This is a genomic window from Rhizobium sp. CBN3, from assembly GCF_030518245.1.
GTDB lineage: Bacteria > Pseudomonadota > Alphaproteobacteria > Rhizobiales > Rhizobiaceae > Rhizobium > Rhizobium aethiopicum_A.
This window is the reverse complement of the sequence record NZ_JAULSE010000006.1, coordinates 1-52797: the sequence shown is the minus strand read 5'-3', so window position 1 is coordinate 52797 and position 52797 is coordinate 1. Positions and strand designations below refer to the sequence as shown.

59 protein-coding genes, 1 tRNA gene and 3 pseudogenes (1 of these 63 only partly in view) are annotated in these 52797 nt (G+C 62.0%); 33 read left to right on the top strand and 30 right to left on the bottom strand.

Annotated features, from left to right (window positions below; genetic code table 11):
- The 3 genes and pseudogenes from guaA to QWJ46_RS11450 all read left to right on the top strand — a co-directional run.
- Positions 1 to 879 carry the 3' portion of a glutamine-hydrolyzing GMP synthase gene (gene guaA, locus QWJ46_RS11460; protein WP_302751220.1) on the top strand. Its footprint begins 684 nt before the window's first position, so 879 of the gene's 1563 nt are visible here — the last part of the coding sequence; the start codon falls outside the window, past its left edge; its stop codon occupies positions 877 to 879.
- A gap of 130 nt (positions 880 to 1009) precedes the next feature.
- Positions 1010 to 1327 (top strand): annotated as a pseudogene (locus QWJ46_RS11455) (MBL fold metallo-hydrolase); the annotation flags it as partial.
- 183 nt (positions 1328 to 1510) lie between these two features.
- Positions 1511 to 2041 (top strand): dihydrofolate reductase family protein, encoded by a 531-nt coding sequence (locus QWJ46_RS11450; RefSeq protein WP_302751219.1) that lies wholly within the window; start codon positions 1511 to 1513, stop codon positions 2039 to 2041.
- 163 nt (positions 2042 to 2204) lie between these two features.
- Here QWJ46_RS11450 and QWJ46_RS11445 read toward each other — a convergent pair whose 3' ends face one another.
- The 3 genes from QWJ46_RS11445 to QWJ46_RS11435 all read right to left on the bottom strand — a co-directional run bounded on the left by QWJ46_RS11445 (position 2205) and on the right by QWJ46_RS11435 (position 4683).
- A complete protein-coding gene (locus QWJ46_RS11445) occupies positions 2205 to 2750 on the bottom strand; it encodes a YbhB/YbcL family Raf kinase inhibitor-like protein (RefSeq protein ID WP_302751218.1) in 546 nt (181 codons plus the stop codon).
- 38 nt (positions 2751 to 2788) lie between these two features.
- On the bottom strand, positions 2789 to 3643 hold the full coding sequence (locus QWJ46_RS11440; protein WP_302751217.1) for an AraC family transcriptional regulator: 855 nt from the start codon (positions 3641 to 3643) through the stop codon (positions 2789 to 2791).
- Positions 3644 to 3786: 143 nt separating this feature from the next.
- The gene (locus tag QWJ46_RS11435; protein ID WP_302751216.1) at positions 3787 to 4683 is read right to left on the bottom strand and encodes a LysR family transcriptional regulator; all 897 of its coding nucleotides are present in this window, start codon (positions 4681 to 4683) and stop codon (positions 3787 to 3789) included.
- A gap of 126 nt (positions 4684 to 4809) precedes the next feature.
- Here QWJ46_RS11435 and QWJ46_RS11430 point away from each other — a divergent pair, with 126 nt between their 5' ends.
- From QWJ46_RS11430 to QWJ46_RS11420, 3 genes and pseudogenes are all read left to right on the top strand, one after another.
- Positions 4810 to 5184, top strand: coding sequence for an Atu4866 domain-containing protein (locus tag QWJ46_RS11430; RefSeq protein WP_285191965.1), 375 nt, complete (start codon positions 4810 to 4812; stop codon positions 5182 to 5184).
- 49 nt (positions 5185 to 5233) lie between these two features.
- On the top strand, positions 5234 to 6076 hold the full coding sequence (locus QWJ46_RS11425; protein WP_302751215.1) for an oxidoreductase: 843 nt from the start codon (positions 5234 to 5236) through the stop codon (positions 6074 to 6076).
- Positions 6077 to 6114: 38 nt separating this feature from the next.
- A pseudogene (locus tag QWJ46_RS11420) lies at positions 6115 to 6848 on the top strand (SDR family oxidoreductase).
- 16 nt (positions 6849 to 6864) lie between these two features.
- On the opposite strand, the gene QWJ46_RS11415 reads toward QWJ46_RS11420, so the two are convergent.
- A complete protein-coding gene (locus QWJ46_RS11415; RefSeq protein ID WP_302751214.1) occupies positions 6865 to 7428 on the bottom strand; it encodes a methylated-DNA--[protein]-cysteine S-methyltransferase in 564 nt (187 codons plus the stop codon).
- 285 nt (positions 7429 to 7713) lie between these two features.
- Here QWJ46_RS11415 and QWJ46_RS11410 point away from each other — a divergent pair, with 285 nt between their 5' ends.
- The 3 genes from QWJ46_RS11410 to ybaK all read left to right on the top strand — a co-directional run bounded on the left by QWJ46_RS11410 (position 7714) and on the right by ybaK (position 9693).
- Positions 7714 to 8775 (top strand): succinylglutamate desuccinylase/aspartoacylase family protein, encoded by a 1062-nt coding sequence (locus tag QWJ46_RS11410; RefSeq protein ID WP_302751402.1) that lies wholly within the window; start codon positions 7714 to 7716, stop codon positions 8773 to 8775.
- Between the two features lie 90 nt (positions 8776 to 8865).
- On the top strand, positions 8866 to 9216 hold the full coding sequence (locus QWJ46_RS11405; protein ID WP_302751213.1) for an ArsC family reductase: 351 nt from the start codon (positions 8866 to 8868) through the stop codon (positions 9214 to 9216).
- Between the two features lie 3 nt (positions 9217 to 9219).
- Positions 9220 to 9693: a Cys-tRNA(Pro) deacylase gene (gene ybaK / locus QWJ46_RS11400; RefSeq protein ID WP_302751212.1), complete on the top strand. Its 474-nt coding sequence runs from the start codon at positions 9220 to 9222 to the stop codon at positions 9691 to 9693.
- On the opposite strand, the gene QWJ46_RS11395 is transcribed toward ybaK, so the two are convergent.
- Positions 9694 to 10134, bottom strand: a complete 441-nt coding sequence (locus QWJ46_RS11395) for a MarR family winged helix-turn-helix transcriptional regulator (RefSeq protein WP_184460442.1) — start codon at positions 10132 to 10134, stop codon at positions 9694 to 9696.
- An 83-nt stretch (positions 10135 to 10217) separates the two neighbouring features.
- On the opposite strand from QWJ46_RS11395, the gene QWJ46_RS11390 reads away from it, so the two are divergent.
- Together QWJ46_RS11390 and QWJ46_RS11385 are read left to right on the top strand one after the other, a co-directional pair.
- Positions 10218 to 10901, top strand: coding sequence for a glutathione S-transferase family protein (locus QWJ46_RS11390; RefSeq protein ID WP_302751211.1), 684 nt, complete (start codon positions 10218 to 10220; stop codon positions 10899 to 10901).
- 232 nt (positions 10902 to 11133) lie between these two features.
- Positions 11134 to 12387: an aminopeptidase gene (locus QWJ46_RS11385; protein ID WP_302751210.1), complete on the top strand. Its 1254-nt coding sequence runs from the start codon at positions 11134 to 11136 to the stop codon at positions 12385 to 12387.
- Here QWJ46_RS11385 and QWJ46_RS11380 read toward each other — a convergent pair.
- Positions 12335 to 13246, bottom strand: coding sequence for an EamA family transporter (locus QWJ46_RS11380; protein WP_302751209.1), 912 nt, complete (start codon positions 13244 to 13246; stop codon positions 12335 to 12337). The two genes, QWJ46_RS11385 and QWJ46_RS11380, sit on opposite strands and share 53 nt — an antisense overlap.
- A gap of 82 nt (positions 13247 to 13328) precedes the next feature.
- On the opposite strand from QWJ46_RS11380, the gene QWJ46_RS11375 reads away from it, so the two are divergent.
- Complete coding sequence (locus QWJ46_RS11375) at positions 13329 to 13826, top strand: MarR family winged helix-turn-helix transcriptional regulator (RefSeq protein WP_184460438.1); 498 nt, start codon at positions 13329 to 13331, stop codon at positions 13824 to 13826.
- Here the strand turns inward: QWJ46_RS11375 and QWJ46_RS11370 are convergent, their stop codons facing one another.
- Together QWJ46_RS11370 and xseA are read right to left on the bottom strand one after the other, a co-directional pair.
- A complete protein-coding gene (locus tag QWJ46_RS11370; protein ID WP_184460437.1) occupies positions 13827 to 14417 on the bottom strand; it encodes an NAD(P)H-dependent oxidoreductase in 591 nt (196 codons plus the stop codon).
- A gap of 2 nt (positions 14418 to 14419) precedes the next feature.
- Entirely contained in the window at positions 14420 to 16000 is a 1581-nt protein-coding gene (gene xseA, locus QWJ46_RS11365) for an exodeoxyribonuclease VII large subunit (protein WP_302751208.1), read from the bottom strand.
- 335 nt (positions 16001 to 16335) lie between these two features.
- Between xseA and QWJ46_RS11360 the strand changes: the two genes are divergently transcribed.
- On the top strand, positions 16336 to 16578 hold the full coding sequence (locus QWJ46_RS11360) for a hypothetical protein (protein WP_184460435.1): 243 nt from the start codon (positions 16336 to 16338) through the stop codon (positions 16576 to 16578).
- A gap of 28 nt (positions 16579 to 16606) precedes the next feature.
- Here the strand turns inward: QWJ46_RS11360 and QWJ46_RS11355 are convergent, their stop codons facing one another.
- Positions 16607 to 18451: a hypothetical protein gene (locus tag QWJ46_RS11355; protein WP_302751207.1), complete on the bottom strand. Its 1845-nt coding sequence runs from the start codon at positions 18449 to 18451 to the stop codon at positions 16607 to 16609.
- Between the two features lie 163 nt (positions 18452 to 18614).
- Between QWJ46_RS11355 and QWJ46_RS11350 the strand changes: the two genes are divergently transcribed.
- Complete coding sequence (locus QWJ46_RS11350) at positions 18615 to 19622, top strand: glycosyltransferase (RefSeq protein WP_302751206.1); 1008 nt, start codon at positions 18615 to 18617, stop codon at positions 19620 to 19622.
- Positions 19619 to 19996, top strand: a complete 378-nt coding sequence (locus tag QWJ46_RS11345; protein WP_184460432.1) for a GtrA family protein — start codon at positions 19619 to 19621, stop codon at positions 19994 to 19996. The genes QWJ46_RS11350 and QWJ46_RS11345 overlap by 4 nt, the downstream gene beginning before the upstream one ends.
- A gap of 9 nt (positions 19997 to 20005) precedes the next feature.
- Here QWJ46_RS11345 and QWJ46_RS11340 read toward each other — a convergent pair whose 3' ends face one another.
- Positions 20006 to 20992, bottom strand: coding sequence for a Gfo/Idh/MocA family protein (locus QWJ46_RS11340; RefSeq protein ID WP_302751205.1), 987 nt, complete (start codon positions 20990 to 20992; stop codon positions 20006 to 20008).
- A gap of 188 nt (positions 20993 to 21180) precedes the next feature.
- Here QWJ46_RS11340 and QWJ46_RS11335 point away from each other — a divergent pair, with 188 nt between their 5' ends.
- Together QWJ46_RS11335 and QWJ46_RS11330 are read left to right on the top strand one after the other, a co-directional pair.
- Positions 21181 to 22143, top strand: coding sequence for an aldo/keto reductase (locus tag QWJ46_RS11335; protein WP_302751204.1), 963 nt, complete (start codon positions 21181 to 21183; stop codon positions 22141 to 22143).
- Entirely contained in the window at positions 22140 to 22583 is a 444-nt protein-coding gene (locus tag QWJ46_RS11330) for a GNAT family N-acetyltransferase (RefSeq protein WP_184460429.1), read from the top strand. Before QWJ46_RS11335 ends, QWJ46_RS11330 begins: the two co-directional genes overlap by 4 nt.
- Here the strand turns inward: QWJ46_RS11330 and QWJ46_RS11325 are convergent.
- The gene (locus QWJ46_RS11325) at positions 22573 to 23190 is read right to left on the bottom strand and encodes a hypothetical protein (RefSeq protein ID WP_302751401.1); all 618 of its coding nucleotides are present in this window, start codon (positions 23188 to 23190) and stop codon (positions 22573 to 22575) included. The genes QWJ46_RS11330 and QWJ46_RS11325 overlap by 11 nt on opposite strands.
- A 148-nt stretch (positions 23191 to 23338) precedes the next feature.
- On the opposite strand from QWJ46_RS11325, the gene QWJ46_RS11320 reads away from it, so the two are divergent.
- Complete coding sequence (locus tag QWJ46_RS11320; protein ID WP_210629533.1) at positions 23339 to 23836, top strand: ferritin-like domain-containing protein; 498 nt, start codon at positions 23339 to 23341, stop codon at positions 23834 to 23836.
- 27 nt (positions 23837 to 23863) lie between these two features.
- Here the strand turns inward: QWJ46_RS11320 and QWJ46_RS11315 are convergent, their stop codons facing one another.
- Positions 23864 to 24772, bottom strand: coding sequence for a LysR family transcriptional regulator (locus QWJ46_RS11315; protein ID WP_302751203.1), 909 nt, complete (start codon positions 24770 to 24772; stop codon positions 23864 to 23866).
- A gap of 129 nt (positions 24773 to 24901) precedes the next feature.
- Here QWJ46_RS11315 and QWJ46_RS11310 point away from each other — a divergent pair, with 129 nt between their 5' ends.
- A complete protein-coding gene (locus tag QWJ46_RS11310; protein WP_302751202.1) occupies positions 24902 to 25897 on the top strand; it encodes an aldo/keto reductase in 996 nt (331 codons plus the stop codon).
- Positions 25898 to 25989: 92 nt separating this feature from the next.
- Positions 25990 to 26349 (top strand): nuclear transport factor 2 family protein, encoded by a 360-nt coding sequence (locus QWJ46_RS11305; protein ID WP_011423650.1) that lies wholly within the window; start codon positions 25990 to 25992, stop codon positions 26347 to 26349.
- A gap of 51 nt (positions 26350 to 26400) precedes the next feature.
- Here the strand turns inward: QWJ46_RS11305 and pheT are convergent, their stop codons facing one another.
- From pheT to infC, 5 genes are all read right to left on the bottom strand, one after another.
- Positions 26401 to 28824, bottom strand: a complete 2424-nt coding sequence (gene pheT / locus QWJ46_RS11300) for a phenylalanine--tRNA ligase subunit beta (protein ID WP_302751201.1) — start codon at positions 28822 to 28824, stop codon at positions 26401 to 26403.
- A 16-nt stretch (positions 28825 to 28840) separates the two neighbouring features.
- Positions 28841 to 29923 (bottom strand): phenylalanine--tRNA ligase subunit alpha, encoded by a 1083-nt coding sequence (pheS, locus tag QWJ46_RS11295; protein WP_184460424.1) that lies wholly within the window; start codon positions 29921 to 29923, stop codon positions 28841 to 28843.
- A gap of 151 nt (positions 29924 to 30074) precedes the next feature.
- On the bottom strand, positions 30075 to 30479 hold the full coding sequence (gene rplT / locus QWJ46_RS11290) for a 50S ribosomal protein L20 (RefSeq protein ID WP_064693455.1): 405 nt from the start codon (positions 30477 to 30479) through the stop codon (positions 30075 to 30077).
- Between the two features lie 39 nt (positions 30480 to 30518).
- Positions 30519 to 30722 (bottom strand): 50S ribosomal protein L35, encoded by a 204-nt coding sequence (gene rpmI / locus QWJ46_RS11285; RefSeq protein ID WP_011423646.1) that lies wholly within the window; start codon positions 30720 to 30722, stop codon positions 30519 to 30521.
- Between the two features lie 366 nt (positions 30723 to 31088).
- Positions 31089 to 31625 carry a translation initiation factor IF-3 gene (gene infC / locus QWJ46_RS11280; RefSeq protein WP_082240342.1) on the bottom strand — a complete coding sequence of 179 codons (537 nt, stop codon included), beginning with the start codon at positions 31623 to 31625 and terminating at the stop codon, positions 31089 to 31091.
- Positions 31626 to 31803: 178 nt separating this feature from the next.
- Between infC and QWJ46_RS11275 the strand changes: the two genes are divergently transcribed.
- Positions 31804 to 32628, top strand: coding sequence for a carboxylesterase (locus tag QWJ46_RS11275; RefSeq protein ID WP_302751200.1), 825 nt, complete (start codon positions 31804 to 31806; stop codon positions 32626 to 32628).
- A gap of 164 nt (positions 32629 to 32792) precedes the next feature.
- Positions 32793 to 33392: a transglutaminase-like cysteine peptidase gene (locus tag QWJ46_RS11270; RefSeq protein WP_184460421.1), complete on the top strand. Its 600-nt coding sequence runs from the start codon at positions 32793 to 32795 to the stop codon at positions 33390 to 33392.
- Positions 33393 to 33653: 261 nt separating this feature from the next.
- On the opposite strand, the gene mbfA is transcribed toward QWJ46_RS11270, so the two are convergent.
- Entirely contained in the window at positions 33654 to 34637 is a 984-nt protein-coding gene (gene mbfA / locus QWJ46_RS11265; RefSeq protein ID WP_302751199.1) for an iron exporter MbfA, read from the bottom strand.
- A gap of 171 nt (positions 34638 to 34808) precedes the next feature.
- On the opposite strand from mbfA, the gene QWJ46_RS11260 reads away from it, so the two are divergent.
- On the top strand, positions 34809 to 35276 hold the full coding sequence (locus QWJ46_RS11260; RefSeq protein WP_302751400.1) for a group III truncated hemoglobin: 468 nt from the start codon (positions 34809 to 34811) through the stop codon (positions 35274 to 35276).
- Here QWJ46_RS11260 and QWJ46_RS11255 read toward each other — a convergent pair whose 3' ends face one another.
- From QWJ46_RS11255 to QWJ46_RS11245, 3 genes are all read right to left on the bottom strand, one after another.
- The gene (locus QWJ46_RS11255) at positions 35277 to 36170 is read right to left on the bottom strand and encodes a DMT family transporter (RefSeq protein ID WP_302751198.1); all 894 of its coding nucleotides are present in this window, start codon (positions 36168 to 36170) and stop codon (positions 35277 to 35279) included. It abuts the gene before it with no gap.
- 90 nt (positions 36171 to 36260) lie between these two features.
- Positions 36261 to 36812: a recombination regulator RecX gene (gene recX / locus QWJ46_RS11250; RefSeq protein ID WP_302751197.1), complete on the bottom strand. Its 552-nt coding sequence runs from the start codon at positions 36810 to 36812 to the stop codon at positions 36261 to 36263.
- Positions 36813 to 36821: 9 nt separating this feature from the next.
- Positions 36822 to 37847: a histone deacetylase family protein gene (locus QWJ46_RS11245; RefSeq protein ID WP_302751196.1), complete on the bottom strand. Its 1026-nt coding sequence runs from the start codon at positions 37845 to 37847 to the stop codon at positions 36822 to 36824.
- Between the two features lie 136 nt (positions 37848 to 37983).
- Between QWJ46_RS11245 and QWJ46_RS11240 the strand changes: the two genes are divergently transcribed.
- The gene (locus QWJ46_RS11240) at positions 37984 to 38595 is read left to right on the top strand and encodes an HAD-IA family hydrolase (RefSeq protein ID WP_302751195.1); all 612 of its coding nucleotides are present in this window, start codon (positions 37984 to 37986) and stop codon (positions 38593 to 38595) included.
- A 15-nt stretch (positions 38596 to 38610) separates the two neighbouring features.
- On the opposite strand, the gene QWJ46_RS11235 is transcribed toward QWJ46_RS11240, so the two are convergent.
- Positions 38611 to 39129 (bottom strand): GNAT family N-acetyltransferase, encoded by a 519-nt coding sequence (locus QWJ46_RS11235; protein WP_302751194.1) that lies wholly within the window; start codon positions 39127 to 39129, stop codon positions 38611 to 38613.
- 24 nt (positions 39130 to 39153) lie between these two features.
- Positions 39154 to 39723, bottom strand: a complete 570-nt coding sequence (locus QWJ46_RS11230; RefSeq protein ID WP_085776616.1) for an XRE family transcriptional regulator — start codon at positions 39721 to 39723, stop codon at positions 39154 to 39156.
- 138 nt (positions 39724 to 39861) lie between these two features.
- Between QWJ46_RS11230 and tenA the strand changes: the two genes are divergently transcribed.
- The 3 genes and pseudogenes from tenA to QWJ46_RS11215 all read left to right on the top strand — a co-directional run bounded on the left by tenA (position 39862) and on the right by QWJ46_RS11215 (position 42754).
- Positions 39862 to 40560, top strand: coding sequence for a thiaminase II (tenA, locus tag QWJ46_RS11225; protein WP_302751193.1), 699 nt, complete (start codon positions 39862 to 39864; stop codon positions 40558 to 40560).
- A 77-nt stretch (positions 40561 to 40637) separates the two neighbouring features.
- Positions 40638 to 42470 carry a translation elongation factor 4 gene (gene lepA, locus QWJ46_RS11220; RefSeq protein ID WP_064800332.1) on the top strand — a complete coding sequence of 611 codons (1833 nt, stop codon included), beginning with the start codon at positions 40638 to 40640 and terminating at the stop codon, positions 42468 to 42470.
- Between the two features lie 56 nt (positions 42471 to 42526).
- Positions 42527 to 42754 (top strand): annotated as a pseudogene (locus QWJ46_RS11215) (type II toxin-antitoxin system CcdA family antitoxin).
- 136 nt (positions 42755 to 42890) lie between these two features.
- On the opposite strand, the gene QWJ46_RS11210 reads toward QWJ46_RS11215, so the two are convergent.
- From QWJ46_RS11210 to QWJ46_RS11200, 3 genes are all read right to left on the bottom strand, one after another.
- Entirely contained in the window at positions 42891 to 43343 is a 453-nt protein-coding gene (locus QWJ46_RS11210) for a GFA family protein (protein ID WP_302751192.1), read from the bottom strand.
- 68 nt (positions 43344 to 43411) lie between these two features.
- A complete protein-coding gene (locus tag QWJ46_RS11205) occupies positions 43412 to 43969 on the bottom strand; it encodes a sugar O-acetyltransferase (protein WP_302751191.1) in 558 nt (185 codons plus the stop codon).
- An 11-nt stretch (positions 43970 to 43980) separates the two neighbouring features.
- Entirely contained in the window at positions 43981 to 44718 is a 738-nt protein-coding gene (locus tag QWJ46_RS11200) for a type 1 glutamine amidotransferase (RefSeq protein ID WP_302751190.1), read from the bottom strand.
- Between the two features lie 125 nt (positions 44719 to 44843).
- Here QWJ46_RS11200 and QWJ46_RS11195 point away from each other — a divergent pair, with 125 nt between their 5' ends.
- Positions 44844 to 45137: a SelT/SelW/SelH family protein gene (locus QWJ46_RS11195; protein WP_011423629.1), complete on the top strand. Its 294-nt coding sequence runs from the start codon at positions 44844 to 44846 to the stop codon at positions 45135 to 45137.
- A gap of 10 nt (positions 45138 to 45147) precedes the next feature.
- On the opposite strand, the gene QWJ46_RS11190 is transcribed toward QWJ46_RS11195, so the two are convergent.
- Positions 45148 to 45555, bottom strand: a complete 408-nt coding sequence (locus QWJ46_RS11190) for a BA14K family protein (protein ID WP_302751189.1) — start codon at positions 45553 to 45555, stop codon at positions 45148 to 45150.
- Positions 45556 to 45723: 168 nt separating this feature from the next.
- Here QWJ46_RS11190 and QWJ46_RS11185 point away from each other — a divergent pair.
- Positions 45724 to 45808, top strand: a tRNA-Leu gene (locus tag QWJ46_RS11185).
- 130 nt (positions 45809 to 45938) lie between these two features.
- Here the strand turns inward: QWJ46_RS11185 and QWJ46_RS11180 are convergent.
- From QWJ46_RS11180 to QWJ46_RS11170, 3 genes are all read right to left on the bottom strand, one after another.
- Complete coding sequence (locus QWJ46_RS11180; RefSeq protein WP_302751188.1) at positions 45939 to 46229, bottom strand: DUF982 domain-containing protein; 291 nt, start codon at positions 46227 to 46229, stop codon at positions 45939 to 45941.
- A gap of 250 nt (positions 46230 to 46479) precedes the next feature.
- A complete protein-coding gene (locus tag QWJ46_RS11175; RefSeq protein ID WP_302751187.1) occupies positions 46480 to 46806 on the bottom strand; it encodes a hypothetical protein in 327 nt (108 codons plus the stop codon).
- Positions 46807 to 46867: 61 nt separating this feature from the next.
- Complete coding sequence (locus tag QWJ46_RS11170; RefSeq protein WP_302751186.1) at positions 46868 to 48496, bottom strand: GumC family protein; 1629 nt, start codon at positions 48494 to 48496, stop codon at positions 46868 to 46870.
- A gap of 136 nt (positions 48497 to 48632) precedes the next feature.
- On the opposite strand from QWJ46_RS11170, the gene QWJ46_RS11165 reads away from it, so the two are divergent.
- The 4 genes from QWJ46_RS11165 to QWJ46_RS11150 all read left to right on the top strand — a co-directional run.
- On the top strand, positions 48633 to 49682 hold the full coding sequence (locus tag QWJ46_RS11165; RefSeq protein ID WP_302751185.1) for a glycoside hydrolase family 5 protein: 1050 nt from the start codon (positions 48633 to 48635) through the stop codon (positions 49680 to 49682).
- Between the two features lie 2 nt (positions 49683 to 49684).
- Positions 49685 to 50965, top strand: a complete 1281-nt coding sequence (locus QWJ46_RS11160) for a hypothetical protein (RefSeq protein ID WP_302751184.1) — start codon at positions 49685 to 49687, stop codon at positions 50963 to 50965.
- A gap of 54 nt (positions 50966 to 51019) precedes the next feature.
- Positions 51020 to 52036: an acyltransferase gene (locus QWJ46_RS11155; RefSeq protein WP_302751183.1), complete on the top strand. Its 1017-nt coding sequence runs from the start codon at positions 51020 to 51022 to the stop codon at positions 52034 to 52036.
- A 308-nt stretch (positions 52037 to 52344) separates the two neighbouring features.
- Positions 52345 to 52797, top strand: a 453-nt coding sequence (locus QWJ46_RS11150; RefSeq protein ID WP_302751182.1) for an ACT domain-containing protein, incomplete at its 3' end; no start/stop codon positions are given.

Here is a 52797-nt window from a genome sequence, read left to right as displayed (position 1 = left end):
CTTTCGGGCGGCGTCGACAGCTCCGTCGCGGCGCTGCTGATCCACGAGGCCGTCGGCGACCAGCTGACCTGCATCCTCGTCGACCACGGCCTGATGCGCAAGGACGAGGCGGCCAATGTCGTCGCCATGTTCCGCGAGCACTACAATCTGCATCTGCTGCACGTCGATGCCTCAGACCGTTTCATCGGCGAGCTCGAGGGCGTCAGCGACCCTGAAACGAAGCGCAAGATCATCGGCCGGCTCTTCATCGAAACCTTCGAGGAAGAGGCGAAGAAACTCGGCGGCGCCGATTTCCTCGGCCAGGGCACGCTCTATCCCGACGTTATCGAGAGCGTTTCCTTCACCGGCGGCCCGTCGGTGACGATCAAGTCGCACCACAATGTCGGAGGCCTGCCGGAGCGGATGAACATGCAGCTCGTCGAGCCGCTGCGCGAACTGTTCAAGGACGAGGTGCGCGCGCTCGGCCGCGAGCTCGGCCTGCCCGACAGCTTCATCGGCCGCCACCCCTTCCCCGGCCCTGGCCTCGCGATCCGCTGCCCCGGCGGCATCACACGCGAGAAGCTCGAGATCCTGCGCGAAGCCGATGCGATCTATCTCGACGAAATCCGCAAGGCCGGCCTCTACGACGCGATCTGGCAGGCCTTCGCCGTGCTGCTTCCCGTCCAGACTGTCGGTGTGATGGGCGACGGGCGCACGTATGAATTCGTCTGTGCGCTGCGCGCCGTCACCTCGGTCGACGGTATGACGGCTGATTTCTACCACTACGACATGGAATTCCTAGGCCGCGCAGCCACCCGCATCATCAACGAGGTGCGCGGCATCAACCGTGTGGTCTACGACGTCACCTCGAAGCCGCCCGGCACGATCGAGTGGGAGTGAGGACCGAAGCCGCCGCCATACCGCGCTATTTCAGCGGCAGAAACAGCTCCGCCAAGACTCATGTTCCGGCACCTCCGGAAAGAAGCTGAGGCGTTGGCAAGAGACGGGGAAATCACGTGTTTCCTCGCGCGGCGTGCTGATCTTCTCCGGCGTCAATGTCTGGCCGGCACGCAGACCAGGGACCAGAGCGCCGCATGGATCGCCAGGCTCGACAGCATCGCCGCCGGCAATCCGCCTGTCGTGGTGCCCGGACATCGGCCCCTGAGGCAGCGACAGATCTCTCCGGCGTCGACCATACCAAAGCTATCTGCTCGCGTTCGAGGAAGAGCTGGTCAAAGCCGCGGACTTCGCCGCGTTGAAGACAGCGATGGAAGCCCCCTGGCCTCGGCTTGGGTGTCGCCCTCCAAATCGCTCGAAGGTTTCCAAAGGCGGGGTGAAGTGGGGCTGAGACTGCCGGTGCATCGCTGATGTAATCGGATCGATGCTCAACTAAGCGCCTGCCGCGAGCAGTTCGGACTGGCGTTCGAGTACAGTCAAAAACCAATTGCAAATTAAAATCAGTTGGCCTAGCTTACTCCCGTCGCTACGCAGCCGAACTCACGCACATACTCTGTTCAAGAAGGAAGTTGTCATGGCTAAGCTCGTGTTCGGGATGAACCAGTCGCTGGACGGCTACGTGGACCACACGGCCTTCGGGCCAAGTCCCACCCTCTTCCGCCACTTCGTCGAGCAGGCTCAGAGGCAGGCGGGCAGCGTCTACGGCCGCCGGATGTATGAGGTCATGCGTTATTGGGATGAGGATCATCCCGAGTGGAATGCAGAGGAACAGGCCTTTGCAGCGGCGTGGCGGAAGCAGCCGAAATGGGTGGTCTCGCGGTCGTTGACGTCGGTGGGCCCCAACGCCAGCCTTGTCGGAGATGATCTCGAGGGCGCGATGCGCGCTCTAAAGGCCGAGCGTGACGGGGAGATCGAAGTTGCCGGGCCGGACCTTGCGCAAAGCCTTACCGGACTCGGCCTGATCGATGAGTATCACATCTACCTGCATCCCGTCGTGCTTGGCCACGGCAAACCCTATTTCGCCGGGCCCCGACCGCCGCTTCGTCGTGTGAGCCATGATCTGATCGACGAGAATGTGATCAAGCTCACCTATGTTCCTGCCTGATCCCATGAGCGGCAGGGGAGCCACAGTCTGCGGAGGGCCCGCCGATGCTGCGAACTCACCGCGCCAAAACTTCTCAAGCTGGTGAGTTCGAAAGCCTTTCAAAGCGGCACGCCGGCGCAGGTCTAGCGACCGGCGCCAGCGCGTCGCAAGAAGCCCGCCGGCTTCAGCGGCCGTAAGTGACCTCGATCGAGGCCTTGTCGAGCGTGTTTGCTCTGACATAGAAGCCGACCATGGCGCCTGGCGCGGTATCGGGAAGCGGAATCTTGTCGACCGAGAGCGCGTAGACGGTGAACTGGTAGCGGTGCGGCTTATCGCCGGTCGGTGGGCATGCGCCGCCGTATCCGGAGGTGCCAAAGTCGGTATGTCCTTCCACGGCGCCAGCGGGAAGTTTCTTGTCACCGCTTGCGCCAGTGGCAATCTTGGAAGCATCTGCCGGGATATTGAACACGGACCAATGCCACCAGCCGGAGCCTGTTGGCGCATCCGGATCGTAAGCCATGACGGCGAAGCTCTTGGTTCCCTCGGGCGCGCCCGACCAGACCAGTTCCGGCGAGATGTTCTTGCCCGAGCAGCCGAAGCCGTTGAAGACCTGCGCATCGGCCATGGTCTTGCCGGCGGCCAGATCCTTCGAGGTGAGCTTCATTTCGGCGTGGGCGGCCGTGGCGCCGAAGACGGAGGCGGTCATAAGTGCTGCTGTGATCAAACGCATTGTTGTTCTCCTTGCTTGACGATGCCGGGAAACTATCGTCACCGCGCCAACGCATCTGCCCCGCTCTGCTCAGTTTCTGCCCCGATCCGCTCAAAGTGCTCGGGGCCGCTGCGTACATGACGCGGGCTGACGCCAAACCGCTCCTTGAAGCGTGCGGAAAATTGCGACGGCGAATCGTAACCGACCTCCAGCGCAACCTGGGCCATCGGCAAGGTCGTGGTCTGAATGAGTGCCAGAGCGCGGTTCATCCGGGTATCGCTCAATATCTCGCTGAAGCCGGTATTCTCTGCGGAGAGCCTGCGCCTCAGCGTCGCCTCACTCATGTTGAACAAGCGCGCAGCTTGCGCCAACGTCCAGGCAGCGGCGGGATCAGCTTCGATCATCCGCCTCAGCCGGTCCTCAAGCCGGGAGCTTTCGCATCGGCCGAGCACCGCCCCATGGAGCGCGAACCAGGTGACCAGTTCCATCAGACGAGCCTTGGCGATAGCACCAGGAAGCCGTTCCAGATTGCCCGGCTGGCAGCAATACTCAAACAAGGCCGCAGCTTCCTCCGGCAGGCTCGAGGTGCTGGCCGGAAGAGGCCTCGATGGCACGGCGACCGATCCCATCCTATCATATGCATCCTCGAAAAGCTGTCGCGGAATGGGAAGCGCCAGGGTCTGATATTTCTGCGGCGCCTTGGGAATGTTCTCCATCGTCAACGGCCGGTAGTCGGGCAACAGGCCGTAATCCCCAGCCTCCAGGCGCAAAGGCTTGTCATCCGACATGACGATCTTCGTTCCAGACTGGACCTGGATCAGCAGCGGGCTGGTCGTGACGAGGCGATGGAAACAGGCTCGCCCACCCTGGCGGATCACTGCCCTGGTCGGAATGGGAAAGACGTCGTCGAGCATATGTTCTCCGCCAGCGGGATGGTCAGAACGGCGACCGGAGCAGCCAGCATGACGTCGCCCGCTTCACCATCCAACTGAAGGCTCGAAATACCAAAACCACATGCTCGCAGCAACCATGCCGGCGGCACGGCACTTGAGTAGGTCTAGCGACCGGCCGACCGGCGCACATAGTCGACCAGCGCGCGCAGTTTCACTGGCTGCCTCTGGCGCCTGGGATAGTAGAGGTAGAAACCAGGAAAGGGCGGGCAGAAATCCTCCAGCAGCGGGATGAGCTCGCCGCGATCGACATAGGGCGCGAAGGTTTCCACCATGCCGAAGGTGATCCCGGCCCCGGCGCAGGCCATGCGGATCATTATTCCCATGTCATTGGTCGTGACCACGGGATCGACGGCGACATCGAAGTCGCGGTCATTCTCGGTGAATTCCCAGCGATAGGGCGCGGTATCCGGGCGCGGCCGCCATCCGATGCAGGCGTGGTTCTGCAGGTCGCGGGGATGGTGAGGCGAACCGTGACGCTCGAGATAGCTTGGCGATGCGGCGGCGCATTGTCTCTGTTGAGACGAGACCGGTACCGCGATCATGTCCTGCTCGATCACCTCGCCCAGTCTCACACCAGCATCGAAGCCGGCTTCGACGATGTCGAATTCGTCATCCGTGATGGTGATATCGAGCTTGATGCCGGGGCAGGCCTGCAGGAATTCGGTCAGCAAAGTCCCGGATAGGAAGCGCTCGGCGATGGAGGAAACAGTGACCCGCAGCAGGCCGCTCGGGCGCGCTTGCATGTCGCGTACCGTCTGCATCGCATCGCTGACCTGGCGCATCGAGGGACGAACCGCCTCAAGGAAGACTTCGCCGGCCTCGGTCAGGCTGACGCTGCGCGTCGTGCGCTGAACCAGGGGCGCACCAAGCCGGTCCTCAAGGCGCTGCAAGGCCTGGCTGACGGCGGAACGGGTCACGCCGAGGCGCTCGCCGGCGAGCCGGAAATTCCGCGCCTCCGCTATGGCGAGAAAGACTGAAATGCCTTCGAGATCATTGGCCATTGGTTAGCAATGCTAACCAAGCCATTCGGCATTGGCAACTTAATCGCGCGGCTCGCCAAGACTATGTTCTGTCGAGGGCTAGGCATGAGCTAGCCCCGAGTGCTGCCCGCGTCGAAAGGAAGAGCGATGCCAAAGTTTTACCGCAGCCCAGTTCTGCATCTCTTCACCGCAATCATTCTAACTGGCACGGCGCTCCCCACGTGGCCGGCTGACGCCTCGAACGAGCGAAAATCCAAGTTCCAACAGCCAAGCGAGAACACCATGCAGCAGCATCCCTATGTCGGAATGTGGGTCACCGACGACGGCCGCGTCCGACACGAACTCCTGCCCGACAATCGTTACGACGAGGCCCGCGGACGCCGGGAGAGCGCCTATCGCGGACGCTACGAAGTCACCGGAACACATATCGAGTATTGGGACGATACCGGCTTCACCGCCGATGGCGATTTCGTCGACGACAACACGCTCCATCATGGCGGCATGGTGCTTCGCCGCAAATGACCCCCGCACACCGAAAAGGCCGCATAGGACGGCCGGAAAGGATGACGACATGTCTTCCACCACACCCATCTGGTTCATTACCGGCGCATCATCCGGCCTCGGCCGGGCACTCGCCGAAGCGGTTCTGGCGCGCGGCTGGCGCGCTGCCATTACGGCGCGCAAACCCGATACACTCGGCGACCTCACGGCAGCACATGGCGAGCGGGCGTTGACCCTCGCCCTCGACGTAACCGACGGCCGCTCTATCGCTGCTGCGGTCCGTGAAGCCGAGGCGCAGTTCGGCGCCATCGATGTCCTCGTCAACAATGCCGGCTATGGCTACCTCTCGGCAATCGAAGAGGGCGAGGATGCCGAGATCCGCGCCCAATTCGAGACCAATGTCTTCGGCTTGATCGCCGTGACCAAACAAGTTCTGCCTGGCATGCGCTCGCGCCGGCGGGGGCATATCTTCAACGTCTCCTCGCTCGGCGGGCTCGTCGCCTTCGCTGCAACCGGCTACTACCATGCCACCAAGTTTGCGGTGGAAGCCCTGTCGGAATCGCTGGCCCATGAGGTCGGTCCGCTTGGCATCCGTGTGACGATCCTGGAACCCGGCGGCTTCCGCACCGATTGGGCCGGCCGCTCGATGGTCGAATCCAGCACGATCCTCGAAGACTATGCCGAGACCGCGGGCAAGCGGCGCCAAGCCACCCGCTCGGTTTCCGGCAAGCAGCCGGGCGATCCCGCACGCGCGGCAAGCGCAATCATATCGGCCTTCGAGGCGGGCGAGCCGCCGCTGCGGCTGCTGCTCGGGGCAGCTTCCCTGAAGATCGCCCGCGATCGGCTCGATACGCTGCGCGCCAATTTCGATGCCTGGGCGGAGACGACGCTCAGCGCCGATTTTCCGGACTGATCGCTACGAAAATCCTCAACCTGCTCATGGAGCTTGAAATGTCTGATATCGAAGGAAAAGTTATTGCCATCACCGGGGCGAGCAGCGGCATTGGAAAGGCCACGGCAAAAGTGCTGGCCGCCGCCGGCGCGCAGATCGTGATCGGCGCGCGCCGCAGCGACCGCCTGGAGGCGCTCGCCGGCGAAATCGAAGCCAAGGGCGGGAGGGTGCGCCTGCGAAAGCTCGACGTCACCAACCGTTCCCAAGTGGAAACCTTTGCAGGCTTCGCCAAGGCCGAATTCGGCCGGCTCGATGTCATCATCAATAATGCCGGCGTCATGCCGCTTTCGCCGCTCGAGGCCCTCAAGGTCGAGGAATGGGACCGGATGGTCGACGTCAACATCAAGGGCGTTCTCTACGGCATAGCGGCCGCTCTTCCGATCATGACGGCACAGGGATCGGGGCAGATCATCATCTGTCCTCGATCGGCGGCCACAGCGTCTCGCCGACGGCCGCCGTCTATTGCGCGACGAAATACGCGGTTCGGGCAATCTCGGACGGACTGAGGCAGGAGACAGATCGCATCCGCGTCACCGTCATTTCTCCCGGCACGACGACCTCGGAACTGGCCGAGACGATCACCGATCCGACCGCGCGGGATGCGATGAAGGCTTTCAGGGCGGTCACCATCAGCCCGGAAGCCGTCGCCGATGCGATCCTCTACGCCATCAGCCAGCCCGATGACGTCGATGTCAGCGAGATCATCATCCGGCCGACGGCCAGCCCGCATTGAGCCGCCGGCATTTCGCCTAAAAACCTAGCGATTGCTGCGCGGGCGGCGGCGGGGCGAGGCTGACGCCTTCGAGCTCCAGCATGCGGGCCTTCGATGACGAACCGCCGGGAGCGGAGAAGCCGCCGATCTTGCCGCCGGCGGCCAGCACCCGGTGGCAGGGAATAATCAGCGCGACTGGGTTTTTCGCCATCGCCTGGCCAACATCGCGGGCCGCTTCCGGCCCGACGCCAAGCTCCTTCGCCAGCGCGCCATAGGTGGTCGTGCGGCCCCAGCCGACACGCCGTGCCGCCGCATAAATATCCCTGAAGAAGTCATTCTGGCCGGCAAGATCAAGTTGGACGCCGGAGAAATCGGTTTCCTCCCCTTGGAAATAGCGCTTTACGGCCGCGACCGTCTCCAGCACCTCAGGCGTCGGGGCGCCGGGTTGGGCATCCGGCAGGCGGCGCAGCAGCAGCCGTTCGGTCGCTTCTGCGGTTTTCGTCGGCAATTGGAAACGGGCGATGCCGGCGTCGCTCCAGGCGATGCCGCAGAAGCCGCTTGATGTTTCGAAGATGAGGTAGTGATGTATCGTCTCGGCCATGACACAGCCTCCGCGTTTTCGATCTCCCAAAGGATCCTATGGCGAGACCCTTGTTTCAACCCGTTTCTTGCGCAGGTCGTTCTTTTTTTGTTCCTAACGGCTTGGAAGGCGATGAAGTAGGCACTTTTGATGTTTCGTGCATCATTTCGACGGCGAGGCAAGATCATCATAGCGGCAACCTGCTTTTCTTCGGGCCTCAGTGAGGCAAGGGTGGCGGTGAGGCTTGCACTCGCCGGTTTTCCGCGCATAAAGCTGGTCGGGCTGGTGAAGCAGAGCAAGGACAGCATGGACATTTCGGAGATCAATATCCCGGGCGATACGCCGGGAACGGAGTGGCGGCTGCCCGTGCTGCATTTTGCGGGCCATGATCCGGAGGCGCCGAAGACCTATATTCAGGCGGCGCTTCACGCCGGTGAGCTGCCGGGAACGGCGCTCCTGCATTTCCTCTCTGAGCGCCTGCGGCGGGCAGAAAGCGAAGGGGCAGTGGCGGGCGACATCACCATCGTGCCGCAGGCCAACCCGATCGGCGCGGCGCAAGCGCATTTCGGCGAATTGCAGGGCCGTTTCGATCTCGGTTCGCGCACCAATTTTAATCGGGATTTTCCGCTGATCAGCGTTACCGATCGGGCGATGCTGACGGAAGATCCCAATGATTGGCCGGCTACCGACCAGCTGAAGCGGCGGCTTCTGGATATGGCGCTCGGCGCCGATCTCGTCCTTGATCTGCACTGCGACGACGAATCGCTGCAATATGCCTACATCGACGAAGCCTTCTGGCCGGAGGCAGCCGATCTTGCCGCCGCGCTCGACATGGAGGCGGTGCTGCTGTCGGATGGCGAGAGCTCGGCCTTCGAGGAGGCCGTCGGCTTTGCATGGAAATATGCGGTTCCCGGCGAACGACAATCCCGGCTGCCGGGCAAGCTTTCGGTCACGGTCGAGCTGCGCGGCAAGCGTGACGTCGATCCGATGCTGGCGAAGCGGGATGCAGACGGGCTCTGGCGTTTCCTCGTGGCACGGGGGATCGTGAGCGGCGAAAGAACGACGCCGGCCATGTTTGCCGGTCCCGCCGTGCCGCTCGACAATGTGGAGATCATCCGCGCTCCTGAAGGCGGCGCCGTGCTCTTCCATCGCACGATCGGCGACAGGGTTGCAGCGGGTGAACTTCTGGCGACGATCGTCACCCGGCCCGGTCAGCCTGACGGCAGCATCGACCTCCATGCGCCGCAAGACGGGCTGATCCTGACCCGAACCTCGGATCGGCTGGTCCGCCGGCGCGGCGACCTGATGAAGATCGTCTGCGCCGGCCCGAGCAAGGCCGCACGCAAGGCCGGCGCACTGGAGAGTTGAGCAAGCGCTGCCCGGGAGAAATGCCGGGCGGCATTTGCGCCGGCTCTCGCCCATGCTATCCCGCTGCCATCACAGGGAGACCGATCGGGCATGGCCGTCACCATCTATGGGATCAAGAATTGCGACACGATGAAGAAAGCCCGCCGCTGGCTGGAAGAACACGGCGTCGCCTATGAGTTTCACGATTACAAGGCGCTCGGCATCGACCGGACCCATCTCGAAGCCTGGATCGACGAAGCCGGTCTCGACACGGTGCTCAACCGCGCCGGCACCACCTTTCGCAAACTGCCCGATGCCGAGCGCGAGAATCTGAACCGGGAAAAGGCGATCGCGCTGATGCTCGACCAGCCGTCGACGATCAAGCGGCCGGTGCTGGAGACGGAAGGCAAGCTCTTGATCGGCTTCAAGCCGGAGAATTACGCGGATATGTTCGGACGCTGAGCAATGTCCAAGACCACGCGCGCGACACAGGTTCTTTCCCAGGCTGGCGTCGCCTTCACCATCCACACCTATGATTATGACCCGGGCGCGGAGCGCGTCGGGCTGCAGGCGGCGGAAGCCCTGGGCGAGGCGCCGCAGCGTGTGCTGAAGACGCTGATGGCCGAGGTGGACGGCAAGCCGGTCTGCGTCGTGGTGCCGTCGGATCGTGAAGTCAGCATGAAGAAGCTCGCCAGCGCCTTTCGCGGCAAGTCGGCCAATATGATGAAGCCGGCCGATGCCGAGCGGCTGACCGGCTACCATGTCGGCGGCATCAGCCCCTTCGGCCAGAGGAAGGCCGTGCCGACGGCGATCGAGGAAACCGCTCTCGCCGAACCGCTGGTCTATATCAATGGCGGACAGCGCGGGCTGCAGGTGCGGCTTGATCCGAAGGATGCGCTGAAGGCATTGAAAGCGGTCGGTGCGTCATTGATCGCCTGATCAGAGGAAACGAGCGAGCAGACCGGAAATCGCCTTCGCCTCGTCATCGGCAAGCTTGCTGCCGACATGGGCCTCGATCGCTGCCGCATAGACAGTCCACATCCGGGTGCGAAGCGTTCGGCCGGCATCGGTAATCAGAACCCAGCGCCCGCGGCCATCCCCAGCGAAGACCTCGCGCCGGACCAAGCCCTCTCTTTCCAGCCGGTCGATCAGCCGAGAAAGACTATACTGCGCCAGCAAGGTCCGCTCCTCGATCTCGTAGGGCCGCAGCTTGCCGTCTTTCGAGCGCGCCAGTTCCCACAGCATGTCATACCAGGCAAGCGGCGGCATGCCGGTCGCTTTCAGATCGGCTTCGATCGCGGCGAGCAGCCGTTCGCGCGCGCGCATGATGCTGATCCAGGCAGAGGTGACGGCTTCGCTCGGCTTCGGTGTTTTTACCATAGATGCAAATACATCTATCTTGCACAAAGCCGCAAGGGGCTATTATATGCAAATGCATCTATCAAACCAGCGAGGAGACGTTCATGAGCAGGCTTACCCTCATCAGCCACCATCTCTGCCCCTATGTGCAACGCGCCGCGATCGCACTTCGCGAAAAGGGTGTTCCCTTCGAACGCGTCAACATCGACCTTACCGACAAGCCGGACTGGTTCCTGCAGATCTCGCCGCTCGGCAAGGTGCCGCTGCTCAGGATCGAGGACGAAGAAGGCGGCGAGGCCATCCTCTTCGAAAGCAGCGTCATCTGCGAATATCTGGAGGAGACGCAGGTGGGGCCTGCCCTGCATCCTGCCGATCCGCTCAGCCGCGCCCGCCATCGCGGCTGGATGGAATTCGGCTCATCCGTGCTTTCCGATCTCTGGGGGTATGAAACCGCCACGGACGTGGAACAGCTGGAGGCCAAGCGCAAGACGCTGATCGCCAAGTTCACGACGCTCGAAGGAGCACTCGCGGACGGACCTTATTTTTCCGGCAGCAGCTTCAGCCTCGTCGATGCCGTCTTCGCGCCGATCTTTCGGTATTTCGATGTTTTCGACAGGCTGGGAGATAGCGGCATCTTCGAGGGGCTCGAGCGGGTGACGCGCTGGCGGAGCGCGCTCGGCGAACGGCGAAGCGTGAAAGACGCCGTCGGCGAAGATTATCCGCAGCGGCTGATGGAATTCCTCGACAAGCACAAGTCGATCCTGCTCGGCCTGCCTGCCGCCGCTTGACGCTTGCGCTGAAACCGGTCGGGCATCGCGCCGGCCGGTTTCAAATCGGCAGCAGCGCGCTTCATTTTCGCCGCAAACGGGTCTAAGTCTTTCAGCCTCTCAGAGCGGTTCAGCTTTTCACGAAAGCGCAGAACCGCTCTAATCTTTCGAATTTACGCAACTCCGAACGGAAAACCGCTTCGCACTTTTCCTGGAATTGCTCTAGCGTCGATGACAGAAGGCAGGTTGAACCATGACTTTCATGCCCCAGAGCCAGAACACCGTTGATCCCGTCAAGCTCGAGAAGCTCGCGGAAGTCGCCGTCAAGGTCGGTTTGCAGCTGCAGAAGGGCCAGGACCTGGTGATTACCGCGCCTGTCGTGGCGCTGCCGCTTGTCCGCCTCATCACCAAACACGCTTATCAGGCCGGCGCCGGGCTGGTGAGCGCCTTCTACTCCGACGAGGAAACGACGCTGGCGCGCTTCCAATATGGCAGCGACGAGAGCTTCGACCGCGCCTCCGACTGGCTCTACGAGGGCATGGCCAAGGCCTATGCCAACGGAGCGGCCCGTCTGGCGGTCGCCGGCGACAATCCGATGCTGCTTTCCGAACAGGATGCCGGCAAGGTCGGCCGTGCCAATCGCGCCACATCAACCGCCTATAAGCCGGCGCTGGAAAAGATCTCGAATTTCGACATCAACTGGAACATCGTCTCCTATCCCAATCCCTCCTGGGCCAAGGTGGTCTTCCCCGACGACCCCGAACCGATCGCAATCGCCAAGCTCGCCAAGGCGATCTTTGCCGCCTCGCGTGTCGATGTCAGCGACCCCGTCGCCGCCTGGGCGGAGCACAACGCCAATCTCGCCAAGCGCTCCGCCTGGCTGAACGGCGAGCGTTTCGCCTCGCTGCATTTCCAGGGGCCGGGCACCGATCTGACGGTCGGCCTCGCCGACGGACATGAATGGCACGGCGGCGCCTCCACCGCCAAGAACGGCATTACCTGCAATCCGAATATTCCGACCGAAGAGGTGTTCACCACGCCGCATGCATTAAGGGTCGAAGGCCATGTCTCGAGCACCAAACCGCTGTCGCATCAGGGCACGCTGATCGACAATATCCAGGTGCGCTTCGAAGGCGGGCGGATCGTCGAAGCGAAGGCGTCACGTGGCGAAGAGGTCTTGAACAAGGTGCTCGATACCGATGAGGGCGCGCGCCGGCTCGGCGAAGTGGCGCTCGTGCCGCATTCCTCGCCGATCTCGGCGAGCGGCATCCTGTTCTACAACACGCTGTTCGACGAAAACGCCTCCTGCCACATCGCGCTCGGCCAGTGCTACTCCAAGTGCTTCCTCAACGGCGCGACCCTCAGCCACGAGCAGATCAAGGCGCAGGGCGGCAATTCCAGCCTGATCCACATCGACTGGATGATCGGCTCCGACAAGGTCGATATCGACGGCATCACACCGGACGGTTCGCGGGTTCCGGTGATGCGACAGGGCGAATGGGCCTGAGCGGCATCATCGTGCGCTGACTGAGCCAGACGCCGGCAAGCACCAGGGCGAAACCGGCGATCTGCATCAGCGTCAGGCTCTGGCCGAGCGCCAGCCAGCCGAGCAGGGTCGCGACCACAGGGCTCAGAAAACCGAGCGAGGAGATCGCCGACGGCTCGATGCGCGACAGGCCGCGGAACCAGAGCAGATAGGTGAAGGCTGCACCGACCAGACCGAGATAGGCAATGCCGGCAATGTTTGCGATGCTCGGCGACGGCAGCGCCGGTTCGAGGAAGAGCGCAAAGGGCACCAAGAGAATGCCGCCTGCCGACAGTTGCCAGGCGGTGAAGGTGAGGTTCGAAACCGGCGGCGCCCAGCGCCGTGACAGCACGGTGCCGAACGCCATCGAGACGGCGCCGGCGATACCGGCCGCGACACCCACGGGATCGAGGCTCGCCTTCGGCGTCAGCACCAGCAGCGCGACCCCGGCCATGCCGGCGAGACCGGCCAGCACGGCAAGTGGCCGGACCGGCTTGCCGAGGAAAAGCCGCGACAGGGCGATGACGATCAGCGGCTGCACGGCACCGACGGTCGCGGCAACGCCGCCGGGCAGCCGGTAGGCGGAGACGAACAGCATCGCCCAGAAGAACGAGAAGTTCAGCGCGCCGAGAAGGAAGGCGCGGCCCCACCAGACGCCCGTCGGCAGCTTCCGAACAATCAGCAGCAGAAGCAGGCCCGCCGGCAAGGCGCGCAGCAGAGCGACCGTCAACGGATAGCCCTGGGGCAGGAGGGATGTGGTGACGAAATAGGTGCTGCCCCAGATGGCGGGGGCGACAGCGGTCGTCAGCACGTCCGCCAAGTATCGGGAATTTGTCTTCATCTCAAGAATCTCTACTTCAAGATAAATTCGAGCATAACGCAATTTATCTTGACGTCAAGATATGCGGTGGTATCCATCCCGCATGGGTGAAGCGAAGCAAGATCACGTCGACCGGATTCTGGCGCAATGGCGGCGCGAGCGGCCGGATCTCGATGTCGAACCGATGGGCATTCTCGGGCGCCTGAAACGCCTCGGCACCCATCTCGGCCGCGAAGTCGAAGCCGTGCTCATGCAGCACGGGCTTTCCACCTCGGCCTTCGACGTGCTGGCCACACTTCGCCGCTCCGGCGCACCTCATCGGCTTTCGCCGGGTGAACTCCTGGAAATGACCATGGTCAGCTCCGGCACAATGACGAACCGGATCGACCAGTTGGAGAAAGCGGGCATGGTCGAGCGCATCGTCAATCCGCAGGATCGGCGCAGCGTGCTGATCGCCCTGACCGAAAAGGGGCTCGCCACCGTCGAAGAAGCTGTCGGCGCCCATGTCGCCAATCAGCAGCGGCTGACGCGCAACCTGACGGCTGAGGACAAGGCCGCGTTTGACCGGCTGCTGAAGAAATTCCTCGCGGATTTCGAATAATCAGACGACAGAGAGCGCCTTGCGGACTCGCTCCAGATGCGCCTTGCGCCTGGCCTTCGTCGCGCGGTCCATGTCGTGCAGGCTCAGCATGCGGAAGACGAGCTTCTTCGAACAGAAATTGGCGATCCCGCGCTTCAGCAGGCGGCGGACGGGATTGCCCATATAGAGATGCACCAGCCACCAAGGCGAGCCCGTCGTCGTCAGCGCATAGAGCAGCCTGATATTGGTGAGCTCAGGCACGATCCGGCCGCCGGCGGCATCATGGGTGAAGGCCACACCTGGCGCGAAGACGCGGTCGAAAAAACCTTTCAGGATCGCTGGGAAATTGAACCACCACTGCGGAAAGACGAGGACGAGACCATCGGCCGCCTTCAGCCGGGCAACCATATCGGCCACATCAGAGGTGTCGTAGGGCATATCGAAGTAAGCACGGCGCTCGGCCTCGGAGAGGCGTGGATCGAAATTCTCAGCATAGAGATCGAGGAGATCGACCACATGACCGGAGGCTTCCAGCGCTTCGCGAGCCGTGTGCGCCATCGAGGCGGCAAAACTTTCCGGCAGCGGATGGGCAAGCACCAGCAGGATCCGCATCTTTAGAAAAGGCTTCCCTGCTTCGTCGGCTCCGCCGGTTTTGTGCTTCGCTTCTTGGCGCCACCAGGTGGGATGCCGCCTTCCGTCGTCATCGCTCCGACACGGCCGTCGGCAAATTCGATGGCGATGCCCATGCCGGCGGAGAGTGCGGCCGCCTGCGAGACCGGCTTGTTGTCCTCATCGCGAATGACGGCGTAGCCGCGCTTCAGCACGTTCTTGTAGGAGAGCGACTGCAGCACGCGATCCTGCGCCGAGAGCTCGGCGCGGGCGCGTGTCAGCTGGTGGCGGATCGCCGTATCGGCATGGCGGGAAAGATTGCCGAGACGTTCGCGGGAGCGGTCGGTTTGCGCTTTCAACCGTGCGGGCAGTGAAGCAAGAATCGCCTCGGCGCGCTCGACACGTGACGTCGAGCGGTCGATCAGCCGCTCGACCGTGCGCTCGGCCCGCACGATCCGCTCGTTCAGCGTCTGGCGACGCTCGGCAATGCGGCCGGAAAGCAGATCCGATCGCAGATGCGCGGCGGCGCGCTCGAAGCCGCGCCGCTTGTTGATGGTGTTGAGCTCCAGCCCGCGACCAAGGCCGGCCGCCGCCTCGTCGAAGCGGCGGCGCGGCAAGGCGAGAAGCTGATCGAGCGAAGGCAACGCCCGCATCAGACTACGGACGGACTGGCGGCGCTGATCCATCTGCCGGTTCATGCAGCCCTGCAGGCGGGCGGCAAGCGCCGCGGCCTGCGCCTCAAGCTCCGCCTTGACGGGCACAGCCATTTCCGCCGCCCCGGTCGGCGTCGGAGCGCGGACATCGGCGGCATAGTCGATCAGCGTCCAGTCGGTTTCATGGCCGACGGCCGAGATCAGCGGTATGCGGCTTTCGGCAGCAGCGCGCACGACGATCTCGTCGTTGAAACTCCAGAGATCTTCCAGGCTGCCGCCGCCGCGCGCGACGATCAGCACATCGGGGCGGGGGACGGCGCCGGCGGGCTCCAGCGCATTGAAGCCGCGAATAGCGTTCGCCACCTCCTCGCCGGATCCCTCCCCCTGGACCTTCACCGGCCAGACGAGGACATGCACGGGAAACCGATCGGAGATGCGGTGAAGGATATCGCGGATGACCGCGCCGGTCGGCGAGGTGACGACGCCGATCACATGCGGCATGAAGGGCAGCCGCTTCTTGCGGGCTGCATCGAACAAGCCCTCGGCGCCGAGCCTGCGCTTGCGCTCCTCGATCAGCGCCATCAGCGCGCCGGCGCCTGCCGGCTCAAGCGTCTCGATGACGATCTGATATTTCGAGGAGCCGGGAAAAGTGGTGACCTTGCCGGTGGCGATCACCTCCATGCCTTCCTCGGGGCGGAACTTCAGCCGCGAGAACGTGCCCTTCCAGATAACGGCGTCGATACGGGCGCGGTCGTCCTTCAGTGCGAAATAAGCGTGGCCGGAGGAGTGCGGACCGCGATAACCGGATATTTCACCGCGCACGCGAACCTGGTCGAATGCGGTTTCGATGGTGCGCTTGATCGAGCCGGAAAGCTCCGAAACCGAATATTCGGCAAGGTTGGTCGGCGAATCGCTGTCGAAGAGGTTGCTCATCCCTCCTTTCTATTTCCATTGACGGGAAACGTGAAGGTCGCGACCGCCGGCGAGACCCGTTTTCCCGTTTGCTGAACCGTTGGCGTGGCAGGGTCGCCGCCGTTCCATCATTCATGCCTTGGCCATTGCGTGCATGCGGTCGTTGCAGCGGCAAGAATGACAAGAAAAACGGGAAAATCCATTTCATCGGGGAACGCAAAGATAAAAAGCGCGTTTTACCCGAAAGGGATTGCTAACCACCGCAATACAAAGGATTTTCAGCCGAGAGAGCCGGTAAATCTTTGTTAGTTGGCGCTTCCTATGCTTCCCCTCGTTCTCTCTGGGAAGGTGCTGAAATGATTATTCTCACAGCAGCAGCATTGGGCATCAGCGCCGGGTTAATGCGCTCGGCCGCAGTGATCGCTTTGGTCGCCGCGCTGATCGGAATGACCTTCACGCTGGCGGCGATAACCTCGCCGGGGCCAGTGTCACTTCTGGCGCTTGTTTATGCCATTCTCGGCTATAATGGCGGCCTTATCCTCTTCGTGCTCGGGCTTTATGCCAGCGATCGCCTGCGAGCCGTCCGCACGTCTCACTGACGTCAGCGCAACATGAAGGCTGCCGCCGTCAATTCGCCGTCGGCCGGTAGCGGAAGAACTGGACGCCCGTATCCGGGCCCTTCGCCAGCGGTTCCAGATAAGGCGGAATATTCCCCTTGCCGAGTTCGGCATAGAGCCCATCCGGCTTCAGTTTGGCGAGTTCGCGCGTCTGCAGGTCCTTAGGGCAGAAGGCAAGCGCCGTGACACCAGCCCCCTTCAGGAAGGCTTCCGCCTCCTGCGGCTTTGCCAGGCCGATATGCATTTCCGTCAGCATGCCGCCCTGATCGCGATGATAGGGGGCGGAGAGAACCCGGTTCTGCGTGAAGCGGAGGATCGGCACGCCCATTTCCGATGGCGCGGAGATCAGGCCGGGCGGCAGCTCGGCAAGCGGCGCCAGCGCCTCTTTCGATGTGCAGGAAAGCGCCTTTGTCGGCTCTGTCGCCTTCTGCGCGGCGTTCTCCATCTGCATTGAGACAAGGCCGCCGCCGACGGCCCAGACCGCCGGAACGCTTGCGAGTACGGTCATCACATAGACGAAGGCGACGGCGACATTCTCGCTGTCGCTGTTGGAGATGCGCCTGACGTCGATGATCAGCAGGGCGAGCGGCAGGATCGAAAGCAGGTTCGAGAAGGCAGAGCCGCGCACCTGAACCAGCGCGATCGCCCAGCTCGTGGCGAGCAGAAAGAGCAGGACCAGGTGGATTTGCACGCGGTCACGCTGAATGATGCGAAAGATGCAGACGGCGACGCCGAAGAGGCCTGCCGCATAGAAGGCGCCGACCGAGGTGGGATCGGTGCGCGCCAGCGCCAGGAGCGACTGGGCTTCCGAAATATGCCGCAGCCAGAGTTCGACCAGCATCGGATCGAGACTGCCCAACGGATCGCTCAGGCATTGCGGTGCGATGACGATCGCCGCACCGAAAACGCCGGCGCCGACAAAGGCGAGTGCGGCAAAGCGCAAGGGCCGACGCAAGCCGCTCGCAAAAACGGCCGAAAACAGCAGCAGGCCGCCACCAATCGCCGCCAGACTATAATAGCCGAGCGAGAGATTGTCGCAGGTGACCATCGAATAGAGCCGGGGCGGCACCGTTGCGAAGAAAAGAATGTTGATCGCAATCGTCAGCGACAGCCCGAAGGCCCGGGCGGCGATGGCGAAATTCTCGCCTTCCCATGCCCAGAGCAGGGCGACGGTGAGGCAGACGGCGGCGACGAAAGGGGTGGTCTCGGCGCCGATGGCGATGGCGACAGCCGCCGCAACGCCGGCGACCGCGTAGCTCCAACCGCGACGCTCGGGATCCACGAGCATCGCCACCATCGTCGCGACCAGCGCCAGTTGCGCATTGTGATGATCGATGGCGCCCGGGGCGAAGCGGTTTCCGGTGTAGATCGCCGGAGCGGTGAGACCGAGGGCGATATGCATGCCCGCAACGCCGCCGATCCGCCGGCCGGCAACGCCCATGGCGAGCATGGCAGGAAAGATGAGTGATACCGGCCAGACGGCGAGCGCCAGCGCCTCAGCGGTTTCACGCGGCGCAAACAGGCCGAAGAACCAGATCAGCGAAGCGATCGGCAGATCGATCAGCCTCGACCAGTGCATCAGCGTGCCGCCGGCAAGGCCGAGACGATATTGCATCAGATCGAACCAGCCCTGGCCGGCAAGAAAATCGCGAACCTCGACGAGACGCATGCCGTCGTCATTGTCGGGACCGACATAATCGGTGGCGCCGTGGAATTTGGTAACAAGGATAACGGCGGCGAGGATAACACTATAGGCAATGACAGCCGGCCACAGACGCGTCAGCAGCCCCCCGAGCCGGTTCCTGCGGGTGGCGGTGACGGCGGATGCATCAGCGATCGGCTGCACGGCGTTCATCGTGGTTAGCGCTTCGTTTCCAGATGCCCGAACCTTAACGGGCGCCGATCAAGAAAGTGTAAAGCCGTCTGCGGACGCAGCCGATTTTGCCTGCGTCATAGCGTCTTATTAACGCTGCGTGATTTAGGCTGGTGACGGCTTTCAATGTAACGAGTGTAGAGTCATGGCCCGAACGCTTACCCATCACCCGGACATTGCCGTCCTGCTTCCCTGCTACAACGAAGCTGCGACGATCGGCGCTGTGGTCCAGGGCTTCCGGGCGACGCTGCCGGATGCCGCGATCCACGTCTACGACAATAATTCCACCGACGGGACCGCGCTGCAGGCGATGCTGGCCGGAGCGCATGTCGTGCGCGAGCGGCGGCAAGGCAAGGGGCATGTCGTGCGCCGCATGTTCGCCGACATCGAGGCCGACATCTACATCATCGCCGACGGCGACGGAACCTATGCGCCTGGCGATGCCGAGGAGCTGGTGCGGACGCTTCTCACCGAGCGCGCCGACATGGTTGTGGGAACCCGGCGCGGCGTGCATGCCGATGCCGGCCGTCAGGGCCATGCGCTTGGCAACCGGCTTTTCAACCTGCTCTACCGGACGATCTTCGGCCCCGACTTCACCGATATCTTTTCCGGCTACCGCGCTTTCTCGCGCCGCTTCGTCAAGAGTTTCCCGGCGGTATCCGGCGGCTTCGAGATCGAAACCGAGATGTCGGTGCATGCTTCCCGGCTGAAGCTTCCGGTCAGCGAGCTGGAACTTGACTATGGCCGCCGCCCGGAAGGCTCGCATAGCAAGCTTTCGACGTTCCGCGACGGCGGAAAAATCCTCTGGATGTTCGCGATGCTGATGAAGGAAACCCGGCCCTTCGCCTTCTTCAGCGCGATCAGCGCAGCCTTCATGCTGACGAGCCTCGGCTTCATGACGCCGGTGCTGGCGGAATATTTCGACACGGGCCTCGTCAGCCGCATGCCGACCTGGGTGCTGTCGATGGCGCTGATGATGATCTCCTTCATGCTTTTTACCGCCGGCGTCATCCTGGATTCCGTGGCCCGGGCCCGGGCCGAGCAGCTTCGCATCCATTATATGAGCCTGGAGACCCCGAGTGCGGCCAAGACGCCGCTCGCCGACGCCAAACCGGCATCGCGTGAACGGCCCGGCAAGGCGGATGCGGCATGAGAAAGCTCGTCCGCTTTGCGATCGGCGGCGGCATCGGTTTCCTTGTCGATGCCGGCATGCTGGCGGCGCTGCTCCACCTGACGCCGCTCGGGCCGTTTCTGGCCCGGCTCGTCGCCATCGCGACGGCAATGGCGGCCACCTGGGCTTTCAATCGCAGCTTCACCTTCGATCGCTCCGGCCGTTCGCTTGCCGCCGAGGGCTTCCGCTACGGCTCGGTCGGCGTGACGGCAGCGCTGGTCAATTACGGGCTTTACTCTGCACTGCTGCTTTCGCTGCCCGCGCTTCAACCGCTGGCGGCCATGGTGATCGCCAGCGTCGCCTCGATGGTCTTCAGCTTCTTCGGCTATTCGCGCTTCGTCTTCCGCCCGGAATGAGCGGAATGATCAGACCGCCTCCCAGCCGTCCTTCTCGCTGGCGCGGTAGATCGCATCGATCACCTTCTGGTTCAGCTTCGAGTTTTCGAGCGTGACGATCTCTTCCTTGCCGTTCTTGACCGCGCGAGCGAAGGCCTCGACTTCGCGCCTGTATTGGCGGCTGTCCTGATAGCGGAAGATGCGCGATTCATTGTGGCTGCGATCGGCGAGTTCGATCTCTTCCGGCCCCCAGCGATTGGCGTTGAAGGGCGACTTCACCTCGATGTAACCTTCGGTGCCGTGGAAGACCATGACCTGGCGGTTGGCCATCTGTGTCGAGACATAAAAGCTCAGCTCGAAATCGCCGAAATCGGCCTTGACGCTCGAATAGACATCCGTGCCGAAATCCGGGTCGCGCTCAGTGATCGCCTGGACCCAGAGCGGCTCCTTGCCGGTGGAAAAACGCGTGCTCATGACGGGATAGACGCCGATATCGGGAAGGCCGCCGCCGCCGAGTTCAGGAACGTTGCGCATATTGGCGGGGTCGCGGTTGAAATAGGTGAAAGCGCCCTGCACATGCCGAAGCGAACCGATCGCACCCTCGCCGATCAGCGAACGCACCTTCTGCCAGACCGGGGAATAGGTGACCATATAGGCTTCGGTCACCACCACGCGGTTGCGGTCGCGGGCAGCGATCACCGCGTCGATATCGCCGGCCTTCAGCGCCAGCGGCTTTTCGCAGAGCACATGTTTGCCGGCATCAGCTGCCTTGATCGACCATTCGATATGCTGCGACGTCGGTAGCGGGATATAGACAGCGTCGATGACGTCGGAAGCCAGCATTTCTTCATAGGAGCCGAAGGCATGCGGCACGGAGAAGCGATCGGCCATCACCCTTGCCCGCGCCAGATCGCGGCTGGCAATCGCCGTGACGACGCAATTTTCCGCGTCCTGGATGGCGGGAACGACATTGTCGCGGCCGATCTTCGCCGTTGAAATGATACCGAAACGCAGCATGTGCGAGCCTCCCAAAACCGATATTCGCGAACCATATTCAGGCCTCCGCCGCGACGCAATGGCGCGACATGAAATTGCGGAAGCCGGGTTTGCCTGGCGCCGGGATCGCGCTAACTTGGCCGGACGGCGTTCCGCCGTTTCCGCGATTCAATACAGCCTTAGATATTTCACCCATTTTGGAGAGCCTTATGGAAATGCGCCGGCTTGGAAAAACAGGGCTTTCGATCGCGCCGATCGTGATCGGCGGCAATGTCTTCGGCTGGACGGCCGACGAGAAAACATCCTTTGCCATTCTCGACGCCTTCTTCGATGCCGGTCTCAACACGATCGATACGGCGGACGTCTATTCCGCATGGGTTCCCGGCAACAAGGGCGGCGATTCCGAGGAGATCATCGGACGCTGGCTGAAACAGGCCCGGATCTCTCGCGACAAGGCGGTCATCGTCACCAAGGTCGGCTCGGACATGGGCCAGGGAAAGACGCTCAAGGCGAGCTACATTCTGACGGCAGTCGAGGCGTCGCTGCGTCGGCTGCAGACCGACTATATCGATCTCTATCTCTCGCATTGGCCGGATGCCGACACGCCGCACGAGGAAACGCTCGGCGCCTTTGCAAAGCTGAAGCAGCAGGGCAAGATCCGCGCCATCGGCTGCTCGAACTATGATGCCGATCTGCTCCAGGCGTCCTTCGACGCAGCCGAGAAAGCCGGCCTGCCGCGCTACGACGTGCTGCAGCCGGAGTATAATCTCTACCAACGCGCCAGCTTCGAAGGGCCGCTTGCCGATCTCTGCGTCCGTCAGGATATCGGCGTCATCACCTATTTCGGCCTCGCCGCCGGCTTTCTCACCGGCAAATACCGCAGCAAGGCCGACACGCAGGGACGGGCGCGCGAAGGCCGTGTTTCGCAATATCTCGACGAAAAGGGCCTGCGCATTCTTGCCGCGATCGACAAGGTTTCCGCCGAGACTGGCGCCAAGCCGGCGGAAATCTCGCTTGCGTGGCTGTTGCGCAAGAAGGGCGTGACGGCGCCGATCGCCAGCGCGACCAGCCTGTCACAGCTCGAAAGCCTGGTGAAGTCGGCGACACTTTCCCTTTCCAATGATGCAATGGCGCTGCTCGACGAAGCCGGCGCTGAAAGAAAAGAGTCATGACCGTAACGATACGTGATGCCCGCCCCGAGGATGAAGCCCGCTGGCGCGAACTTTGGGCAGCCTATCTCGCCTTTTACGAGGTGACCATCGATGCCGATATCACCGACCAGACATGGCGCCGGGTCTTCGATCCGGCCTCGGCGATCGCGATGCGCGTCGCCGAGATCGACGGCAGGATCATGGGCTTTGCGCTTTTCCTGACGCATGAGGGCAGCTGGATCCGCGGCAGGGACTGTTATCTCGAAGACCTCTTCGTCGATGCCGGTGCGCGCGGCAGGGGCGTCGGCCGGGCGCTACTGGACGATCTCGTCGCACTCTGCAAGGCGAACGGCTGGTCGCGGCTCTATTGGCATACGAGCGAGCAGAACAAGACGGCCCGCGCGCTCTACGACAGCTATGTCGAGAGCGACGGCCACATCCGTTACCGCATCAGTTTCTGAGTGCCGGAAATCCTTCGTAGAAAACGGCGTGGTCACCCTCCCAGTTCGCCATGCCCGGCTTGGTCAGGATGCCGCGCGGCCTGACATAGCTCTGGATCACCCGCTTCGGCCGTTCGTGCCATTGAATGTTGAAGGCCCAGAGCTTTGGAAAGAAGCAGAGCGAGGCGTAGGGCAGATGGTCGTGGATCCACCAGGCGAGCCGCTGCCAGTCGCTTTCATCGCGATAGCGGTCGATCATCCAGGGCACGGCAATGCAGACGGCGGCGCCCATGCAGCCGTCGAGATCCCTGATATCCCAGATGTGATGCGCAGCCGTGGCGGCATTGGTGGAACAGTTCAGATTGTTCGCGTTGCCGAAGCGGTTGACCGCGGGCGAGCGGTAGCCGGAGCGGATGTGAAGACGCCCGAACGTCGCTTCCAGCGGCTCCAGCAGTTCCTCGCAAAGTCTTTTACCGGCTTCGATCGCCAAATCGGGATCCTCGGGGATATTGGGAATGCGGTAGAAATCGGCGATCTCCGAATGCAGGAAATCGCGGAAGAAGAAGTTTTGCGACAGGCGCACGCGGCCGAGATCCTCCAGACCTTTCATCGAACCCGGCTTTCGCATGATCTTTTCGTCCTCCACATCGGCGGCAGGATGATTGCTCGGCACGGTTTTCCAGTCCACCCGAAATCGATCGGGAACAAATTGCGCGATCTTCGCTTCTTAGTGTGTCGCCGCATTCGCGGCCTTTCCCAAAACAAGGATCGAGAAAATGGCCAAGGAAAAGACGTTGGAAGATCTCTTCTACGACACGCTCAAGGACATCTATTTTGCCGAGCGGCAGATATTGCGCGCCCTGCCGAAGATGGCGCGCGCCGCCCAGTCCTCCGAACTGAAGGCCGGTTTCCAGAAGCATCTCGAGGAAACCGAAGCCCAGGTCGAGCGCCTGCAGCAGGTTTTTGAAAAGATCGGCAAGCGCGCCCAGGGCAAGACCTGCGAGGCGATCCAGGGCATTATCGCCGAGGGCGAAGAGATCATGGAAGAATTCAAGGGCACACCGGCGCTGGATGCCGGGCTGATCTCGGCTGCCCAGGCGGTCGAGCACTATGAAATCGCCCGTTACGGCACGCTGAAGACATGGGCCGCAACGCTCGGCCAGAAGGATGTCGTCGCCCTGCTCGACCAGACGCTGCAGGAGGAAACGGCCACCGACAAGATCCTTACCAAGCTCGCTACGACGGCGGCAAACCAGAAGGCAAAAGCCGCCTGAGGAAACGAGGCAAACGAGCGGCGGCCCTCACCGGCCGCCCGCATCCCTCGCCACATATCTGAAGAAATCGATGAAGGCGCGCAGCGCCGGCCGCATTTGCCGCCGGCTTGGATAATAGACAAACGGCCCGGGATAGGGCGCGCACCAATCCTCCAGCACCCGCACGAGCCTGCCGGCCGACAGCTCGGTGTGCACCCGCATGTCGAAGAGATAGGCAAGACCGGCGCCGTTCAGCGCGGCAAGAAGGGCCAGCCGGTCCTCGCTGACAACAAGCGGTCCGTCGACCGCGACGATCAGTTCCTGCCCATCCTTTTCGAATTCCCAGCGATAGATGGAGCCGTTGGTGAAGCGTCGCTTGATGCAGCGATGATGGACGAGATCGCGCGGGTGCTCCGGCTTCGGATAGCGCTCGAAATATTCGGGCGAGGCCGCAATCACCGTCGTCAGATTGGGCGAGATTCTGACGGCGATCATATCGGCCTCCAGGCTCTCCTCCAGCCGGATGCCCGCGTCGAAACCCTCCTTGACGATGTCGGTGAAGCCGTCCTCATTGGCGATCTCCAGCGTGATATCGGGATAGGCGTTGAGAAAATCACCAAGGCGCGGGGCGAGCAGGATATCGGAGGCAAAGCGCGGCGCAGTGACGCGCAGGTTTCCGGCCGGTTTGCCGCGCGTATCGTTGACCGCCTCCAACGCGACGCCGATCTCCTCGAGCGCCGGACGCAACCTTTCGAGAAGCAGCCGGCCTTCCTCCGTCGGCGCGACACTGCGGGTCGTGCGCGCCAGAAGCCTGACGCCGAGACTTTCCTCCAGGCTCGATATGGCATGGCTGACCGCCGACGGTGCGACGAGCAGTTCCTTGGCCGCGGCCCGGAAGCTGCGATGTTCCGAGACGGCAGCGAGAACGGCGAGTTGAGAGAGTTGCCTTCTGTTCATTGATCGAAATCATAGAACAGGCTGTTAGAAACTGCATGCATTTTTTGATTGATGCGGTGCCGATATAGTCTGCCCGTACCGCCATGATCCCCCAGGCGGTTCGACGCCAGCTCAGAAAAGGAGCGCATCATGAAAACCAGAAAACTCGGAAACGATCTCACGGTCTCTGCCGTCGGCCTCGGCTGCATGGGCATGAGCTTTGCCTATGGCGCCAGCGACGAAGCGGAATCGGTGAGGACACTGCACCGCGCCGTCGATCTCGGCGTCACCTTCTTCGACACGGCCGAGGTCTATGGCCCCTTCACCAACGAGGTTCTTCTCGGAAGAGCGCTGAAGCCCTTCCGTGACCGCGTGGTGATCGCCACCAAATTCGGCTTCAAGATCGATACCAGCCAGGCCGGCGCTGCCGCCATCGCCGGCGTCGACAGCCGTCCCGAACATGTACGTGCTGTCGCCGAGGCCTCACTCAAGCGTTTGGGCATCGAGACCATCGATCTGCTCTACCAGCACCGGGTCGACCCCAACGTGCCGATCGAGGACACGGTCGGCGCCATGGCCGAGCTTGTGAAGGAAGGGAAAGTTCGCGCCCTCGGCCTCTCGGAAGCCGGCAGCGCCACGATCCGCCGCGCGCATGCGGTCCATCCAATCGCAGCGCTGCAGAGCGAATATTCACTGTGGACGCGTGATCCCGAAGAGGATGTGCTTGCCACCTGCCGCGAACTCGGCATCGGTTTCGTGCCTTACAGCCCGCTCGGCCGCGGTTTCCTGACAGGAGCGATCCGCAAGGCCGACGACCTTGCCGCCGACGATTTCCGCCGGCAGGTACCGCGTTTCCAGGCCGACAATTTCGATGCCAATGCGGCGCTTGTCGCAACGCTCGAAAAGCTTGCGGCTGCAAAAGGCGTGACGGCGGCGCAGCTGGCGTTGGCCTGGGTGCTGAACCAGGGCGACGACATCGTGCCAATCCCCGGCGCGCGCAAGCTTCACCACCTCGAACAAAATGTCGCTGCTGCCGATATCACGCTCAGCGCGGAGGAGCTCGATCAGCTCGGCGAAGCGATCCCAGCGGCACAGGTCGCCGGCAAGCGCTATTCGAATGCCTCGCTTGCCATGACGAACATTTGAAAAATGGACAAGCCCGGCCGGTCGCACAGGTCGGGCTTGCCTTCGCGGCCGGCGAAACTATCTAACCTCATCTCGGAGAACGGGATGGAAACATGTCGGACAGGCAGGCAGTCGAACAGACGGTTCATCTCTATGTCGAAGGCATGGCCTTCGCCAATGCGGCAGCCTTGAAGAAGGCCTTTCACCCGAAAAGCTCGATCATCGGCTATTACCAGAATGCCGTCGAATGGTTGACGCGGGACGAATTTATCGCCGCGATCCTGGCCGAGGAGCCGGCCCCTCCCGGCACGCAGCCTTTCATGGACATTCAGAACGTCGATGTCGAGGGTGACGCTGCAAGCGTGAAGGTCACCGACGATTTCGCCGGAATGCGCTTCACCGACTATCTTTCGCTGCTGAAGATCGAAGGCCGATGGGTGATAGTCAGCAAACTCTATCATCTGCACACATGAAAGGACCGGCCGCTTGTGCGACCGGTCCAATCTATCTTCGGCAGATGAAGCTCAGCTTCTGAGGACGCCGCCGGTGAATTTCGTGACGCTCGCCACGATCTTCTGCGTCAGCGCCTCGAAATCCTCGTCGGTCAGCGTACGATCGACCGGCTGGATCTGAACCTCGACCGCTACCGACTTCTTGCCCTCGCCGACCGATGCGCCCTCGAAGATGTCGAAGACGTTGACGCCGGTGATGAGCTTGCGGTCGGCGCCGGTCGCAGCCTTGACGATCGCGCCTGATTCCACCGTCTTGTCGACGACGAAGGCGAAGTCGCGCTTGACGGCCTGGAAGGGCGACAGATCGAGCGCCGGCTTGGTGCGGGTCGCCTTCTTTTTCGGCTCCGCCATGGCATCGAGATAGACTTCGAAGCCGCAGAGAGCCCCGGAGACATCAAGGGTTTCCAGCGTCAACGGATGGAATTCGCCGAAATAGCCGAGCACGATCTTCGGCCCCATCTTGATCGTGCCGGAGCGGCCGGGATGAAACCATTCCAGGCCGCCCTGATCGATCTGGATATTACCCATCGGCAGGCCGCAGGCTTCGATGACGGCGAGCGCATCGGCCTTGGCGTCGAAGACGTCGACCGGCTTGCCACCGCCCTTGGCGACGTTCGACCACATGCGGCCGGCGCCAGCGAGCGAGGCCGTGCCGCGGCGGATGCCGCCGGCGACGCGGCGCTGGCCTTCCGGCCGGTCGTTTTCATAGGTGCCGGAGACTTCGAAGATAGCGACGTCGGCGTAACCCTTGTCGGCATTGCGCTGAGCCGCCGTCAGCAGACCCGGCAGCAAGGACGGGCGCATGTCGGACATTTCGGCGGCGATCGGATTGGCAAGCTTGAGGGCTGGCGAACCGCCGCCAAAGAGCTTGGCATGTTCCTCCGGAATGAAGGACCAGGTGACGGCTTCCAGCATACCGCGCGCGGCCAGCGCCCGCTTGGCCGCACGGGTGCGGATTTGCAGAGTCGTCAGGATCTTGCCGTTGACGGCGGAATGGCTTTCGAGCGGCGCCGGCTTGATATTGTCGACGCCATGGATGCGCATGACTTCCTCGACCAGATCGGCCTTACCGTCGACATCCGGGCGCCAAGAGGGAACGGCGACGGAGACGCGCTCGCCGGAACCGGAGACCGTGAAACCGAGCCGCGACAGGATCGTATTGCTTTCCTCATTCGAGACGTCGAGGCCGGTCAGGCGCTTCACCTCCGAATAGGGAAAATCGACGACCTTCGGTTCGTAGCCGTGATAGCCGACAATCTCGGCCCTAGCGGCGGTGCCGCCGCAGAGTTCCAGCACCAGTTCCGTCGTGCGTTCGAGGCCGGGAACCATGTATTCCGGATCGACGCCGCGTTCGAAGCGATAGCGGGCATCGGTGATGATGCCGAGGCTGCGGCCCGACTTGGCGATGTTCATCGGATCCCACAGAGCGGATTCGATCAGCACGTCCACGGTGTCGTCGTCGCAACCGGAATGTTCGCCGCCCATGATGCCGCCGATCGATTCGATGCCCTCCTCGTCTGCTATGACGACATTGTTGGGGCCGAGCCTGTATTCGCGCTGGTCGAGCGCCAGCACGGTCTCCCCTTCCCTGGCGCGGCGGACAGTGAGGCTGCCCTTGATCTTGGCGGCGTCGAAGACGTGGATCGGCCGCCCCTGATCGAAGGTCATGTAATTGGTGATATCAACCAGCGCATTGATCGGGCGCAGGCCGATGGCGGTGAGCCGCTGCTGCATCCAGCGCGGGCTCGGGCCGTTCCTGACGCCGCGCACGAGACGCAGGGCAAAGCCGGGGCAGAGCCGGGGATCATCGAGATCGAGCGTCAGCTTCACCGGCGTTTCGCCTTCCATAGCGAAGGACGGCGCGGGCCGCGTCTTCAGCGTGCCGAGACCGGAGGCGGCGAGATCACGGGCGATGCCGTGGATCGAGGTGCAGTCCGGCCGGTTCGGCGTCAGGTTGATCTCGATGACGGGGTCGTCGAGATGGGCGTAAGCTGCATAGCTCTGACCGACCGGCGCATCATCAGGCAGATCGATGATGCCGTCATGATTGTCGGATATCTCAAGCTCCTTTTCGGAGCACATCATACCGCGGCTCTCGACGCCGCGGATATTGCCGACGGCCAGCGTCACCTCGATACCAGGAACATAGGTTCCAGGTGCGGCAAAGGCGCCGACGAGGCCGGCGCGTGCATTCGGGGCACCGCAGACGACCTGCACCGGCGCGCCGAATCCGGTATCCACCATCAGCACCTTCAGGCGATCGGCTTGGGGATGTTTTTCCGCCGACAGGACCTTGGCGATGACAAAGGGCTTGAACGCCGCCTTGTCGTCGACATCTTCGACTTCCAACCCGATCTCGGTGAGGCGGGCGCAGATTTCATCCAGCGTGGCATCCGTTTCGAGATGCTCTTTCAGCCAGGAGAGCGTGAATTTCATCGTCCCAAATCTCCGTTCAAGCGCTCAGACCGCCGAACAGCGTCGGCATGTCGAGCGGGCGGAAGCCGTAATGCGTCATCCAGCGGACGTCGGCGTTGAAGAAGTCGCGCAGGTCGGGCATGCCGTATTTCAGCATGGCGATGCGATCGAGGCCCATGCCCCAGGCAAAACCCTGATATTCGTCCGGATCGAGCCCGCCATAGCGCAGCACGTTGGGGTGGACCATGCCGCAGCCGAGGATCTCCATCCAGTCGGTGCCTTCGCCGAATTTTACGATCGGGCCGGAGCGGTCGCACTGGATATCGACCTCGAAGGAGGGCTCGGTGAAGGGGAAGAAGGACGGACGGAAACGCATCGTCACGCTGTCGACCTCGAAGAAGGTCTTGCAGAATTCTTCCAGCACCCAGCGGATGTTGGCGACATTGGCCTTCTTGTCGATGACCAGTCCCTCGACCTGATGGAACATCGGCGAATGCGTGGCGTCGCTATCCTGGCGGTAGGTCTTGCCGGGAATGATGATGCGGATCGGCGGCTGCTGCGCTTCCATGGTGCGCACCTGCACCGGCGAGGTATGGGTGCGCAGGACCTTGCGCTCACCATTCTCATCCGGATTGAAGAAGAAGGTGTCGTGCATCTCGCGAGCCGGATGGCCTTCGGGGAAGTTCAGTGCGGTGAAATTGTAGTAGTCCGTCTCGATATCGGGACCTTCGGCGATCGAGAAACCCATGTCGGCGAAGATCGCGGTGATCTCGTCGACGATCTGGCTGATCGGATGGATGCGGCCGCGCTCGGCGGGCGAGGAGCGCACCGGCAGGCTGACATCGACCGTCTCGGCCTTCAGCCGCGCATTGACCGCCGCAACCTTCAGCACCGACTTGCGCTCGGCAATGGCGTCCGTCACCGCATTCTTCAGGGCGTTGATCGCAGCCCCCCGGGTCTGGCGTTCCTCCGGCGTCATGGCGCCGAGCGTCTTCAGCAGTTCGGAGACGGAGCCCTTCTTGCCAAGCGCGGATACGCGCACGGCTTCCAGAGCTGTCTCGTCATTGGCGGCCGCGATTTCCGCGAGCAGCGATGAGTTGAGCTGGTCGATATCTGACATTGTTACTTCTTTCCGTCCAGTATCAGGCGGGGATCGGGAGGCAGGCGGCGCCGACGGGCGCAAGGAATATAAAGAAAGAAAAACCCGCGCTAGCCCAAACCAGCGCGGGTTTCCCAAAATTAAAAAAAGCGTCAAGCTTGGGAAGCGCTGGTTACCGAACCGCGCCTTCAAACTCGTTCGCCGTGCCGGTTTCCTTGAGATATTCAAGGGCCTTCTTGGCAGCAGCAACCAGGGCGCCGAATGCTTCCGGCTCGTGGATCGCCATGTCGGAGAGAACCTTACGGTCGACTTCGATGCCGGCCTTGTTCAGGCCGTCGATGAAGCGGCCATAGGTCAGGCCGAATTCACGAACGGCAGCGTTGATGCGCTGGATCCAGAGCGCACGGAAGTTGCGCTTGTTGACCTTGCGGTCGCGGTAGGCGTACTGCTTGGCGCGATCGACGGCGGCCTTGGCGGTACGGATGGTGTTCTTGCGGCGGCCGTAGAAGCCCTTCGCCTGCTTCAGAACCTTCTTATGCTTGGCGTGGGCTGCGACGCCTCTTTTTACACGTGCCATTTCATGATCTCCTTAATCTAACGCGTTACCGGAATAGTCTCAGAGACCGTTCGGCAGATAGTTCTTTACGACCTTGCGGCCATCGGGTTCTGCGAGAACCATCGTGCCGCGTGCATCGCGAATGAACTTGTTCGTGCGCTTGATCATGCCATGGCGCTTGCCAGCCGCAGCCGCCTTGACCTTGCCGGATGCGGTGATCTTGAACCGCTTCTTGGCAGCAGACTTCGTCTTCATCTTGGGCATTTTGCTACTCCTTCTGTCCTCCATGCGCGCTTCATCAAAAAGCCCTCCTCGCGAAGTCCGGTTCTCCGGCCGTCGCAACAAGGTGCGGGAGCGTTTGTTGTTGATCTGCGGCATCGGCGACGAACCGTTCCGCAAGCATTCGAAACTGCCACGGCATGCCCTGCCGGTCAGTTCGGACGCGCGCTTATAACCGCAGCGCCACGAAAGTGCAACGGGGCCACGGAGGAATCTTCGGCTATGCATGTCGCCCGGAAGCGTGCGGCGGTTCCGGGATAACGACATGCATAAAACAAAGGCCGAAGATAGGATGGCCGAACGCACAAAAGCCGCCCTTGCGGACGGCCTCGGGCAAAAAGTGACTGGCGCTTACTTCGGCGCCAGCACCATCATCATCTGACGGCCTTCGAGCTTGGGCTCGGCCTCGACCTTGGCAATCTCGGTCGTATCCGCCTTGACCTGCTGCAGAAGCTTCATGCCGAGTTCCTGGTGGGCCATTTCGCGGCCGCGGAATTTCAGCGTCACCTTCACCTTGTCGCCTTCGTCGAAGAAGCGGCCCATCGCCTTCATCTTCACCTCATAATCATGGGTGTCGATGTTCGGACGCATCTTGATTTCTTTGACTTCGACGATCTTCTGCTTCTTGCGCGCCTCGGCAGCCTTCTTCTGGTTGGCGTATTTCAGCTTGCCCAGATCGAGGATCTTGCACACCGGCGGTTCGGCATTGGGGGAAATTTCGACAAGATCGAGGCCGGCTTCTTCCGCCATTCTCAAGGCCTGGTCGGTAGGCACGACGCCCATATTCTGTCCGTCAGCCGCGATCAGCTGAATTTTGGGAATGCGGATTTCACGATTCGAGCGCGGTCCGTCCTTCACGGGCGCATCGGTCTTAAAAGGTCTGCGAATGGTCGTATTCTCCTCGCGTTGTTTCGGAACGTTGCAGCGGCGCACGCTCAATCAGGGTGCACAAACCTATCTCGTTATCGCTGCAACGGAGTCAATATCATCCTTTAGCGGAAAAATCACCAGCTGTCAGCCTGCCAAGAATCTGTTTTATAGGCCGAAACAACAGGAGGTTTCGCCGATGTCCGATCAGATCAGCAATGCCCTACCGCAGTTCCTGACTGTCGGCGAAGGCAAGGCGGCACGGGAGATCGCCATGCTCCTGCGTCCGGCGCAGGCCGGCAATGCTGCCCCATCGCTCGTTTGGCTATCCGGCTACCGTTCCGACATGAGCGGCACCAAGGCTGCGGAGATCGATGGACTGGCGGCCGAACTCGGTGTCGCCTGCATCCGCCTCGACTATTCCGGCCACGGGCTTTCCGGCGGCAGTTTTCGCGACGGCACGATCTCGCGCTGGCTGGAGGAAGCGCTTGCCGTCATCCGCCATGTTGCGCCCGAGCGCATCATTCTCGTCGGCTCGTCGATGGGCGGCTGGATTGCGCTCCGGCTGGCGCAGGAACTCGCCCGACAGGGTGGTCCGAAGCTCGCCGGCATGGTGCTGATTGCCCCGGCGCCCGATTTCACCTCCGAACTGATCGAGCCGAACCTTAAGGCCAAGGAGCGCAAGTCGCTGGCGGAGCGCGGCTATTTCGAAGAGCGCTCGCAATACAGTCCGGAACCGAACATCTATACGCGGGCACTGATCGAGGACGGGCGCAAGAACCGGGTGCTCGACGGAATGATCGAGACGGGTTGCCCGGTGCATATCCTCCAGGGCATGAAAGATCCCGACGTGCCGCATGCGCACGCGATGAAGCTTCTGGAGCACCTTCCCGCCGACGATGTGGTGCTGACCTTCATCCGCGACGGCGACCACCGCCTTTCCCGCCCCGGCGACATCGCCCTTCTCCTCAGTGCCGTCAAAGGCATCATTCGTTCATCAATAAATATGCAGATGCCCATTTGAATGGCACCGACCGAGAAATTCGCCTAACGCAAGCCGCCAACCCGTTGCATTTTAACCATGTTGGCGCGTCGCACAGCGCTCCCAAGAAGTAACGATTGACTCTTCTCGGCCCTCTCTATTAACAGTTTGTTAATAATTAAGGGGCGATCGAGGAAAGAGCGGGCGTGCGATTCAAAGGTATCTTTGTGGCCATGATGGCCGTGTTTGCGATGGCGCCTGCCGCCATCCCAGCTCCAAGCAGAAATGCTTCCATGGTAACAGGCAACGCCACCTCACAGCCGATCGGCCATTATGATTTCTGTCAGACCCACAGCAGTGAATGCGGCGCAAACCGCAATGCGGGTCCGGTCGAGATGACGCCTGCGAAGTGGTCGCTTGTGCGTTCGGTCAATGCCACGGTCAACAGCACGATCAAACCGATGACCGACAAGGAAATCTACGGCAGGGACGAGGTCTGGGCCTATCCGACGACCGCCGGCGACTGCGAGGATTTCGCGCTCTTGAAGCGCCGCATGCTGATCCAGCGCGGATTTTCGGCCGCCGATCTGCTGATGACCGTCGTGCGCAAGCCCGACGGTGAAGGCCATGCCGTCCTGACGCTGCGTACCGCCGAGGGCGATTTCGTGCTCGACAATCTCGCTGCCGACGTGAAGCCCTGGTTTGCGACGGCCTATACTTTCGTCAAGCGCCAGTCGAGCTACAATGCCGGCCGCTGGGTCACCATCGAGAACGGCCGCGACCTTCTGGTCGGCGCTCTTCGCTAAGAATTTCGAGGGGGACGTGGGGAAAGGCCGGCGAAAGCCGGCCTTTTGCTTTTGGGGATTGGAGGCGCGTCGTCGTTAGCTTTCGCAGTCGTCGTCCTTCGAGGTCCGTGCTGTGCACCTCATTGAGGGCTGATCGTCTGCGTGCCGCGGGAGATGAGGTGTTGATATGCCGCACCGTCTCCCGGCCCTTCGCTTGGGCTCAGGGCGTTCGTCGCTGCAATCGATTCGCCGGATCGATTGCTCGGCTTTGCCGACCGCTCCTCATCCATTCCCGATCAGGATACCGGCGGCGAGGACCAGGCTGCCGCCGAGCACGACCTGGAAGGCGGCGCGCAGGAATGGGGTTTCCATGTAGCGGTTCTGGATGAAGGCGATTGCCCAGAGTTCGAAGAAGACAATGATGGCCGCGGTGATCGTTGCCGTCCAGAAATGCGGGATCAGATAGGGCAGCGCATGACCGAGGCCGCCGAGCGCCGTCATGATGCCGCAGGCAAGGCCACGCTTGACCGGCGAGCCCCGGCCGGAGATCTTGCCGTCGTCATGGGCGGCTTCGGTGAAGCCCATCGAGATGCCGGCGCCGACGGAAGCCGAAAGACCGACGAGGAAGGTCTGCCAGGTATCCTGAGTGGCGAAGGCGGCGGCAAAGATCGGCGCCAGCGTCGAGACAGAGCCGTCCATCAAGCCGGCAAGACCCGGCTGCACATAGGTGAGCACGAATTGCCGGTGCGCCGTCTCGTCCTCGTCGCGCCTGATATCCTCAGGCGTGTGTTTGTCGCCAAGCATGCGGGCAATATCCTCATGCCCCTGCTCGGCGAGCGCAAGGTCGCCGAGCAATTCACGCGTCGAGGCGTCGGTGGTGCGCTTTGCCGCTTCGACATAAAAACGATAGGCCTGCTCCTCCATCGCCTCGGTCTCCTGCCGCATCGCATCGAGTGACAGGTTGGCTCTCAGCCAGTCCGGCTTGCGCTCGTAAAAGCCCTGCACGTGCTCGCGTCGGATCAGCGGGATACGCTCGCCGAAACGCTGGCGGTGGATTTCGAACAGCGATTTGCGGTGCGTGTCCTCGACCTCGGCCATATCTTCAAAGACCTTGGCCGAAGCCGGAAATTCAGGGCGCAGCCTATCGGCATAGGCGAGATAGATGCGGGCGTCGTCTTCCTCAGAGGCAATCGCGAGGGCGAGAATCTCCTGCTCAGAGAGCGAGTCAAACGATCGTTTCGGCGACCTGAAAAAACGCGCCAGCATAAACTTCTCCAACAATTTAGAATAATTCTAAACCTAAGCAAGGAAGCGATGGTGGTCAAGTGGCCCGGGCGGACCGGCTGACAGATTGCCGCAACCCGCACGAGCGGCTTTGGTTCGCTGAGGTAAAGACCTATATGAGAGGCGCCGCATCATGCGGCGCCGGGGTTTATGATGAACAATGACATTCAGGGCCGCCCTGCCCATGTCGCGGCGATCCGCGAAAAGGCGGAGGCCGAGATGCGAGCGATGGGGGTCGACGAGGCCTTTATCGGCAGGCTGGTTGAGACGTTTTACGGGCGTGTGCTGGAGCATCCCGATCTCGGCCCGGTGTTCGATGCGCGGCTTTCCGGCCGCTGGCCGGAGCATCTGGAGAAGATGAAGAGCTTCTGGTCGGCCGTCGCCTTCCGCAGCGGCGCCTATGGCGGCAAGCCGGTGCAGGCGCATACCGCCGTTCAGAACCTGACGGCCGATCTTTTTCCGAAGTGGCTGTCGCTGTTTGCCGCAACGCTCGACGATGTCGCCCCCTCGCCGGAAGCCAAGGACTGGTTCATGGCGACCGCAGAGCGGATCGCCAAAAGCCTGACGCTGTCGCTATTCTACAATCCCGCTCTCGACGATCCCGCGAAAAAGGTAGGCTGATCACTGCCTTGCGGAAAAGGTCGCGCCGGCGCTTGCGGCGACAACCAAGGCAGTTCCGGCCATCTGCAGCAGCGTCATCGGCTGGGCTAGGACGACGAAACCTGCGAGCGCCGCGATAGCAGGCTCGAGGCTCATGAGAATGCCGAAGGAGGCTGTCGGCATGCGCCGCAGGGCGATCAGTTCCAGCGTGTAGGGCAGCAGCGGCACAAGAATGGCAAGGCCCGCCATTTCAACCAGGCCGTAAGCATCGAGCTGCGGCACGGCGCCGGCAAAGCCGAAGGGGGTGGCGACAAGCGCGGCGACCATCAACGACATGGACAGCCCTTCCAGCCCCTTGAAGCTCGCGCCGATCTTTTTCGTCAGGACGATATAGATCGCCCATCCGGTTCCCGCGCCGAGCGCAAAAAGAATGCCCCCGATATCGCCGACCCAGCCTTCACCGTCATGGGCGAGGGCCAGAACGCCAAGTGCTGCAATCAGCGGCCAGAGGAGACGCCGGCTGAGGCCATAGCCGATGGTCGCTACGGACAGCGGGCCGAGAAAATCGATCGCCACGGCCAGACCGAGCGGAATGCGCTCGATCGCCGCGAAGAAGCTCATGGTCATCAGCGCTGTCGTCGCGCCGAGAACCAGTGCGCTCGTCCATTGCGCCCTGTTGTAGCTGACGATGCGCGGCCGCACGACCAAGGCGAGAATGATGGCCGCAAAAGCCAGGCGCAGCCAAGAGGCGCCGGCCGGTCCATAGGTTGAGATGGCGGAGGATGAGAGTGCGGCGCCGAACTGGATCGACGACATGGACAGGAGGCACATCAGCCCACCGGCCGCTACCCCGCCAAATGCTATTGACGCCTTTGCAGTCAGCGTGCCCGCTCCGGCATTTGCTCTTTCTTCCATGCTCGCCCCCGATTGTGCGCTGTTCTTACGAAGACGGCTCAAGAGCGGCAAATTCAAACTTCTGATCGAGGCAGTAAAAGGCCTTATGCATCAGAGGCGGCCAGCCAGGATGAGTTCTTCGGCTTCCTCAAAACTCATGTCGAAGACCTTCCTGCCGATGTCGAAGCTGAAGCCGTTACGGGCGAAGGCGGAAAGTTCTTTGGCCTTTCGCTTTTCGTCAAGCTCGACGCGGCGGAAGGGGCCGAAGGCGCGTTTGCGGGCAAATATCGCCGCGGCGTAGAGATCGTCGGCCTCCTCAAGGGCGGCCTCGACCTTATCGCCAGCGACGCCCTTGGCCGCAAGTTTCCGGGCGATGGCGCGCTTCGATTTGCCGCCGCGCAGCTGGGAGCGCGTGCTGATCTCGGCATAAGCGCCATCATCGAGCGCCTTGTTGTCATAAGCGAATTTGACGACGAAATCGGCAAGGGCCTTGAGTTGCGCCGCGCCGATATCCTCGAACTTCTCCTTCGCCTTGCGGGTGATGGCGTCAAGCAGCTGTTTTTCCGTCATCATCCGCCGTTCCAAGCGATAGATAGCGGAGTTGCGGGCCCAGCTCAGCATGCGGGGCGTCGGAATGTCGGATGGAACGGTCTCGTCGGTCATATCAAACGATCAGGCTTCCAGACCTTTGAGGACATTGGCGACATTGAGGCCGATCTCCGGCACGCCGTAACCGCCCTCCATGCAGGTGACGACGGGCAGGCCAGCGGCGGAGATCATCTCTCCCATGCGAGTGAAATCGTCGGATTTCAGTTGGAAGAAGGAAATCGGGTCGCGCTCGAAAGTGTCGACGCCAAGCGCCACAACGATCGCCTCGGCGCCGAAGGCCTTGATGCGGGCGAGCGCATCGGCAAGGGCCGAAGACCAGACCTGCCAGGGCGTGTGCGGCGGCATCGGATAGTTGCGATTGGTACCCGTACCCTGCCCTTCGCCTTCCTCGCCGGCATGGCCGAGGAAATAGGGAAAGGCAAACAGGGGATCGCCATGCAGCGAGGCGGTGAAAACATCGCCTCTGTGATAGAAGAGATCCTGCGTGCCGTTGCCGTGATGGAAATCGACATCGAGCACGGCGACCTTCTTCGCACCGTGATCGATGAGCCGCTGGGCCGCGACGCCCGCATTGTTGATGAAACAATAGCCGCCGAAAAGATCGATGCCGGCATGATGGCCAGGCGGCCGGCAAAGCGCAAAGGCGAAACGGTTGCCGGCATTCAGCCAATCCGCGGCTGTGACGGCGCAACGCATTGAGGCGATCGCCGCTTCATAGGAGCCCTTGGTGATGGAGGTGTCGGCGGCATTGGCGTAATGACCGATTGCGCCGACGATATTGTCGGGCACGCGCTGGCTGGTGCGGCGGACCGGGAAGGAATTGGCGATCGCCTCGCCCTCGAAGCCGGCCGCCACCCAGCGATCCCAGACGGTGTCGAGAAAATCGAGATAGGCGGGATCATGCACCTTTCGGGCCGTATCCAGCCCATGCGCATCCGGCGCCACAACATCGGCAAAACCCGCTTCCTTGACCGCCGCCAGGATCCACTCGGCCCGAAACGGCGCCTCGAAGGGCGTTACCAGCTGGCCGGCATAGAGCTCGGTCCTGGCATCACGCAGCTTGTGGTCTTCGGAATAGATGACGCGCATTTCGGATCCTGTCCTTGATTGGAATTCGAGATTTACATGGGTCGGCCGCGACAAAAAAGCTGGCGCGGCGCCCTTGATCGCCAAAGTGAATGACTTCACCCTTCGCGATGTTTTGAGTGCGAAGGAAACTGCCCGTATGAAAGTGCTGATGGTCGATGTCGACGGCGTGCTCATCCATGGCCGTCCGGCCGACGGGCTGCCCCACTTCACCTATCTCGAGCGCGATCTCGGCCTGCGACCCGATCTGCTGCAGCAGGAGTTTTTCCAGGTTCACTGGGGCGACATCATCATCGGTCGCGAAGCACTGGAGCCAAGGCTCGCCGGCGTGCTCGCAAAGATCGCGCCCCATCTCAGGGCCGCGGCGCTGATCGACTACTGGTTCGAAAACGATTCCCGGCTCGACCGCAATCTGTTGGCGGATCTCGCCGCTCTCAGGCGAAGCGGAGTCACTCTCTTCCTGGCGACCAACCAGGAGCACAGGCGGGCGCGTTACCTGATGGAACAGCTGGGCCTTGGCGCCCATTTCGACGACATCATCTATTCGGCAGCACTCGGACACAGCAAACCGTCGCCCGACTTCTTCCGGATGGCGACCGAACGTGCCGGCGTTCTGGCCGCGGAGATCGCCTTCATTGACGATATGGCGGCGAATGTCGAAACGGCGCGGCAGTTTGGTTGGAACGCGGCGCAATGGACGGCGGGGGCGACGTTGGCCGGGGCGCTTCCCATGTTTGCAAGGTGGGCATGAGCAGCAATGGCGCAATCAGGCGAGCCGCTTGTAGAACAAGGTGGTGCCGCAAAAGCCGCCTTCCGGCCACAGAGCATAATCGGGGATGACGCCGACGCGCTGCCAGCCCAAGCGGGGATAGATCGCCTCGGCATCGCTGCCGGTTGCCGTGTCGAGCACGAGCAGGGTCTTGCCGCGGGCGGCCGCCTCGCGTTCGGCGGCTTCCATCAGCAGCCGGGCAAGGCCGCGCCCGCGGGCGGAACGATGCACCAGGAGCTTCTTCAGATCGCCGCGATGCGGCTGGTTCGGCATCTGCGCGGCGCTCACCTGCACCGTGCCGACGATCCGGCCATCGAGTTTGGCGACCAGCAGTAGACTGCTGCCGGCGGCGACTGCATCTGCAACGTCCAGCCAATAGGGCTCGGCATCTTCCAGTCCATAGGGCTGCATGAAGCCGACGGAAGCGCCGCCCGTGACGCAATCGGCCAGTACTTCCGAGAGGGCCGGAATTGCAGCGCGGGCCTCCTCGGCAGAAAGGATGCGAATGTCAGGCATGGTCTTCTCCTGAAATGAAGGTCGTCATCGGCCGCCGCGATCGAGCACGACGCAATAGCGCGCCGGGGCATTGCCGGGATTATGGAAGGAATGGCCCTCGCCGACGGGCATGAACAGGCAGTCGCCTGGACGCAGCCGGTAGACCGTCTCACCCGCAGTCATCTCCAGCTCGCCATCGAAGAGCCAGACATGCTGCGTCATGTCATGGGATGCCGCATGCGGTGGGAAGCTGACGCGGGCGCCGGGTGGAAATTCGACTTCGACGATATCGACGGCGGAGCCGGTGCCGGGCGCCGATACCGCGCGCCTGAGATAACCGGTTTCCGGATCGCGCCAAACCTGCTGCTCCTGCCGCCGCGCCAGCGGCGAGGCTTGCTGCCCCTCCTCTGCAAAGAAGGCTGAGAGCGACAGGCCGAGCGCGGCGCAGACCCTTGCCAGCAGCGAGGCGGTCGGGCTCGCCTCCGCCCGCTCTATGCGCGAAATCATCGCGCGGCTGACGCCAGACGCCTCGGAAAGCTCATCCAGCGTCAGGCCCTTTTCCAGCCGCAAGGTGCGAATGCGGCTGCCGATCGCCTGTTCGAGTTCCTGTTCCATCGCCGATCCAAGATTCTACTATAAGAGAAACACCTTATCTCATCGTGGAATCAAGCGTCTTTTTGATGCGTCGTCGCGCTTGCCTTCACCGCCGTGCCGCCGATATATGGCAGCGGCGCTTGGAGAGCGGAGGACATCATGGACGGCAGCTTGCAGAACATCGAAATCACAGGAAACTTCACGGCCGCCGCCTGGGACCGGATCAAGCCTCTCATGGCCGAGATCGAGCGATTGCCGCTCCTGGAACGGCTTTCGGACGGCACGCTGCCGCCGGAGGTTTTCCGTCACTACATCCTGCAGGACGCAATCTATCTGAAGCATTATGCCCGGTGCCTCGCCATCGTCGCGGCCAAGGCGCCCGACAATGCACAGGTGCTGCGCTTCCTCGGTTCGGCGCAGAAGGCCATCACCGTCGAGCAGGGCCTGCATGCAGGCTTCCTCTCGCAATTCGGCATTTCGAGCGCGGATGTGACGGCCGCCGAGCCCTCGCCTTCCTGTTTCGCCTATACGAATTTCCTTCTGGCGACCGCCTATCACAGCTCTTATGCCGTTGCGCTTTCGGCCATCCTGCCCTGCTTCTGGATCTACATGCATGTCGGCGAAGGCATCAAAGGCAGGCCGGCGATCGAGGGCAATGTCTTCCAGGCCTGGATCAACACCTACGGCGATCCGCAATTCGCCGCCGGCGCCCGCGAGGTGATCGCACTGACCGATATCGCCGCCCGCGCCGCATCCGAGACGGAGCGTGCCGCGATGATGGACGTTTTCGTGCGCGCCTCGCAATATGAATGGATGTTCTGGGATTCGGCTTGGCGGCTGGAGAGCTGGCCGGTCTGACGCACGCCGGGCAGACCCGCAAAATAGCGTAAATTCCCGATTAATTACCGCTTTGCGGCAGGGGGCGGCGCTGCTATATGGCGCGCATGAGCACCAATTCGACCACTCCGCTGTCCCATATCCGCAACTTCTCGATCGTGGCCCATATCGACCACGGCAAATCGACGCTGGCCGACCGCCTGATCCAGACGACGGGCGGACTTGCCGAGCGCGAAATGTCCGAGCAGGTGCTCGACAATATGGAGATCGAGCGCGAGCGCGGCATCACCATCAAGGCTCAGACCGTGCGCCTGCACTATCAGGCAAACAACGGCGAGAAATATATTCTCAACCTGATCGACACACCTGGCCACGTCGACTTTGCCTATGAAGTCTCGCGGTCGCTGTCGGCCTGCGAGGGCTCGCTGCTCGTCGTCGACGCCAGCCAGGGCGTGGAAGCGCAGACGCTCGCCAATGTCTACCAGGCGATCGACAACAACCACGAGCTCGTCACCGTGCTCAACAAGATCGACCTGCCGGCCGCCGAGCCCGACCGCATCAAGGAACAGATCGAGGAAGTGATCGGCATCGACGCTTCCGAGGCCGTGCTGATTTCGGCCAAGACCGGCCTCGGCATTCCCGACGTGCTGGAAGCGATCGTCCATAAGCTGCCGGCGCCGAAGAGCCCGGGCGGCGACAAGGCGCCGCTGAAGGCGCTGCTCGTCGACAGCTGGTACGACACCTATCTCGGCGTCATGGTTCTCGTGCGCGTCATCGACGGCGTGCTAACCAAGGGCCAGACGATCCGCATGATGGGTACCGATGCGAAATACCAAGTCGAACGCGTCGGCGTGCTGACGCCGAAGATGGTCAATGTCGACAGCCTCGGCCCCGGCGAGATCGGCTTTATCACCGCCTCGATCAAGGAAGTGGCCGATACACGCGTCGGCGATACGATTACGGAAGACAAGCGCCCGACCGCCGAAGCCCTGCCGGGCTTCAAGCCGGCGCAGCCGGTGGTGTTCTGCGGTCTCTTCCCGGTCGATGCCGCCGATTTCGAAGATCTGCGCGCCGCCATGGGCAAGCTTCGCCTCAACGACGCCTCCTTCTCCTTCGAGATGGAATCGTCGGCAGCCCTCGGTTTCGGCTTCCGCTGCGGCTTCCTCGGCCTGCTGCATCTCGAAATCATCCAGGAGCGCCTGGAGCGCGAGTTCGACCTCGACCTCATCGCAACAGCGCCTTCCGTCGTCTATCAGCTGACGATGACCGACGGCAGCGAGCGCGAACTGCACAATCCGGCCGACATGCCCGATGTCGTCAAGATTGCCGAAATCCGCGAGCCGTGGATCAAGGCGACAATCATGACGCCGGACGATTATCTCGGCGGCATCCTGAAACTCTGCCAGGACCGTCGCGGAATCCAGACCGAGCTGACCTATGTCGGCACCCGGGCGATGGTGACCTATGAACTGCCGCTGAACGAAGTCGTCTTCGACTTCTACGACCGGCTGAAATCGATCTCCAAGGGCTATGCATCCTTCGATTATCACCTCGAAGGCTACCGTGCAGGCAACCTCGTGAAGATGTCGATCCTCGTCAATGGCGAGCCGGTCGATGCACTCTCGATGCTTGTGCATCGCATGGCAGCTGAAAAGCGCGGCCGCGACATGTGCGAGCGGCTGAAGGAGTTGATTCCGAAGCACATGTTCAAGATCCCGATCCAGGCGGCGATCGGCGGCAACGTGATTGCCCGCGAAACCATCTCGGCGCTGCGCAAGGACGTGACGGCCAAGTGCTATGGCGGCGACGCCACCCGCAAGCGCAAACTTCTGGACAAGCAGAAGGAAGGCAAGAAGCGCATGCGCCAGTTCGGCAAGGTGGAGATCCCGCAGGAAGCCTTCATCGCCGCACTCAAGATGGGCGACGAATAACGCTTCTCAATGACGCTTATGCGCATATGATTTGCGCATAAGACGAGGAGATCGTTATGGGTCATCGGGCGAGAAAAGCAGCGAATCTTTCATTGATGAAAGCCTCGTTTCCCAGGCCCGCGAGCTCAGGATCAACATATCGCGGGCGGCGGAAGAAGGTATCGCGAAAGCGATAAAGGCGGAACGCGAGCGGCTGTGGCGGATCGAGAACGCCGAGGCGATCCGGCTCGAAAACGAGTATGTCGAAAAACGGCCTGCCGCTCGCCAAGTACCGTCAGTTTTAGAGCGGTTCAGTTTTTGATTGAAGCGCAGAACCGCTCTGTCCCGACGTCGGAAATTGGAGAAGCCGTCACAGATCTATCGGGCAAAAGCGATGTCATCATCGGCGCCATGGACTTTCTCTTCCAAGGCTTCTGAGCCTTATCCCCTTCTCATATACTCCTTCACCAACCCCTCATAGGCGTCCATCTCCGGTAGCGCTTCGTAACTATACACCGCGCCTGTCTCGGCAAACGACAGCTTCTCGCTCGTCCATGTCTCGATGAACGGCGTGAACCAGTTCGGGTCGTCGAGCATGGTGACGCGCAGATTGACGAACCAGTCCATGCCTTCCGGCCGGGTGAACATCCAGCTCATGCAGTGCGGGCAGAAATAATGCCTGGTGGCGCCGTGCAGGCCGCCGATAACAGGCTCGCCCTTGCTAACCTCGAAGCCTTCGCTGGGGATGGCGGCACTCAGCGAATAGGCGCTCGCCGTCATCTTCTGGCAGCCTGTGCAATGGCAGGCCATGGCCAGCAGCGGCGGAGCGCTGATCTTCAAGCGCACCCGGCCGCAGCGGCAGCCGCCTTCCATGGGCAAATTCGGTGATGTCATGATATCTCTCCCCTTCCGTCCTCTGATCTAGAGGAGCCGGCGCCATTGTCGAGAGTCCCAGACGCATCTCAAACGCGGTTTATCGGGCGCGCGGGATTGCCGACCACCGTTGCGCCCGCCGGCACATCCTTCGTGACGACGGCGCCCGCACCGACGATCGCGCCATCGCCGATCGTCACGCCGCCGAGGATGATGGCGCCGCCGCCGATCCAGACGTCGCTGCCGATTGCGACCGGCCGGGCGATCTCGATTCCCCTACTGCGAAGCGCCGGATCCTTGTGATGCTGGGCGCAATAGATCTGCACGCCGGGGCCGAACATGGTGCGATCGCCGATCGTCACGCTGCCGGAATCGAGGATGGCGCAGCCGGCATTGACATAGACGCGATCGCCGAGAACGATATTGATGCCGTAGGAACAGTGAAACGGCGCTTCGATAAAGATATCGGAGGCGGCCTGTGCAAAAAGTGCCCGGAGGGCGGGGGCCGCGGCGCCGCGCTCGTCCGGCGGCAGCGTATTGTGGGCGTGGACGGCGAGCCGCGCCTGCCGGCGCAGGTGATCGAGATCGTCGTCAAGGCAGCAATACCACTCACCCGCCGCCATCTTCTCGCGTTCGCTTGCCGTCATCGCATCGCCCTTCAAGCCGGGACCTGCGACAGCATCTCGACCTCCTGCCGTTCGATCTGACCGACCCAGGCGCGGGCGATGGCAAGGCCGGCGGCATCGGCGCCACCAGCATGCCGCGCAGTCAGCTCGGCATAGCTTTGCAGCCAGCCGGGCGCGATTCGTTCGATCGTATCGGGGAATTCCGCCTTCCACTGCTCGACCACCGTTCTATCAGCCTCGAAATGAAACTGCGTGCCGTAGACGGCGCGGCCGATGCGGAAGGCCTGGTTTTCGGCGACAGCGCTGGTCGCGAGACGAACGGCGCCTGCAGGCAGGGAAAAGGTGTCGGCATGCCACTCGAAGGTGGTGAATTCGCCGCCAAGCGTCGAGAGCAGCGGATCGGCCCGGCCTTCATCGGTGACGCCGATGCTGTGCCAGCCGAATTCGCGGGCGGTCCCGAGATGATTGTCGGCGCCATAGGCCCGGGCAAGAATCTGGCTGCCAAGGCAGATGCCGAGCACGGCCTTGCCGGCATCGCCGAAGCGGCGCGCGAGCCTGGCGAGCTCCGGCAGATAGGGATGCGTCTCGTCATCCAGCGCGCTCTGCTCGCCGCCGAGAACGACCAGCGCGTCATGACCGGCTATGTCCGGCGGTAGGATGCCATCCCGCCAGACCCGGAACCACTCGATCACAGCACCCGCCTCGTCGAGCGCCGTGGCAAGCGCGCCGAGGCCGGTGTTGCGCATATTTTCGACGACTGCGACTCGCATAGGTTCTCCCCGGTGGTCGGCAGGAAGAGACCATGCCGAAGAACGGCGCGCAAGATGCTTGCGCATGCGCGATTGCTTCCGCACGCTGCAACGGCTTAAATCACGGCAAATGAAAGGAAAGCGCCATGACCGAAAAAGCCCGCGTCTCGATCCTCTACTGCACCCAGTGCAACTGGCTGCTGCGCGCCGCCTGGATGGCGCAGGAGCTGCTGAGCACCTTTTCCGACAGTCTCGGCGAGGTGGCGCTGATCCCCGGCACCGGCGGCAATTTCGAAATCCGTGTCAATGGAGATCTCATCTGGGAGCGTAAGCGCGACGGCGGCTTTCCCGGGCCGAAGGAGCTGAAGCAACGCGTTCGCGACATCATCGAGCCCGGTCGCGATCTCGGCCATGTCGACCGCGTCTCGCACGAAAGCTGACCAAACCCGCTCAGCGATAGGGCGAGCGGCAGACCCTGTAGACGCCTTCATAGGTAAGGAAGTGATCCGTCCGCGGATTATAGGAGCGGTATTCATTGGTGCACCAGGCGATATGCTTGTTCATATCCCGTGCCGGCTGCACCTGGCGCACCGGCGGCGGGTCATAGGTCAGCTGCGGCCGCCCCGCCGCGCCCGGCAGATAATAGGTCGGCCCCGCGCCGCGCGGACGATAATTCGGCTGGACATAAGCCGGGCGATGCCATTGCTGCGGCCCAAAACCGAAGCAGCCGCGAAAATCGCAGAGCGTCGATCCCGTGTTGACCGGCCCGAGACCCGACTTCGGCGAATCAGCGCCCGCCATGATAGGCGCAAAAACGGCAAAAAGGCCGGCGAGCAGAAGCGTGCGGGCAGCAGGCATGAGGCATTCCTTTCGAGACTCCCTCTATATAGGGCGCCCGGGGCGAAGCGCTATGTCTCCCCTCCAGCCGCTCCCTCGCATGTGATTGGCTGTTTTTTGCAGACTGTCAGGAAAACTTGAAAAACCCAGTTGACAGTCACGAGCCACCCCCTTACATCGCTCTCCGTCGCCCAGATGGCGGAATTGGTAGACGCGCAGGTTTCAGGTACCTGTGCCGCGAGGCGTGGAGGTTCGAGTCCTCTTCTGGGCACCATTTCCTTTTGATCACTGCCAAGATCAAATATTCAAATCATTCCAAAATTACGCACTTGGCTCTGTTGACAGAGGTCATTGACCTGCTTGTCTGGAGACCGGTTCCAAGAGCGATGCAGGTTGAAGGCCTGTTACGCCGCCATATGGGGTGTCGTCTTCCCGCTATCCGATACGACCGACAAAGCCGTAATGCCGGCTTCCCTGGCGGCGCGAAGAAGCTGTTCCCTCAATTCCTCCATCCCGGCCTCTCCCGCGAGGGCATCGTCGCAGGCCTTCACGGCCGCGACATATTCCTCTCCATCGTCGAACGGCCAATCGATGATCAGAACTTCGGCTGCGTCTCGGAGCGTCTTGACGATCCTTCGCCGACCGCCAAGAAAGAGGACAAGAGGTGCAAAATTCGGTGATGCGTTCCATTGCATGACACTTTCTCCCCAAAGGTTAGAATATTACTAATGGTGCAAGAAGCATGCCGGGGAGCGGAAGGCGCGTTCGTTGCCCGATAGAGCAGCGTTTCATGAATGATTTCGGCAAGAGATGAAATGAGCGGTGCGGACGCGGTTCCATGTTCAGGGCATGGCCGCCTGCGGAAAACTCAGCCGCGTCTTCCGGCGTCCCGCAAGCCCTCCGGCGGCCACGCCTGCATCATCGCACCGCCGCTTGGGACGATTCTTACTGCACCGGCTGATAGTGGCCGCGGAGCGGAACCTTTTCGCCCATGGTGACGAAGCCATCGCGGTCGCAGACATACATCAGAGTCGGCATGCCGCCGGAGCGGAAGATGTCGTCATAGCGGCGGCGGATCTGAACGGTCTCGGTGCGGCAATTATAGGATTCCTCTTCCTTCTTGTCCGGCTGCGCCTTGACGCCGGGAAGGCCCTTGTAGGGATAGAGGGGTTGAACGGTCGAATCCACGGATTTCGTCCAGTCGACAGCGAAGGCTGACGCCGGGGCGAGGCTGGACAGGACGCCGATAGATATCAGAAGCAACAGCCGCATGGGAACTCTCCTGCCGGCGACAAACCGCTTCTTCTGCATGTAGGAAAACCGACGGCCCGCATCAAGCCGCCGCGGCGGGCGATTTCCTGAAATAGCCTCCGATGACGGGGTGGCCGAAGAGACCGACGAGGATGGCAATGGCGGCACCCAGGAAGAACCCGGCGAGGAAGCCGCCGATGATACCGGCGACCATCAGGATCTTCTTCCCCGGACCGTCGGCCTTGACCGGCGGTTCGGCCGGAGAGATGACGCGGATGTTGCTCTGGCTGAGGTTCTGTTCCTCGCTCGTCTGGCTCGAGCGCTTGAGCACCGTTTCGTAGATATCGCGCGCCGCCGTCGCCTTGCGCTGCAATTCGTTCAGTTCCACCTGCTTGTCGGAGACGGTTGCCTGCAGCGCCTTCTGAACGGCAAGCTCCTTGGCAATGCTGTCTTCAGCGGCCTTGGCCTGCTCGTATTCGCCCTTTGCCGAAGTGGCGAGGCGCTGCAATTCGCCCCTGATTTCGCCTGCTATGCTCTGCAGCGAGGAGCGCGCCGCCTGCAGGCGCGGATGACGCGTTCCCATCTGGCTTTCGAGGCTGCCGACGGCGGCGGCCTGGGCGGCATATTGCTGACGCAGGCTGACGAGCGGCGAGGTGACGCCGCCCTCCGCCTGGTTGCCGGCGACGATGTCTTCGACGCGCAGATTGGCGACGGCATCGGCGCGGGCCTTCGCCTGGATGGTCTTTTCCTGCGCCGTCACCAACAGCGTGTTCAGCGAGACGAGGCGCTGGTCGGAGATCAGGTTGCCTTCGGTCGCGGCCATGTCGTTGTCGGCCCGGAAGGTTTCGACCGCCTGCTCGGCCTCCAGCACCTTCTGACGCAGGTCGGCAAGGCGTCCGTCCAGCGTCGAGGAGGTGTTTTCGTAGAGGCCGTTCGAGGCGCTGTTTTCTTCCTCGGTAAAGGAGGCGACCACCTGGTTGGCAAGCCGTGCGGATTTCTCGGGGTCGTTGGTCGTCGCGGCGAGCGAAACAACATAGGTGCCGGTCTGACGGGTGATGACAAGCGCCTTCTGCAGGGCGCCGATGACGGCCGCGCCATCCGTCCTGCCGCCGTTAAATTCCGGATCCTGGTCGAGCTTCATCGCCCCGACGACGCGGCGCAGCACATTGCCCGAAGTCAGAATCTGCACCTGGCTGTCGATCAGCGCCGAGATCATCTCCGGCGACGGGCCTGAAGATTGCGCGCCGGCCTCGGCAAGGCCGATCTGACGCGGATCGAAATAGAGGCTGCTGACGGCAGTGAATTTCTGGCCGATCAGCGGCGCCACCACGCCGCCCCCGACGGCTCCGACAAGGGCCAGCACAAACACCACCAGCCGGCGGCTCCAGATCGCCGCGATGCTGGAGCGGAGGTCGAGGAGCGGGGCGGCGGGCGCGGCTGTGCTCTGTTGCGGCACATCGGCCGCATGCGGTTCTGGGGCCGCAGACGGTTCGACGGCAGCGGCAGGCGGCGGCTCGGATCGACGGGTGTCTGAAACCCGTGCCGACGGCGGCACGAAAGGCGGTGGGGCTGGCTCGGGTTCGGGACGGGCGAAATCATCCGGACGAATAACGGGACTGCGCGGGCGCACGCCTTCCGACGCAGTCGGAGACGGCTCGTAACTACGCCAGCCGGGCAGCCGGCTTACCCTGTTCCTGTCATACTGACTCATACGCGCACTCGTATCCCGCCCAGCGTGAAAGACTGAAGCCAAGGTGCCGAGACTTTAGAAATTCTTAGCTAACGGACCGTTAAGATAGGCGCAGCGACGTCGATGTTGCGATTTTGCCGTGATTGCGAGGATAGCCATGAGGACGACACGACATCTGGTGGCGCTGCTGCTTGCGGCCGCCCTCATGCCGTCGCCGGTCTTTGCGGCCGGCGCGCCGTGTTATCGCGGCGTCAATCTTTCCGGCGGCGAATATAGCGAGCGCGGCGCCGTCTACGGCACGAACTACATCTATCCGAGCGAGCAGACGATCCGCTATTTCGCCGAAAAGGGCATGACGATCATCCGGCTGCCGTTCCGCTGGGAGCGGCTGCAGCCGGCGCTCGGCGGGCGGCTGGACGAAGACGAACTCAAGCGGATCAAGGATACGGTCGGCCTGATCCGAAAGCAGGGCATGGCCGTTCTGCTCGACCCGCATAATTTCGGCTATTACGACAAGGCGCAGATCGGCACCGCGCCGGCGACGGACGCCGCGTTCGCCGACTTCTGGGCAAGGCTCGCGGTCGAATTCGCCAATCAGGACGGCGTTCTCTTCGGCCTGATGAACGAACCGCACGACATCAAGGCGACGGACTGGCTCGATGCCGCCAACGCAGCGATCCGCGCCATCCGCGCCGTCGGCGCTCGCAATCTTATCCTCGTACCGGGGACCGCCTGGAGCGGCGCTCACAGCTGGGAGGAGGATGTGATCGGCGGTGCCAACGGCACTGTCATGCTCGGCGTGCGCGATCCGCTCGATTTCTACGCTTACGAGGTCCACCAATATCTCGACGTGGATTCGTCGGGAACTCATGCCACCTGCGAAGGCGCCGCCGCCGCGGTCGAGGCCATCGCCGGCGTCACCGCCTGGCTGAAGCGGAACCATAAACGCGGTTTTCTTGGCGAATTCGGCGGATCCGCCGATAAGGACTGCATGAGTGGCCTGACCAAGATCTACGCCACCATGTCCGGGAATAGCGATGTCTGGCTCGGCTGGTCCTATTGGGCCGCAGGCGAATGGTGGCCGGCGGACGAAGCTTTCAACGTTCAGCCGGGCAAGGGAACCGAGCGACCGCAGATGCGGCTTCTCGCCGCTTCGGTGAGGGCCGATGCCGGCGCCTGCACCGCCGTCAAGCCTGCGGGGAACTGACCGTGGCAGCCGTCGATCAGAAAGCAACGACTTTCACCGCGGCGGGCAACCGCCTCGATGCGGCCGGCGGGGCGTCGCGTATCGACCATCCGGTGCTCTGGCTCGGCCTGCTTTCGATGCTTTATAACGGCATTCTCGCCTTCATCAACCACAACATCATGCCGCTGTCGATGACGCATGTCGCCGCCAGCGAAGGCCTGATTCTGGCAAGCGCCATCATCTACATCCTCCACAAGGGGATCTACGAGACGGATCTGCCGGCCTTCCTGTTTCTGTTGTTCACGCTTGTCGTGACCGTCTATGTCAGCGTGCTCAACCGCATGCCGTTCGTCGATCATTTCCGCAACGTGCTGATCATCTTCTGCTTTACCGGCCTCGGCGGCTGGAGCAACGAAAGAACGATGAAGCTGACCTTCCGCTGGGCAAGCCTGACAGTGCTGATCTTCCTGATCTTCGAGATTATCAGCGTGCCTTTTTATGTCAGCATCGTGCATCCGTCCGATTATTTTGCCAATACGCGCGGGCTGCTGCCGCTGAGCTACAACACGACAGGCCTGTTCCAGAACGCGCTCGGTTTTCCCGAGCGCTTTTCCTTCGGCATCATCGACCATCGCTCGTCGTCGATCTTCCTCGAACAGGTGTCGCTTGCCAATTTCTGCGGCGTGATCGCGATCTACCTGATCTCGATGTGGGAAAGACTGGGCCGCTGGGACCGGCTGCTCTTCATCAGCACGGCGGTGCTGATCCTGGTGACGAACGATACGCGCACGATGCTGATCTTCTGTTTTGCTTGCATCGTCGGCTATTTCGTCTTTCCGAAGATCCCGCGGAATTTCAATCTGGCGCTGATGCCGTTGATCGTGGTCGCAGGTTTTGTCGTCTATACCCTCAAACCCAATGCCACGGGCGACAATTTCACCGGCCGCATCAACCTGACGATGAAGAAGATCATGGAGCTCGATCCTCTCGCCGTTCTCGGGCTTTCGGTCGACAGGGTCGCCGAGTTCGCCGACAGCGGTTATGTCTATCTGATCTACGCGGCGACGATCTTCGGCGTCGTCGCGCTCTGGCTGTTCGTCTGCCTCTTCCCCGCCGGTCGTACGGCGGCGCAGCGGCGATGCGCCCATTCACTTTCTCTTTTCATTTTTCTGAATATGATGATCGGGGGGACCGCTGTTTTCTCGATGAAGATTGCCGGCCTCTTATGGTTCGTCGTCGGATATATGCGGTTCCACGACAGCCCGCGCATCCGGCAGGGTCGTGCGGCAGATGTACTGAGTTGACCGCAGCGGCACGGTGGAAACCGGCGTCCGCGAGCCCGAGGAGCAAGACATCACATGCTTGTCCAGCTTCAATATCTGCGCGCGGTTGCGGCGCTGATGGTTGTTTATTTCCATGCGATATTGCAGCTTGCCAAGGTCAACCCCGCCGCCGACGCCACGGCTTTTCTTTATGGCGAAACCGGCGTCGACATCTTCTTCGTGCTCAGCGGTTTCGTGATGTGGCTGACGACGAGCGGGCGCGCAATCAGCCCCATCGATTTCGCGCGCCGCCGCATCAGGAGGATCGTGCCGCTCTATTCGCTGGCAACCTTGTTTTCGGCTATCGTGGCGCTGGCTGCCCCGTCATTGCTGAAATCGACGGTGTTCGACCTTCCGCATCTCATCGCCTCGCTGCTCTTTCTGCCATGGGCCAATGCCGCCGATCCAAGCACGATCACCCCCGTCGTCGTGCCGGGCTGGACCCTGAATTACGAAATGTTCTTCTATTTCGTGTTTGCGCTGCTGCTGCCGCTCTCGGAAATCCGCCGGATCCCGGTAATGTTTGCCTTCTTTGCCGTGATCCTGATTGCCTGCCGGCTGCTGCCGGAAACGACGGCCACCCGGTTCTACGGCGAACCGATCATGCTGGAGTTCCTCGCCGGCGTCGTGCTCGGCTGGCTTTACGGCCAGAAGGTGCTTCTTCCGAACCGCTGGGCATGGGCAGCACTGGCCACCGGCTTTGTGTTCCTCTTCGTCAATGAAGCACTGATGCCGCCGGAGAGCCGGTTCTACGCCTGGGGAATTCCGGCGATCTTCATCATTTACGGGGCAGTTTCCATCGACTTTTCCCGGCTGCCGGTTCTGGGGTGGCTGAACTATCTCGGCGACTGCTCCTACAGCATCTATATCACCCACGCTTTCACGCTCGCTTTCCTGAGGGTGGCTTCGGACCGCCTGCCGCTCGGCATCTTGCAGCAGCCGGTGCTCTTCGTGATCCTCTCGCTGGTGCTGTCGTCAATCGGCGGCGCAATCATTCATGAAATCACAACGCCGCGCCGGAAGGTCGCCGTGGCAAGCGGTCCGCCGGCCTAATCCTTCGGATCCACTTCCGTTCTTCACATGCTTGGTTTTCCCGCCTCTCGATGTCGCAAATTGCTCATCAGCTTTCAGCGACATGCTTTAATTTCATTCACTGAAGGCGAGAATACACATCCGTGCGGCGCTGGCGGCACAGCGTTTTGGGCAACTTCTCCTAAGCTGATCCGGCGATGAGAGAACTTGCAGGAACGTGATGGTTTATCTTGCAATTTGTCGCATAAATGAAAGTGCGCCGGCCTATTCGCGGCACGGGCTTTGATCTAAGCACGGGCTGCGGCCTCCAAGAGGGAAGAGGGAGAGACATGAGAAGCTATGTATTGACGGTATCCTGCAAATCGACGCGCGGCATCGTGGCGGCGATTTCGAGCTATCTGGCCGACAAGGGCTGCAACATCATCGACTCCAGCCAGTTCGACGACCTGGATACCGGCAGGTTCTTCATGCGCGTCAGCTTCATTTCGGAAGAAGGCCTGTCGGGCTCCGCAATCAGCGCCGATTTTGCCGCAGTCGCCGCGCCCTTTCAGATGGAGTACGAATTCCACGACAGCGAGAGCCGCATGAAGGTGCTCTTGATGGTGTCGCGCTTCGGCCATTGTCTCAACGACCTGCTCTACCGCTGGAAGATCGGCGCCCTGCCGATCGATATCGTCGGCGTCGTCTCCAACCATTTCGACTACCAGAAGGTCGTGGTCAATCACGACATCCCCTTCCACCACATCAAGGTGACGAAGGAGAACAAGCCGCAGGCCGAAGCC

What these genes read in the sequence shown, in the direction of transcription:
- QWJ46_RS11450 (WP_302751219.1), top strand. Translation starts at nt 1,511, where the DNA reads ATGGCTAAGCTCGTGTTCGGGATGAACCAGTCGCTGGACGGCTACGTG.
- QWJ46_RS11445 (WP_302751218.1), bottom strand. Translation starts at nt 2,750, where the DNA reads ATGCGTTTGATCACAGCAGCACTTATGACCGCCTCCGTCTTCGGCGCC.
- QWJ46_RS11440 (WP_302751217.1), bottom strand. Translation starts at nt 3,643, where the DNA reads ATGCTCGACGACGTCTTTCCCATTCCGACCAGGGCAGTGATCCGCCAG.
- QWJ46_RS11435 (WP_302751216.1), bottom strand. Translation starts at nt 4,683, where the DNA reads ATGGCCAATGATCTCGAAGGCATTTCAGTCTTTCTCGCCATAGCGGAG.
- QWJ46_RS11430 (WP_285191965.1), top strand. Translation starts at nt 4,810, where the DNA reads ATGCCAAAGTTTTACCGCAGCCCAGTTCTGCATCTCTTCACCGCAATC.
- QWJ46_RS11425 (WP_302751215.1), top strand. Translation starts at nt 5,234, where the DNA reads ATGTCTTCCACCACACCCATCTGGTTCATTACCGGCGCATCATCCGGC.
- QWJ46_RS11415 (WP_302751214.1), bottom strand. Translation starts at nt 7,428, where the DNA reads ATGGCCGAGACGATACATCACTACCTCATCTTCGAAACATCAAGCGGC.
- QWJ46_RS11410 (WP_302751402.1), top strand. Translation starts at nt 7,714, where the DNA reads ATGGACATTTCGGAGATCAATATCCCGGGCGATACGCCGGGAACGGAG.
- QWJ46_RS11405 (WP_302751213.1), top strand. Translation starts at nt 8,866, where the DNA reads ATGGCCGTCACCATCTATGGGATCAAGAATTGCGACACGATGAAGAAA.
- ybaK (WP_302751212.1), top strand. Translation starts at nt 9,220, where the DNA reads ATGTCCAAGACCACGCGCGCGACACAGGTTCTTTCCCAGGCTGGCGTC.
- QWJ46_RS11395 (WP_184460442.1), bottom strand. Translation starts at nt 10,134, where the DNA reads ATGGTAAAAACACCGAAGCCGAGCGAAGCCGTCACCTCTGCCTGGATC.
- QWJ46_RS11390 (WP_302751211.1), top strand. Translation starts at nt 10,218, where the DNA reads ATGAGCAGGCTTACCCTCATCAGCCACCATCTCTGCCCCTATGTGCAA.
- QWJ46_RS11385 (WP_302751210.1), top strand. Translation starts at nt 11,134, where the DNA reads ATGACTTTCATGCCCCAGAGCCAGAACACCGTTGATCCCGTCAAGCTC.
- QWJ46_RS11380 (WP_302751209.1), bottom strand. Translation starts at nt 13,246, where the DNA reads ATGAAGACAAATTCCCGATACTTGGCGGACGTGCTGACGACCGCTGTC.
- QWJ46_RS11375 (WP_184460438.1), top strand. Translation starts at nt 13,329, where the DNA reads ATGGGTGAAGCGAAGCAAGATCACGTCGACCGGATTCTGGCGCAATGG.
- QWJ46_RS11370 (WP_184460437.1), bottom strand. Translation starts at nt 14,417, where the DNA reads ATGCGGATCCTGCTGGTGCTTGCCCATCCGCTGCCGGAAAGTTTTGCC.
- xseA (WP_302751208.1), bottom strand. Translation starts at nt 16,000, where the DNA reads ATGAGCAACCTCTTCGACAGCGATTCGCCGACCAACCTTGCCGAATAT.
- QWJ46_RS11360 (WP_184460435.1), top strand. Translation starts at nt 16,336, where the DNA reads ATGATTATTCTCACAGCAGCAGCATTGGGCATCAGCGCCGGGTTAATG.
- QWJ46_RS11355 (WP_302751207.1), bottom strand. Translation starts at nt 18,451, where the DNA reads ATGAACGCCGTGCAGCCGATCGCTGATGCATCCGCCGTCACCGCCACC.
- QWJ46_RS11350 (WP_302751206.1), top strand. Translation starts at nt 18,615, where the DNA reads ATGGCCCGAACGCTTACCCATCACCCGGACATTGCCGTCCTGCTTCCC.
- QWJ46_RS11345 (WP_184460432.1), top strand. Translation starts at nt 19,619, where the DNA reads ATGAGAAAGCTCGTCCGCTTTGCGATCGGCGGCGGCATCGGTTTCCTT.
- QWJ46_RS11340 (WP_302751205.1), bottom strand. Translation starts at nt 20,992, where the DNA reads ATGCTGCGTTTCGGTATCATTTCAACGGCGAAGATCGGCCGCGACAAT.
- QWJ46_RS11335 (WP_302751204.1), top strand. Translation starts at nt 21,181, where the DNA reads ATGGAAATGCGCCGGCTTGGAAAAACAGGGCTTTCGATCGCGCCGATC.
- QWJ46_RS11330 (WP_184460429.1), top strand. Translation starts at nt 22,140, where the DNA reads ATGACCGTAACGATACGTGATGCCCGCCCCGAGGATGAAGCCCGCTGG.
- QWJ46_RS11325 (WP_302751401.1), bottom strand. Translation starts at nt 23,190, where the DNA reads ATGCGAAAGCCGGGTTCGATGAAAGGTCTGGAGGATCTCGGCCGCGTG.
- QWJ46_RS11320 (WP_210629533.1), top strand. Translation starts at nt 23,339, where the DNA reads ATGGCCAAGGAAAAGACGTTGGAAGATCTCTTCTACGACACGCTCAAG.
- QWJ46_RS11315 (WP_302751203.1), bottom strand. Translation starts at nt 24,772, where the DNA reads ATGAACAGAAGGCAACTCTCTCAACTCGCCGTTCTCGCTGCCGTCTCG.
- QWJ46_RS11310 (WP_302751202.1), top strand. Translation starts at nt 24,902, where the DNA reads ATGAAAACCAGAAAACTCGGAAACGATCTCACGGTCTCTGCCGTCGGC.
- QWJ46_RS11305 (WP_011423650.1), top strand. Translation starts at nt 25,990, where the DNA reads ATGTCGGACAGGCAGGCAGTCGAACAGACGGTTCATCTCTATGTCGAA.
- pheT (WP_302751201.1), bottom strand. Translation starts at nt 28,824, where the DNA reads ATGAAATTCACGCTCTCCTGGCTGAAAGAGCATCTCGAAACGGATGCC.
- pheS (WP_184460424.1), bottom strand. Translation starts at nt 29,923, where the DNA reads ATGTCAGATATCGACCAGCTCAACTCATCGCTGCTCGCGGAAATCGCG.
- rplT (WP_064693455.1), bottom strand. Translation starts at nt 30,479, where the DNA reads ATGGCACGTGTAAAAAGAGGCGTCGCAGCCCACGCCAAGCATAAGAAG.
- rpmI (WP_011423646.1), bottom strand. Translation starts at nt 30,722, where the DNA reads ATGCCCAAGATGAAGACGAAGTCTGCTGCCAAGAAGCGGTTCAAGATC.
- QWJ46_RS11275 (WP_302751200.1), top strand. Translation starts at nt 31,804, where the DNA reads ATGTCCGATCAGATCAGCAATGCCCTACCGCAGTTCCTGACTGTCGGC.
- mbfA (WP_302751199.1), bottom strand. Translation starts at nt 34,637, where the DNA reads ATGCTGGCGCGTTTTTTCAGGTCGCCGAAACGATCGTTTGACTCGCTC.
- QWJ46_RS11260 (WP_302751400.1), top strand. Translation starts at nt 34,809, where the DNA reads ATGAACAATGACATTCAGGGCCGCCCTGCCCATGTCGCGGCGATCCGC.
- QWJ46_RS11255 (WP_302751198.1), bottom strand. Translation starts at nt 36,170, where the DNA reads ATGGAAGAAAGAGCAAATGCCGGAGCGGGCACGCTGACTGCAAAGGCG.
- recX (WP_302751197.1), bottom strand. Translation starts at nt 36,812, where the DNA reads ATGACCGACGAGACCGTTCCATCCGACATTCCGACGCCCCGCATGCTG.
- QWJ46_RS11245 (WP_302751196.1), bottom strand. Translation starts at nt 37,847, where the DNA reads ATGCGCGTCATCTATTCCGAAGACCACAAGCTGCGTGATGCCAGGACC.
- QWJ46_RS11240 (WP_302751195.1), top strand. Translation starts at nt 37,984, where the DNA reads ATGAAAGTGCTGATGGTCGATGTCGACGGCGTGCTCATCCATGGCCGT.
- QWJ46_RS11235 (WP_302751194.1), bottom strand. Translation starts at nt 39,129, where the DNA reads ATGCCTGACATTCGCATCCTTTCTGCCGAGGAGGCCCGCGCTGCAATT.
- QWJ46_RS11230 (WP_085776616.1), bottom strand. Translation starts at nt 39,723, where the DNA reads ATGGAACAGGAACTCGAACAGGCGATCGGCAGCCGCATTCGCACCTTG.
- tenA (WP_302751193.1), top strand. Translation starts at nt 39,862, where the DNA reads ATGGACGGCAGCTTGCAGAACATCGAAATCACAGGAAACTTCACGGCC.
- lepA (WP_064800332.1), top strand. Translation starts at nt 40,638, where the DNA reads ATGGCGCGCATGAGCACCAATTCGACCACTCCGCTGTCCCATATCCGC.
- QWJ46_RS11210 (WP_302751192.1), bottom strand. Translation starts at nt 43,343, where the DNA reads ATGACATCACCGAATTTGCCCATGGAAGGCGGCTGCCGCTGCGGCCGG.
- QWJ46_RS11205 (WP_302751191.1), bottom strand. Translation starts at nt 43,969, where the DNA reads ATGACGGCAAGCGAACGCGAGAAGATGGCGGCGGGTGAGTGGTATTGC.
- QWJ46_RS11200 (WP_302751190.1), bottom strand. Translation starts at nt 44,718, where the DNA reads ATGCGAGTCGCAGTCGTCGAAAATATGCGCAACACCGGCCTCGGCGCG.
- QWJ46_RS11195 (WP_011423629.1), top strand. Translation starts at nt 44,844, where the DNA reads ATGACCGAAAAAGCCCGCGTCTCGATCCTCTACTGCACCCAGTGCAAC.
- QWJ46_RS11190 (WP_302751189.1), bottom strand. Translation starts at nt 45,555, where the DNA reads ATGCCTGCTGCCCGCACGCTTCTGCTCGCCGGCCTTTTTGCCGTTTTT.
- QWJ46_RS11180 (WP_302751188.1), bottom strand. Translation starts at nt 46,229, where the DNA reads ATGCAATGGAACGCATCACCGAATTTTGCACCTCTTGTCCTCTTTCTT.
- QWJ46_RS11175 (WP_302751187.1), bottom strand. Translation starts at nt 46,806, where the DNA reads ATGCGGCTGTTGCTTCTGATATCTATCGGCGTCCTGTCCAGCCTCGCC.
- QWJ46_RS11170 (WP_302751186.1), bottom strand. Translation starts at nt 48,496, where the DNA reads ATGAGTCAGTATGACAGGAACAGGGTAAGCCGGCTGCCCGGCTGGCGT.
- QWJ46_RS11165 (WP_302751185.1), top strand. Translation starts at nt 48,633, where the DNA reads ATGAGGACGACACGACATCTGGTGGCGCTGCTGCTTGCGGCCGCCCTC.
- QWJ46_RS11155 (WP_302751183.1), top strand. Translation starts at nt 51,020, where the DNA reads ATGCTTGTCCAGCTTCAATATCTGCGCGCGGTTGCGGCGCTGATGGTT.